Source organism: Streptomyces sp. NPDC027185 (assembly GCF_055567035.1).
The window spans coordinates 1-55261 of sequence record NZ_JBVHRF010000001.1; the positions used below are offsets into that span (position 1 = coordinate 1).

The window sequence follows — 55261 nt, forward strand, 5'->3', positions numbered from 1 at the left end:
GTGCCTGTTTCACCAGGCTCTCCGGGCGCTTCCCTTCGGTCTTGCGTTTCCGACTCTATCAGATCCTTTCGGTCCTGATTTTCGCCGGTGCGGTCCGGCCTTTCGGCTTTCCGCGTTTCCCACGTTACCAGATCCGCTGGGCGTTTCCGGTCCCCGGTGGGAGGCGGGGTGGCCTTCGGCTTTCGCTTTCCGGCCTTTCCGACTCTAGCAGATCCGATTCTCGCCGTTTCCGGCCCGAATTCGTTTCCGATTACCCGTCGGAGGGTTTGCTTCGGCCTGCGCACTTTCGTTTGCGGGCCTTGGCGGGTCACTACTTTAGCGGAATTCCCGGACGGCTCATAATCGAGCGACGCGGTCGAATTTCGGCAACGCCAAAATGACCCCGTTTGGGGAATCGTGCTTGGGTAGTGGTGGTGCCGCTGACCGGCTGCGCAGATAGCGCTGCCCTTGTCCAGCGGCTCGGGCCACGTTAGACGTTCGAGGTGGCTGCGTCAAGGAGCTGAGGTGCGGGTCACGTGGCCCTGGCGGTGCGGCGGCGCGGCACGTGCGGTCGGTAGCGGCTGACCGTCGGCTCGTCGTCGATCCAGTAGCGCCACGGATGGGCCGCGCCCTCGCCGCCCACTCCCGTGCGGGGACCGCTCCGTACGCGCTCCGGGGCCGGCGGACTGCCGTGCAGGACGGTGAGGGGGGCGCCGGGGCCGGTACAGAGGTCGGTGCCGTCGAGGGTGCGGTCGATGTCGAGGGCGGTGGCGAGGCGGGCCGGGCCCTGGGCCAGTTCGTGGGGGCGGCGGGCCTTGGGGCGGCGGGCGTGGGCCAGCTCCGTACCCGTGAGGATCTCGCCGGCGCGGAGCAGGACTCCGCTCGCGTGGTGCTCGGGACCGCAGACGAAGTTCAGGCTGAACCACATGCCGTAGATGAAGTAGACGTACGCGTGGCCGGGCGGGCCGAACATCGAGGCGTTGCGCGCGGTGCGGCCGCGGTAGGCGTGCGAGCCGGGGTCGCGGTCGCCGTCGTATGCCTCCACCTCGGTGAGGCGCAGTTCGATCGGGCCGTCCGGGGTGGTGCGCACGAGGGTGCGGCCGAGGAGGTCGGGGGCGACCTCCAGGACGGGACGGTCGAAGAAGGCGTGGGTGAGCGGCATACGTTCCGGTACGTCGGTCATGTGCGCCGAGAGTAGTGCAGGGAAGAGGGGGGCGGCGTGGCGTGGGCGGGCGCCCTTGGGAGGCTAGGGCGGGGGAACCGGCGGCCGCCGGTTTCCGTTGACAGCGGCGAGCCGTGATCGCGGCTGCCGGAACGAGGTCAGGCGTCGGGCCTGGGGAGGACGGACATGGGGTTCAAGAAGCTGCTGGCGAGCTTGGGGGCCGGAGGCGCGTCGGTGGAGACGGTTCTCTTCGAGGAGAACGTCGTGCCCGGTGGCGTCGTCCAGGGCGAGGTGCAGATCCAGGGCGGATCGGTGGCCCAGGACATCCAGGGGCTGTCGGTCGGGCTGCAGGCGCGCGTCGAGGTGGAGAGCGGCGAGGAGGAGGTCAAGCGGAACATCGAGTTCACGTCGGTGCAGCTCGGCGGGGCGTTCCAGGTGCAGGCCGGTGCGGCGCACACCGTGCCGTTCGGGCTGGAGATTCCCTGGGAGACGCCGATCACCACGTTCCTCGGGCAGCATCTGCGCGGGATGAGCGTCGGGGTGACGACCGAGCTGGCCATCGCGCGGGCGGTGGACTCCGGGGACCTCGACCCGGTGAACGTGCACCCGCTTCCGGCGCAGCAGGCGATCCTGGACGCGTTCGGGCAGCTCGGTTTCCGCTTCAAGGCGGCCGATCTGGAGCAGGGGCACATCCGGGGGACGCGGCAGCGGCTGCCGTTCTACCAGGAGATCGAGTTCTCCGCGCCGCAGCAGTACCGCGGGCTCAACGAGGTCGAGCTGTCGTTCGTCGCCGACGACCGGGAGATGGACGTGGTGCTGGAGATGGACAAGAAGGGCGGGCTGATCAGCGACGGGTCGGACACGTACCGGTCGTTCACGGTGGGGCTGCACGACTACCAGCAGACCGATTGGGCGGGGTATCTCCACCACTGGCTGGCCGAGGTCGGCGGGAAGCGGAACTGGCTCTAACCTGGCCGGACAGTGTCAGCAAGCGACCAGGAGGTGTCGAGGTGTCCGAGCTGAAGCGGCGGCCGCTCCCGCACGATTTCCACCCGCCGGTACCGGAGTTCACGGTGCTGAGCGACGAGGTGGCACCGGGCGGGACGCTGGGTTCCGCGCAGGTGTACGCCGAGGGCAACCGTTCGCCGCAGCTGCGGTGGGAGGGCGCGCCCGCGGGGACGAAGAGTTACGCCGTCACCTGCTTCGATCCGGACGCGCCGACCGGCAGCGGGTTCTGGCACTGGTCGGTGTTCGACATCCCGGCGTCGGTGACGGAGCTGCCGGCGGGTGCCGGGTCCGGTGAGATGAAGGGTCTGCCCGAGGGCGCGGTCCACGTCCGTAACGACTACGGGACGCGGGACTTCGGCGGCGCGGCGCCGCCTCCGGGGGACGGCCCGCACCGGTACGTCTTCACGGTGTACGCCGTCGACCAGGAGAAGCTCGGTCCCGACGGCGACGCGTCGCCCGCGGTGGTCGGTTTCAACCTGCGGTTCCACACGCTCGGACGGGCCCAGTTGGTGGCCGAGTTCGAGGTGCCCGCGGAGGGCTGAGGCCCGTAATTGCGTTGCGCCCCGGTGTTCCTCGCACGCAGGGTGGTTCCGGTCGGCGGCTCGTTCGAGTCGCCGGGCAGCCGGTACCGCCGCGGCGGGAGCGCCGGGGCGCAGGTGTGTCGCCCCCCGTTCGCCGGAGGCCGGGCGCGTGGTGCGTCCGGTCGCCTCGCCGGCCGTACGCTCCGGATCCGAGAGGTACACGGGGGTGGGATCCGGGGCGCACCCCCCTGTCCGTGGAGTGCGCTTCTCCGGGCCGCGCCCGGTCTCCCGTACGGACTTGTCGCCCGTGGTGTTCCGGGCCCTCTTCGCGCGTGCGTGCGGCGCCTTTCCTTCGTTCGCCGATTACCCGTCATTTCCCTTGTGGCATGGGGAAATTGCGTTGTGGCGGGAAATGCTTCCCCTGCACAGTGGAGCCACTTCGCCGCGGGGGCGAACGGCCGGGAGGTGGGCGGGATGCGGGAGACGTTGGTGCTCAACGCGAGCTTCGAACCGCTGTCGACGGTGACGTCGCATCGGGCCGTGGTGCTGGTGATGCAGGAGAAGGCCGTCGTCGAGCACGCCCACCCGGGATTGCGGATGCGGGCCGCCTCGGTGGAGGTGCCGGTGCCTCAGGTGATCCGGCTCAGCCGGTACGTACGGGTGCCGTTCCGAAGATGGGCTCCGTGGTCGCGGCGGGGCGTGCTGGTGCGGGATCAGTACCGGTGTGCGTACTGCGGGCGGCGGGCGACGACCGTCGATCACGTCGTGCCGCGGTCGCACGGCGGTGAGGACACCTGGCTGAATACGGTCGCCTCGTGCGCGGAGGACAACCACCGGAAGGCGGACCGTACGCCGGAGCAGGCCGGGATGCGGCTGCTGCGGCGGCCGTTCGAGCCGACGCCCGCGGAGGCGATGCTGTCGGCGCTCGGGGTGTCCGTGCGCGAGGAGTTGCCGGGCTGGGCGTCGCCTGCGGCATGAGCGCAGGTCCGGGTGGCCGTCGTCCGGCCTCTCCGCGGGGCGGCTGTCTCAGCGGACGAGCTGGACGATGGCCACCACGCCGACGACGACGATGACGGCCCGCAGGACGACGGGCGGCAGCCGGCGGCCGAGGAGCGCGCCGATCCGGCCGCCGAGGGCGGAGCCGGCGGCGAGCAGCGCGACGGCCGTCCAGTCGAAGTGGGCGACGAAGAGGAAGAGTACGGCGGCGACGGCGTTGACGAGCAGGGTGAGGACGTTCTTGAGGGCGTTGAGCCGCTGCAGGTCCTCGTCGAGTGCCAGGCCCGTCATCGAGAGGTAGAGGACGCCCTGGGCGGCGCCGAAGTAGCCGCCGTAGGCGCTGGCGAGGGTCAGTCCGGCGAGGAGGACGGGGCCGCCGTCGCGGCGGGGTGTGGTGCCGTTGCGGGCGCGGCGGGCGCGGAGCGCCGCGGCGAGGCGGGGCTGGACGACGACGAGGACGAGCGCGATGCCGATGAGGACGGGCACGATCGCGTCGAAGGCGTCGGACGGCAGCGCGAGGAGCAAGGCCGCGCCGGTGGCGCCGCCGAGGAGGGCCGCGGTGCCGAAGCGGAGGATGCGGGAGCGCTGGCCGGTCAGTTCGCGGCGGTAGCCGAAGGCGCCGCTGAGCGAACCGGGCACGAGGCCCAGGGAGTTGGAGACGTTCGCGGTGATCGGCGGCAGCCCGACGGCCAGCAGCACCGGGAAGGTGATGAGGGTGCCGGAGCCGACGACGGTGTTGATGGTTCCGGCGCCGAGGCCCGCGGCGAGGACGGCGAGTGCTTCCCAGGTGGTCACGCGGTCCCCCCGTATCGGTGCGGTGCGGCTGTGGTCGATCATGCAGCAGGGGGTGTCTTCCCGGTCCGTGCGACCGGGGAGACACCCCCTGAGTGCGGGTGCGTCAGTCGATGGGCGGTGCCTGGCGGGGCGTCGGGGACTTGACGAGCGGGTCGCTCTTGCCGCCGCCGGGGGTGAAGTTGCCGAGGGCGCCGCCGAGGCCCTTGAGGGCGTCGCCGATCTCGCTGGGCACGATCCAGAGCTTGTTGGCGTCGCCTTCGGCGATCTTCGGGAGCATCTGGAGGTACTGGTACGACAGCAGCTTCTGGTCCGGGTCGCCGGCGTGGATGGACTCGAAGACCGTACGGATCGCCTGGGCCTCACCCTCGGCGCGGAGCGCGGCGGCCTTGGCCTCACCCTCGGCGCGGAGGATGGAGGACTGCTTCTCGCCCTCGGCGGTGAGGATCTGGGACTGGCGGACACCTTCGGCCTGGAGGATGGAGGCGCGCTTGTCACGGTCGGCGCGCATCTGCTTCTCCATCGAGTCCTGGATGGAGGTCGGCGGCTCGATGGCCTTCAGCTCGACGCGGTTGACGCGGATGCCCCACTTGCCGGTGGCCTCGTCGAGGACGCCGCGGAGGGCCGCGTTGATCTCCTCACGGGAGGTGAGCGTGCGCTCCAGGTCCATGCCGCCGATGATGTTGCGGAGGGTGGTGACCGTCAGCTGCTCGATCGCCTGGATGTAGCTGGCGACTTCGTAGGTCGCGGCGCGGGCGTCGGTGACCTGGTAGTAGATGACGGTGTCGATGTTGACGACGAGGTTGTCCTGGGTGATCACCGGCTGCGGCGGGAACGGCACGACCTGTTCGCGGAGGTCGATGCGGTTGCGGATCGTGTCGATGAACGGGACGACGATGTTGAGGCCCGCGTTGAGGGTGCGGGTGTAGCGGCCGAAGCGCTCGACGATGGCGGCGCTCGCCTGGGGAATGACCTGGATCGTCTTGATGAGTGCGATGAACACGAGCACCACCAGGATGATCAGGACGATGATGATCGGTGCCACTGCAGCTCCCGTGCCCTTCGTCTGGTCCTCCGGCCGTGGCCGGCTTGGGTGTTGATCGAGTCTTTCAGACTCGTGGTGGGTCGTCAGCGCGTTCCGGTCAGATGACCACAACGTTTTCCGGTCAGAGCACCACGGCGGTGGCGCCTTCGATCTCCACGACGTCGACCTGCGTTCCGGGTTCGTAGGCGCGGTCGCCGTCAAGGGCGCGGGCCGACCAGATCTCGCCGCCGAGCTTGATGCGGCCGCCCGCGCCGTCGACGCGCTCCAGGACGGTGGCGCTCCTGCCCTTGAGCGCGTCGATGCCGGAGGCGAAGCCGGGCCGCTGGGTCCGGTGGCGGTTGGCGAGGGGGCGGACCACAGCGACGAGTGCGACGGAGACCGCGGCGAAGACGAGGAACTGTATGACGGTGCCGCCACCGAGCGCTGCGGTGACGGCACTTGCGACGGCGCCGACCGCGAACATCCCGAACTCGGGCATCGCGGTCACGACGAGCGGAATTCCCAGTCCCACGGCGGCGATCAGCCACCACACCCATGCGTCCACCGCTTCATGGTAGGGCGGGGGCGCTCCGCGGGAACAGGGCGTAAAGCGTCAGGAAAGGGGCAGTCCCTGGGCGGTCCAGCGGTCGCTGCCGTTCCGCTCGACGATGAGCGGGAGGCCGAAGCAGCGGGAGAGGTTGGCCGAGGTCAGTTCGAGTTCGAGGGGGCCGGCGGCGAGCACCTTGCCCTGACGGATCATCAGGACGTGGGTGAAGCCGGGCGCGATCTCCTCGACGTGATGGGTGACCATCACCATCGAGGGGGCGTACGGGTCGCGGGCGAGGCGGCCCAGGCGGCGGACGAGGTCCTCGCGGCCACCGAGGTCGAGTCCGGCGGCGGGCTCGTCGAGGAGGAGCAGCTCGGGGTCGGTCATCATGGCGCGCGCGATGAGGGTCCGCTTGCGCTCGCCCTCGGAGAGGGTGCCGAACTTCCGGTCGAGGTACTCGGTCATGCCGAGGCGGTCGAGGAAGGCGCGGGCGCGCTGCTCGTCGATGTCCTCGTAGTTCTCCTGCCAGTGGGCGGTCATGCCGTAGGCGGCGGTGAGAACGGTCTGCAGGACGGTCTGGCTGCGGGGGAGCTTGTCGGCGAGGGCGATTCCGGCGATGCCGATGCGGGGGCGGAGGTCGAAGACGTCGACCTTGCCGAGGCGCTCGCCGAGGATGGTGGCGCTGCCCTTGGTGGGGAAGAGGTAGCTGGAGGCGAGGTTGAGCAGGGTGGTCTTGCCGGCGCCGTTGGGGCCGAGGATGACCCAGCGCTCACCCTCCTTCACCGACCAGGAGACCTGGTCCACCAGAGCCCGCCCTTCGCGGACCACGGATACGTCCACCAGCTCCAGCACATCGCTCATGAGTGCCCTGTCTCCCATTGCTTCTCGGTCGTCACGGCGCCTGTGGGCGCCTCCCCCCTGCAAACCTACGCCACTCGTTGTCAGTGCCGTTCCCTAGGCTGGGGACCATGCTCGATGAACCTCGTTCGGGACGGCTGGCGGCATGGGGAAATGCCCTTTTGGCCGGACTTGTCTCGCTTGATGACGCCGCGGAGCGGATCGCGGACGACGACGCCGTGCACCGGGTGCGCGGTCTGCCGGGTGAGTCCGCGCCGGTGGGGCTGACGCTGGCGCTCGGCCGCCTGCGGGCCATGGGTGCGGTGGGGCTGCGGGTCGCACTGCCCGCGCCGGGGCATCCGCTGGGGCTGAGCGGTCCGCCGGAGTTCAACGCCCGCGCGCTGGACGCCGGTGAGGCGGTGCTGGCGACGGGCGCCGGGGTGGGGCTGGTGCCCGGGATACACCGGGCCGGGCCGGAGGGCGGCGCCGGGCTGGATGTGCACGTCGAGGTGGTGTGGGAATGCCTGCCGGTACGGGAGGCGCCGCCCGCCGACGTGCCGTCGCTGGGCGAGGCGGAGCGGGAGCTGGCGGAGGCGCTGCGGGAGGCGACCGAGGCGCTGACCCGGCTGGACGTGGCCGGTTCCGGGCCGGTGGCGCAGGCGGCGCTGGAGGCGTACCGGGCGCGGTCCGAGGCCGGGCGGCAGGTGCTGGCACCCGGGTATCCGCCGCGTGCGGTACGGGTGCTGGAGCTGGCGCAGCGGGTCGGGGCGCTGATCGCCATCGCCCGGAGCGCGGGCGGGGACGGCCGGGAGCACGGCGGCGCGGTCAGTTCGTCGGAGATCGCGGCCCGTGCGCAGGCGCTGCGCCCGGTGGAGCGTACGGCCCGGCGGGCGCAGGTCGCGGCGTACAACGCGGCGGTGGAGGAGCGGGAGCGGCGGGGGTGAGGCCGTGGTGCCCCGGGGCGTGGCACGGCCCGCGCCCCGGAGCTGTTCGGTACGGCGGAGCGGGCTCGTAGCGGATCGGGCTGCGTACGGGCCGGGGCCTGCCGTGGATCGGGGTGGCACCCGGGCCCGGCACGACCGGACGTCGGTGCGGACCGGGCCCGGACACCGGTGCGCGCCGGGCTCCGGTGGCGGGGCCGGGCCCCGGTGGCGGGGCCGGGCTCCGGCGGGCAGGTAGGGCGGAGCCGGGCTCCGGCGGGCAGGGCCGGGCCGGGCTCTCAGGTGGCGGGGCCGGGCTCCGGCGGGCAAATAGGGCGGGGCCGGGCCCCGGTGGCGGGGCCCGGCTCCGGGGCGTTCAGGCGCCGATGCCGTGGCGGACGGCCCAGAGGGCGGCCTGGGTGCGGTCGGCGAGGTCCAGCTTCATGAGGATGTTGGAGACGTGGGTCTTGACGGTCTTCTCGGAGAGGACGAGTGCGCGGGCGATCTCGCGGTTGGAGCGTCCGTCGGCGATCAGGCCCAGCACCTCGCTCTCCCGCTCGGTGAGTGTGGTGCCGCGGCCCTGGCCGCCCGTGCCCTCGTCCTGGGTGAGGAGGGCACCGGCCACCTCCGGCTGCAGCAGGACGTGCCCGGCGTGGACGGAGCGGATGGCGCCGGCCAGCGCCTCCGGGTCGATGTCCTTGTAGACGTATCCGGCGGCCCCGGCGCGCAGGGCGGGGACGACGGTGCGCTGTTCGGTGAAGCTGGTGACGATCAACACCCGCGCGGGGTTGGCCAGTTCACGCAGGGTGCGCAGGGCCTCGATGCCGTCGGTGCCGGGCATCTTGACGTCCATCAGGACGACGTCGGGGCGCAGCCGTTCGGCGGCGGCGATGCCTTCCGTCCCGTCGGCCGCCTCACCCACGACCTCGATGTCGTCCTGGATCTCCAGGAACGTCCGCAGGCCGCGGCGGACGACCTGGTGGTCGTCGACGAGCAGCACCCGGATGGTCGCGGTGGCGCCTGTGGGCTCCGCGGGCTGCTCGTCGGCGCCGGAGGGGGCGGGGGCACCGCCCGGCGGGGCGTGCCGCCGGGCGCGGGCACCGCCCTGTCCGTCGTGGTTGCCGATTCCGGCGTGCTCAGCCACCGGGCACCTCCATCTCCACAGCGGTGCCCTTGCCGGGCTCCGATGTCACGGTGAGTACGCCGCCGACGCCGTTGGCGCGGTCGCGCATGGACACCAGGCCCAGGTGGCGGCCGGCCGTGCGGACCGCGCCGGGGTCGAATCCGCAGCCGTCGTCGGCGACCTTGAGGAGCGCGCCCTGGCCGTGCCGGGCGAGGGTGACCTCGACGCGTTCGGCGCCGCTGTGCCGCAGCGCGTTGTGCAGCGCCTCCTGGGCGACGCGGAGCAGCGCCTCCTCCTGGGAGGAGGGCAGGGCGCGGACGCAGTGTGCGTCGAACGTGACCTGGGCGGTGTGCGCGCGGTCCAGGACCTGGGCCTGGGAGCGGAGGGTGGCGACGAGTCCGTCCTCGTCGAGGGCGGCGGGCCGCAGTTCGACGACGGCGGCGCGCAGTTCGTCGGCGGCTTCGGCGGCGAGGGCTGCGACCTGGTGCAGTTCGTCCTTGGCGCGGCTCGGGTCGCGGTCGACGAGCGCGGTGGCCGCCTGGGCGGTGAGCCGGAGCGAGAAGAGTTTCTGGGCGACGGCGTCGTGCAGTTCGTGGGCGAGGCGGGCGCGTTCCCCGGCGATGGTCAGCTCGCGGCTGCGTTCGTAGAGGCGGGCGTTGGTGAGGGCGATGGCGGCGTGCTGGGCGAGTATGCCCAGCAGGCGTTCGTCCTCGGCGGTGAAGCCGCAGCTCCCGGCCGGTTTGGGGCAGCGTTTGTTGGCGAGGAAGAGGGCGCCGAGGATCTCGTCGCCGTCGGCGACGGGCAGGCCGAGGAAGTCGGACATGTCGGGGTGGGCGGCGGGCCAGCCGCCGAAGCGGGGGTCCTCGCGGACGTCCGCGAGGCGCTCGGGGGTGGCGTGGTGCAGCATCGCGGCGAGGATGCCGTGCTGGCGCGGCAGCGGGCCGATGGCCTTCCACTGCTCCTCGCTGACGCCGTCCACCACGAACTGCGCGAAGCCGCCGTGGTCGTCGGGCACGCCGAGGGCGGCGTATTCGGCGTCGAGCAGTTCCCGGGCCGAGGCGACGATCGTCTTGAGGACGTCCCGCACCTCCAGGTGCCGGCTCATCGCGAGGATCGCGCTGCTCACCGCGGGGATTCCGGCTCCCGGTCCGTTGGTCATGGCTTCACGGTACCGGCGCCCGGCGGGGGAGGTATCGGTCCACCGCCGCGTAGGTCCTCGGCCTGCGGACCTACGCCCGGAGGACCGGCCGGGGCGTAGGTCCGGGTACGGCTGCCGCGGCGCGCTAGGCATGTCCCGTACGGGATACGGTCGCGCGCCGGCGGAGGACGGCGCGGACTCACGCGCCCCCTCTTCACATAAGGGACATGCCACTCATTTTTCGCACTCACCCTGAATGCCCCTGAGTCCCCTATATAGGGGCACTGTGTTTCTCCTTCGGGGACCCGTGCCTGCTCCGACCACGCGGATCGCGCCGAAGTCCGCGGATTCGGCGGTCCGCGCCCCTGAGGGCCGCGCCCGGTTCCAGACTCGGCGCATGACACAACCGACGAGGACCTGGACCCCGACCCACGGCGACCCCTACCGGACCGTTCCGTACCGGCCCGCGCGCATACCGGCGGCGGAGTCGCTCGCCCGCGCGGCTCAGCTGCGGGAGCGGATGGACGGCCGGCGGACCGTGCGGCAGTTCTCCACCGATCCGGTGCCCGAGCAGGTCGTACGGGACGCCATCGCCTGTGCGGCCACCGCACCGTCCGGGGCGCATCAGCAGCCGTGGACGTTCGTGCTGGTCAAGGACGGCGAGGTGCGGCGACGCATCCGGGCGGCGGCGGAAGAGGAGGAGCGCGTCTCGTACGACGGGCGGCTGGGCGAGGAGTGGCTGGCCGCGCTGCGCCCGCTGGGGACGGACGCGGTCAAGCCGCACCTGACCGACGCGCCGCAGCTGATCGTGGTGTTCCAGCAGCGGTACTGGCTGGGCGAGGACGGCAGCAAGCGCAAGCACTACTACGTCGACGAGTCGGTGGGCATCGCGGTCGGGATGCTGCTGTCCGCGCTGCATCTGTCGGGGCTGGCGGCGCTGGTGCACACGCCCAGCCCGATGCGGTTCCTCCAGGAGGTTCTGGGGCGGCCGGCCAACGAGAAGGCGTTCGCGGTGATCCCCGTCGGATACCCGGCGGAGGACTGTGAGGTACCGGATCTGGTCCGGAAGTCCCTTGACCAGGTGCTGGTCGAGGTCTGAGCCACAGCCACCCCCGCACATACTGTGCAGTTGCGATCACACCCGGCGAGGTAAACGTCCGCCGGGTGTGACGCCGCGCATAGGGCACAGGTCACCTACGACGCTCTTTAGTCGCCCCTCAAACCCGTATGAGCTGGGGCTCTCGCCTGCGGGACGCAAGATCGGGCACCCGGGTTCCACTACCCGGGGTCGTACGTCACCTCGTTGCTCGGCGAATTTACGGCCGCTAAGAATGGCTCCCGTCGCTCGGCGCCGCGGTCCCCACCCGGCGTTCTCCGCCACCACGGCTCCCTGCGACGTCCCCCATCGGAAGGTCTACTTCGCCATGTCCAAGCACGCCCTTTTCGGCCTTGACCGCCTGACGCGGACCCACAAGCTCTCCGCCGCCGGCATCGCCGCGGCCGGGGCCGCCGCCCTCGCCTTCACCGTCGTACCGGGCGCGGACGCCGGTCAGACCACCGCTCGGAGCACGGCCGCGAACGTGCAGCCGGTCGCCTTCAGCACCACCGTCGGCAGCGCGGCACAGACCCAGCAGGCCACCATCGCCAAGCAGGCCGACGCCTCCGCGAAGGCCGGCAAGGCCGAGGCCGCCGCCGAGGCGAAGGCCGCCGCGAAGGCCAAGGCCGAGGCCGCCGCCAAGGCGAAGGCCGCGAAGGAGCGCGCCGCCGAGCGGACCGCCAGCCGGTCCACCGACCGCGCCGCGCTGCCCACCGCCGCGAAGACGCCGGTCAAGACCTACGCGAACAACCTCGACGGCTGGATCCGCCAGTCCCTCGACATCATGAACAGCAAGGGCATCCCCGGCTCGTACGACGGCATCTACCGCAACATCATCCGGGAGTCCGCGGGCAACCCGATGGCCATCAACAACTGGGACATCAACGCCGTCAACGGCGTGCCCTCCAAGGGCCTGCTCCAGGTGATCGCCCCGACCTTCCAGGCGTACCACGTCGACGGCACCTCCTGGGACATCTACGACCCGGTCGCCAACATCACCGCCGCCTGCAACTACGCGGCCGACAAGTACGGCTCGATGGACAACGTCAACTCGGCCTACTGAGCCGGACCGCGTCCGCACCGCCGAGGGGCGGCACCCGCGATCGGGTGCCGCCCCTCGGCGGTGGTGCGCCACGGGCGCGCCGGGTCACTTGCGCATGACCTCCGGCTCGTGGCGGCGCAGCAGGCGCGCCACGACGAAGGCGAGGGCGACGCCGAGCGTGATCAGAATGATCATGTCCATCACGTAGACGCCGGGCTGGTGCTGCCACAGCGGATCGGGGTTGGCGGGCGTCCCCTTGATCGGGTTGGCCGGCTCCCACGGCAGCAGACGGTTCATGTCGGCGGTCGCGCCCATCGCGGCGACGGCCCAGCGCGACGGCATCAGCCAGGAGAACTGCGCGACGCCGAGCGTGTCGAACAGCTGGAAGAGCACGCCGGTGAAGACGACCTGGACGATGGCGAACATGACCAGCAGCGGCATGGTCTTCTCGGCGGTCTTGACCAGCGCGGAGATGATCAGGCCGAACATCATCGAGGTGAAACCGAGCGCGATGATCGCCAGCGTCATCTCGACGCCCGGCGCGTTGCGGAAGAGCACGCCCTCGTCGGGCATCGTCCGGGTGGAGAAACCGATCACCGAGATGATCACGCCCTGGAAGGCGGTGGCCACGCCCAGGACGATCACCTTGGACATCAGATACGCCGACCGCGACAGGCCGGTGGCCCGTTCGCGCTCGTAGATGACCCGCTCCTTGATCAGCTCACGTACGGAGTTGGCGGCGCCGGAGAAGCACATACCGACCGCGAGGATCAGCATGATCGTGGAGGCGTCGCGGTTCGCGCCGTGCCGGTTGGCCGGTCCGTACCCGAAGCCGTAGTCGCTGGGGATCAGCATCGAGACGATGCCGAGGACGGCGGGCAGCGCCAGCATCAGGACGAGGAAACCGCGGTCGGAGGCGAGCACCGAGACGTAGCGGCGCATCAGCGTCCACAGCTGCGAGCCCCAGCTCTGCGACTGCTGCGCGCGGGCGGGCGGCGCCTGGATCTGCACCGACTGCGGAGCGACCGCGTCGATGTCCGCCGCGTACATCTGGTAGTGCGGGGAGCCGCGCCAGCGGCCCATCCAGTCGTAGTCGCGGTAGTTCTCGAACGCCGAGAAGACGTCGGCCCAGGTGTCGTACTGGAAGAAGTTCAGCGCCTCCTCGGGCGGGCCGAAGTAGGCGACGCCGCCGCCCGGCGCCATGACCAGCAGCTTGTCGCAGATGCCCAGCTCGGCGACGGAGTGCGTGACGACCAGGACGGTCCGCCCGTCGTCGGCGAGACCGCGCAGCAGCTGCATGACGTCGCGGTCCATGCCCGGGTCGAGGCCGGAGGTCGGCTCGTCGAGGAAGATCAGCGACGGCTTGGTCAGCAGCTCCAGGGCGACCGAGACGCGCTTGCGCTGACCACCGGAGAGCGAGGTGACCTTCTTGTCCCGGTGCACATGGAGCTTCAGCTCGTGCAGCACCTCGTCGATCCGCGCCTCCCGCTCGGCCTCCGCGGTGTCGCCGGGGAAGCGGAGCTTGGCGGCGTAGCGCAGCGCCTTCTGGACGGTCAGCTCCTTGTGGAGGATGTCGTCCTGCGGGACCAGACCGATGCGCTGCCGCAGCTCGGCGAACTGCTTGTAGAGGTTCCGGTTGTCGTAGAGGACATCGCCCTCGTTGGCGGGGCGGTAGCCGGTGAGCGCCTTGAGCAGCGTCGACTTGCCGGAGCCGGACGGGCCGATGACGGCGATCAGCGACTTCTCCGGGACGCCGAACGACACGTCCTTGAGGATCTGCTTGCCGCCGTCGACCGTGACCGTCAGGTGGCGCGCCGAGAAGGAGACGTCGCCGGTGTCGACGAACTCCTCCAGCCGGTCGCCGACCAGGCGGAACGTGGAGTGGCCGACGCCGATGATGTCGTTCGGGCCGATGAGGGCGGAGCCGGACTTGGGGACCGGCTGACCGTTGACGTAGGTGCCGTTGTGGCTGCCGAGGTCGCGGATCTCGAAACGGCCGTCGGGAGTGGCGTGGAACTCCGCGTGGTGGCGGGAGACCTGGAGGTCGGAGACGACCAGCTCGTTCTCCAGCGCACGGCCGATGCGCATCACCCGGTCCATTTCCAGCCGGTGGAACGTGGTGGGGCTGCGGTCGCCCTGCGGCTGCCGGGAACCCCCGCCCGCCTGCGGGGACGGCTGCCGGGCCGGCGGCGGCTGCTGCTGGGCCTGCTGCGGGACGTAGGGCTGCTGCGCGGCCGGCGGCTGGTGGCCCTGCGGGACGGGCGGCTGCTGCTGCGCGGGCGGCTGCTGCCAGCCCTGGGCTGCGGCCTGCTGCGGTGCGGCGGGCGCGCTGTAGGCACCGGCGGCCGGTGCGGCGGCGCCCGACAGCACGAGCCGCGGACCATCGGTGGCGTTGCCCAGGTGCACGGCCGATCCGGCGCCGATCTCCGTCCGCTGGATCCGCTGCCCCTGGACGTACGTGCCGTTGGTGCTGCCCTGGTCTTCGATCACCCAGCTGTGTCCGGCCCACCGCACGACGGCGTGACGCCAGGAGACCCTGGCGTCGTCGAGCACCATGTCGCCCTGCGGATCACGGCCCACGCTGTAGGACCGGGACGGATCGAGCGTCCAGGTCCTACCGTTCAATTCCAGTACGAGTTCAGGCACTCCACGCCCCATTACATAGTCCCCCGAGTGACGCCCTGTATGGGAATCCAGGGTTGGCGAACATCGTGGGGAACTATTTCAGGCTCGGCCCGCCTACCGGAAACCGGGACGCGGGCCCGGCGCACCCCGCGTACGGCACGCCCGTGCGAAGGCCCGGACGGCACCCGTCAAACCACACCGGAGCGGCGAAACCGTGCACCGCGAGCCGCTCCGGACCGGTCCGTTCCAGCCGTCGGGAGGGCCGGAACGGACCGGTGGACAGGCGCGGACACGAGTCCATAACGATCAGGGACGGGGCTTTCCCGGGCGGCCCCGGGCGCGCGCGGCGCGCCGGTACCGCAGCTCCGGGACCGTGCCCGGGGCGCCCTGTGCGGCGGTCCGAACGACGGACAGATGTACGGGCTCACGCGGCGGGCGGTTACCGTAAAGGCACCATGAGCGCATCGCAGACCCCGCCTGCCACCGCCGTACCGGGCGATGACGTACCGACCCTTCTCGTGAAGATCTTCGGGAAGGACCGGCCCGGCATCACCGCCGGTCTCTTCGACACCCTCGCCGCCTACTCCGTCGATGTCGTGGACATCGAGCAGGTCGTGACCCGTGGCCGCATAGTGCTGTGCGCGCTGGTCACCGTGCCCGCCTCCGGGGCCGACGGTGCCTCCGAGGGCGGCCTGCGGGCCACCGTCCACAGCTGGGCCGAGTCGCTGAGCCTCCAGGCGGAGATCATCTCCGGCCGCGGCGACAACCGGCCACGCGGCACCGGACGGTCCCACATCACCGTGCTGGGCCACCCGCTGACCGCCGAGTGCACCGCCGCGATCACCGCCGCCATAACGTCCTGCGGGGGCAACATCGACCGGATCTTCCGGCTCGCCAAGTACCCGGTGACGGCCGTGGAATTCGCGGTCTCCGGCGCCGCCACGGACGCGCTGCGCTCCGTCCTGGCACCGGAGGCGGCGCTCCTCGGCGTCGATGTCGCCGTGGTGTCGGCGGGGCTCCAGCGCCGGGCACAGCGGCTGGTCGTCATGGACGTCGACTCGACGCTGATCCAGGACGAGGTCATCGAACTGTTCGCGGCGCACGCCGGGTGCGAGGCGGAGGTCGCCGAGGTCACCGCGCAGGCGATGCGCGGCGAGCTGGACTTCGAGCAGTCGCTGCACGCCCGGGTCGCCCTGCTGGCCGGCCTCGACGCCTCCGTCGTGGAGAAGGTCCGCAAGGAGGTACGGCTCACCCCGGGCGCCCGCACCCTCGTCCGCACCCTCAAGCGGCTCGGCTACCAGGTCGGCGTCGTCTCCGGCGGATTCACGCAGGTCACCGACGCGCTCCAGGAGGAGCTGGGGCTCGACTTCGCCGCCGCCAACACCCTGGAGGTCGCGGACGGCAAGTTCACCGGCAAGGTCACCGGCGACATCGTCGACCGCGCCGGAAAGGCACGGCTGCTGCGCAGCTTCGCGCACCAGGCCGGCGTACCGCTGGCCCAGACCGTCGCCATCGGCGACGGCGCCAACGACCTGGACATGCTCAACACCGCGGGCCTCGGCGTCGCCTTCAACGCCAAACCGGTCGTCCGCGAAGCCGCCCACACCGCGGTGAACGTCCCCTTCCTCGACACCGTCCTCTACCTGCTCGGCATCACGCGCGAAGAGGTCGAGGCGGCGGAGACACATCTGGGGTGAGGGCGGGGCGGTGGGGCTGGGCTTCGGAGCCTCTTGGGGGCCCTCCCCCTCCCCCACCCTCCCCTCCCCAAGCGGTCAGCCCGTCGGCCCCGCGGTTCGCGTACGAACCGACCGGTACGGACCGGCCCCTCCCTGGGCCCCTTCCTCCCCGGGCCGACTCCCGCGCAGCCCGCTTCTCCCCGCGGGCCGGTTCCCGCACTGCCGGCCCGGCCTCCCGCCCCGCTCATCCGGGAAGACGGGCCTTACCCGCACGGGCTCTGCCCCCGGCTCTCCGCCTCGGGGCAGGGCCCGTTCCGCCTTGTGTGCGGGGGCGTGCGGTCCTTACTCGTGGGGCGGCCAGTACGCGGTGAGGCGTCCCACGCCGTGCTCGACGGACTTCCATGAACCGTTGAACTCGATGACGGCCATCGCCGAGGTCGGGAATCCGCCGCGGTTCATGCGCGCCAGCAGATCTCCTTCCGCCTCGCCGGCCAGCGCGTCGGCGAGTGCGTGCACGCCCGGGTTGTGGCCGACGACGAGCAGGTCGGTGACTTCGTCGGAGGTTTCGTTGAGCACCGCGATGAGTTCGCCGAGCGACGCCTCGTAGAGCCGGTCGTCGTAAACGGTCTTGGGGCGCTGGGGCAGCTCGCCGACGAAGAGCTTCCATGTCTCGCGGGTGCGGGCGGCGCTTGAGCAGAGGGTGAGGTCGGGGGTGATCCCGGCTCCGGCCAGCCGTCGTCCGGCTGCGGGGGCGTCCATACGACCGCGCTCGGCGAGCGGGCGCTCATGGTCGCTCCCTTCTGTCCATTCGGCCTTGGCGTGTCGGAGGAGGACGATCCGGCGAGGTGTATCGGCGCTCATGCGTCCCAGCTTCGCATGAAAGACGGCGCGAGGCGCGGGGTGTTGGGAGGCTCCCTCCAGGGGTGACGGTGGTCCGCGGCGGTCAGGCGGAGAGGGGGCGGGCCGCTCTCTCCCGGAGGGGCGTCACCGCGGCGGGTGCCGGTGCGGCGGAGGCCGCCGGCAGGGCGGGCAGGACCGCGAAGGCGGCGACGGGGAGCGCCGGCGCCCATCACGGGAGATGTTGCCCTGCGGCCCGGGTGCGGGGCAAGGGCCGGGTGGCGTCGCGCGAGGGCACGGGGCCGGTGGTGTGGCGGGGTGCGGCGGGCATGGGTCGCCTCCGTACGGATCGGAGCGCGCCTCGGGTGGGTGGCGCGCGACCGCGGGGTGCGGTGTTCTTCGACGGTACGAGGGGCGGGTGAGCGTTCCTATCCGGGAAGACCCCCAGTGATCCCGTAGGGGATCTGTTCGCCCTTGGCCCGGGGCGAACGCGGGCGGGCGCCGTCCGGCCGGTGCCGTCAGGGGGCGGCATCGGGAACGGTCCCGGAAGCCGCACGTCACGCCACCCGCCGGAGTCTTTCCGTCACGCCGTGCCGTCGACCGGACTCCCGCCGCCGGCCGCTGGGGCCGCGCCTCCCGGCACCGCCGGGCCGGCCGTCCCGGGCGTCCGCGCACGGACGCCGGTCCGGTGTGTCAGTTGGCGGCGATGCTCGCGATGACGGCGATGACGGCGGTGACGGCGAGCATCACGCCGAGGACGGTGAGCAGCTTCTTCTGGCCGCCCTGGGGATTGGGTTCGAGTACAGGCATGGGGTCAGTGTCGCACTCAGGTCTCGTCCTCGACGCGGCGGTCCCGGCCGGCGAGCACGCCCACCGCGATCTGCGGCACCATCAGGCCCGCCATCAGCGCGATCGGGGTGCCCCAGCCGCCGCTGTGCTGGTAGAGGGCGCCGACGAGGAGGGGGCCGGGGATCGAGATGAGGTACCCGACGCACTGCGTGAAGGCGGAGAGCTTGACGACGCCGGCGGCGCTGGTGGCGCGCATCCCGATCATGGTGAGGGCGAGCGGGAAGGCGCAGTTGGAGATGCCCATGAGGAGGGCCCAGAGCCAGGCGCCGGAGGCGGGGGCGAACCAGAGCCCGGCGTAGCCGGCGAGGCCGCAGAGGCCGAGGGAGGCGGCGAGCGGGCCCTGGTGGCGCATGCGGGAGGCCATGCGCGGCAGGACGAACGACAGCGGCACGCTGATCGCCATGGTGACGGCGAGCAGGACGCCCGCGGTGCCCGCGGAGACCCCGGCATCGCGGAAGATCTGCGGCATCCAGCCCATGGTGATGTAGGCGGCGGTGGCCTGGAGGCCGAAGAAGACCGCCAGTGACCAGGCGGTCGGTGAGGTGGCGATGCGGATCGGGCGTTCCGCGGCGCGGCCGGCGGCGCCGGGTGCGGCGGTGGTGCCGCGGCGGCGCTGGACCAGGGCCCAGGGGATCACGGCGGCGACGGCGAGGACGGCCCAGAGGGCGAGGCCGGGGCGCCAGCCGCCGACCGCGGCGGTCAGCGGAACCGTCGTGGCGGCGGCGAGGGAGGTGCCGAGCGCGAGCGCCATGGAGTAGACGCCGGTCATCGCCCCGACGCGGTCGGGGAACCAGCTTTTGATGACGACGGGCAGGAGGACGTTGCTGACCGCGATCCCGGCGAGGGCGAGGGCGCTGGCGGTGAGGAAGCCGGCGGTGTTGCCGGTGAAGGGGCGTACGGCGACGCCGACGGCGATGGCGGCCATACCGGCGCAGACGACGGCGGCGGGGCCGAGGCGCCGGGCGAGCCGGGGTGCGGCGATGCCGAACGCGGCGAAGCAGAGGGCGGGGACGGAGGTGAGGAGTCCGGCGACGGTGCCGCTCATGCCGAGTCCGGCGCGTACCTCTTCCATGAGGGCGCCGAGGCTGGTGATGGCGGGGCGGAGGTTGAGCGCGGCGAGGACGAGTCCGGCGACGAGGACGCCGCCGAGCCAGCGGGGCGTGGCCGGGGCGCTGGTCACGGAGCGTCCGTCGTCGGCCGTGCTGCCGGTGGTGGGTGCGGTGGTGCCGGGGGCCGGCCGGTCGGCGGCGTGGAGTGTCGCCAGATCGTCTTCTGCCATGGCCTCATCATAGAATCATAGGATGATTGCCTGTCCAGTCGGTGACGCCCACGCCGCTCCGCCCCGCGCCCTCCCGGGCCCGCCCCCTGCGACGCCGTCCGCCGCCGCCCCCTCCCCCGGAGCGCAGCCATGCCCCTGACCTCCCCCCGCCGCTCCGCGCTGGCGGATCAGGTGATCGCGCAGCTGCGCGCCCAGATCACCTCCGGCGAATGGCCCGTCGGCGCGCGCATCCCCACCGAACCGGAACTGACCGAACAGCTCGGAGTGGCCCGCAACACCGTGCGGGAGGCCGTACGGGCGCTGGCGCACAACGGGCTGCTGGACATCCGGCAGGGCTCGGGCACCTACGTGGTGGCCACCAGTGAGCTGGCCGGGGTGATGAACCGCCGGTTCGCCGACGCCGACCCCGGGCACGTCGCCGAGGTGCGCAGCGCCCTGGAGGCGTCGGCGGCGCGGCTGGCCGCCCGCCACCGCACCGCACACGACCTGCGGCAGCTCGACACCCTTCTGGAGCGCCGGGAGCGTGCCTGGGAGTCGGGGGCGGCGGATGCGTTCGTCGAGGCGGACGCGACGCTGCACATGGCGGTGGTGGCCGCCTCGCACAACGACGTACTGGCGGAGATCTACGCCGACCTCGGAGGCGTCCTCCGTGACTTCCTGCGCGCCGACGTCGGGGAGGAACTGCGCCCGGAGGCCCACATGGACCACGCGCGGCTGGTGGCGGCGATCCGGGAGGGCGACGGTGAGCGGGCGGCGGCCGAGGCGACCCTGCTGCCGTTCGGCTGCCGGGCGGCGCTGCGCGGCCCCGGCTGACCCGCTCCCCCGCCGCCGTACGGCCCCCGAACGCGTCCTGCCCGCCCCGGCGGACCGGGACGGGCAGGAGAGCGGGCGGGACGGTAGTCAGGGACCGTCCGCGCACCGGGCGGTGCGGGCGGGGGCCGTCAGGCGCCCATCATGTGCACGCCGCCGTCGACGTGCACGATCTCGCCGGTGGTACGCGGGAAGAAGTCCGACAGCATGCCGACGACGCCGCGGCCGGCCGGCTCCGGGTCGGCGAGGTCCCAGCCGATCGGGGCCCGGTGGTTCCACACGTCCGCCAGGGACTCGAAACCGGGGATGGACTTGGCGGCCATCGACTTGATCGGACCGGCCGAGACGAGGTTGCAGCGGACGCCCTTGGGGCCGAGGTCGCGCGCCAGGTAGCGGTTGGTGCCCTCCAGCGCCGCCTTGGCCACGCCCATCCAGTCGTACTTCGGCCAGGCGATCTGCGCGTCGAAGGTCATACCGACGATGGCGCCGCCGCGCTCCATGAGCGGCAGGCAGGCCATGGCCAGCGCCTTGTAGGAGTACGCCGAGACCTGGACCGCGGTGCCGACGTCCTCCCAGCTCGCCTCCAGGAAGTTGAAGGCGCCCTGCGGGCCGAAGGCGATGGAGTGCACGATGCCGTCGAGACGGGCGTCCTCGCCCTGGTGCTCGCGGATCTTGTCGGCGAGACCGTCCAGGTGCTCCTGGTTGGTGACGTCCAGCTCGATGACCGGCGCCTCCTTGGGGAGCCGCTTGGCGATCCGCTCGACGAGGGAGAGCCGGCCGAAGCCGGTGAGGATGACCTCGGCGCCCTCGTTCTGAGCGGTCCTGGCCGCCTGGAACGCGATCGACGACTCGGTCAGCACTCCGGTGACCAGAATGCGCTTGCCTGCGAGGATTCCACTCATGCTGATCAGTGACCCATGCCCAATCCGCCGTCCACGGGAATGACGGCTCCGGTGATGTACGCGGCCTCGTCGGAGGCCAGGAAGCGGACCGAGGCGGCGATCTCCTCGGGCTGGGCGTAGCGCGCCAGCGGCACCTGCTTCACGATGCTCTCCCGCTGCTCGTCGGTGAGCGCACGGGTCATGTCGGTGTCGACGAACCCGGGGGCGACGACGTTGAAGGTGATGTTACGGCTGCCCAGCTCCCGGGCGAGCGAGCGGGCGAAGCCCACCAGACCCGCCTTGGAAGCCGCGTAGTTCGCCTGGCCCGCGCCGCCGAGCAGCCCGACCACGGACGAGATCAGCACGACGCGCCCCTTACGGGCCCGCAGCATGCCGCGGTTGGCGCGCTTGACCACGCGGAAGGCGCCGGTGAGGTTGGTGTCGAGGACGGAGGTGAAGTCCTCCTCGGACATCCGCATCAGCAGCTGGTCGCGGGTGACACCGGCGTTGGCCACCAGCACCTCGACCGGACCGTGCTTCTCCTCGATCTCCTTGTACGCCTGGTCCACCTGCTCGGCGTCGGTGATGTCGCATTTCACGGCGAGGAACCCCTCGGGGGGCTCGCCCGACCGGTAGGTGATGGCGACCTTGTCGCCGGCCTCGGCGAAGGCGCGGGCAATGGCGAGGCCGATGCCGCGGTTGCCTCCGGTGACCAGAACCGAGCGGCTCACGAGATCACCCTTTCGTTTCCTGATCCGTCCTGCGTTTGGAACGAAACTATCGGTCACCGGGCCCGTACGGAGAATCGAGGCCGCACAGGGGCGGCGCGCCCTGACTGTCGGGTCCCTACAGAAGCGGCTGTCCGCACCGTCCACAGCGACCGTGGCGCTGCCCGTCCGGCGCCCGGTACGGACCGTCGTGTGGTGGATCCCTCCAATCCGCGACCGGTATGCGCACGAGCGGCGGGACAGGTCGGCCGGGCGGGCCCCGGACGGCGGCGGGGGGCGGTCGCGGCCCCGGGCCCGTACGGGGAGCGCGGGCGGGCGGTCCGGGGAGGCGAGGGCGGTGGACACGCAGCGAATAGACTGTCGCCTCGTCCTCCCGTCCGGGAACCACAACCGATCAGGAACGCCATGACACGCCTCGGCGAATCCGTCGCCCGCGCCACGACCCTGCTCTCCGCCGATCTCTCCACGGACGCCACCGTCCAGGAGCTGCTCCGGGAGACGGGCGCGCGGCGCTATCTCGACCTGACGGACCTGCCGCCGAAGGAGCAGGCGGCGCTGATCGCGGGGCGCGCCGTCGAGGTGCTGCCGGGTGTGGAGAAGCTGGCGGAGCGGATCGAGGAGCGCCGCGCCGCGGGCGAGGGGCTCCACATCAAGCTGGGCATCGACCCGACGGCGACCGATGTGCACCTCGGGCACGCGGTGCCGCTGATCGTGCTGAGCCGGTTCCAGCGGCTGGGCCACTCCGTCACGCTGATCATCGGTGACTTCACCGCCAAGATCGGCGACCCGTCGGGCCGTACCGCCGAGCGTCCGCCGCTGACCGACGAGGACATCGCGGCCAACCTCGCCACCTACCGCGAGCAGGTCCGCCCGTTCTTCGATTTCGAGAAGGTCAGCTTCCGGCAGAACAGCGAGTGGCTGGCGCCGTACACCTTCCCGGAGCTGCTGTCGCTGCTCTCGCAGGTCCCGGCGTCGCAGCTGCTGCAGCGCGAGGACTTCCGCAACCGGCTGGCGGCGGGGTCCGGGCTGACGATGACGGAGCTGCTGTACCCGATCGCGCAGGGCCTGGACTCCGTGGCGCTCGCCTGCGACGTCGAGCTGGGCGGCTCCGATCAGCTGCTCAACCTCCAGATGGGCCGGAAGCTGATGGAGCTGCGCGGGCAGCAGCCGCAGCTGGTCGTGACGATGCCGCTGATCGAGGGCACCGACGGCACCGGCGCCAAGATGTCGAAGTCGAAGGGGAACTACGTCGGCCTCAGCGCCCCCGCCGACGACGTCTTCGGCAAGATCATGTCGGTGCCGGACCGGCTGATGGAGCCCTACCTCAAGGCATGGACGGAGTGGACCGACGACGAGATCGCCCTCGCCCTCAAGCGGGTCGAGGAACGGTCGCTGCACCCGATGGACCTGAAGAAGATCCTCGCGGGTGAGGTCGTGACCGCGCTGTACGGCCTGGAGGCGGCGATGGCCGCGCGGGCCGGGTTCACCGCGCAGTTCTCCAAGAAGTCGTTCACGGATGTCGGTTCGCTGCCGTCCGTCGACGTCACGGCGCACGGCGCGGAGAGCGTCGCGGCGGTGCTGACGAAGATCCTTCAGTTCACGCCGAGCGCCTCGGCGGCCCGGCGGCTGGCGAAGCAGAACGCGCTGAAGCTGGTCGTCGAGGGCGCCGACGGGCAGCAGACGGTGGTGATCGCCGAGGCGGACGCGGTGCGGCCGCTCGCCGAGGTGGTCGCCGAGGCGCCGTCCGGCGAGGGCGTGTACCTCAAGGCGGGCCGCAAGCTCGCCAAGGTCGAGGGCGTCTGACGCCCCTTTCCTCACGGCTCGTCCGGACGGCCGGTGCGCGGGTGCGCACCGGCCGTCCGGCGCGTTCGGGGCCCGCCCCGGTCAGGTGCGGCGGGCGCGGTTGCCGCGCAGGCCGACCCAGAGGCGGTCCCCGGCGGCGACGATGATGATCGCGCCGATCAGCTGGAGGAGGTGGCGGATCCAGTCGATGCCCCGGGTGTCGTTGACGCCGAGGCCGGTGGCGGCCCAGTTGCCCAGGACGCTGCCGATCAGACCGCACAGCACCGTCAACCAGAGCGGGATCTGCTGTTTGCCGGGGATGATGGCCTTGGCGATCAGCCCCAGGATCAGACCGACGATGAGGGCCCACAACCAATTCATGTCGCCTCCTGGTTCGGCGCGGGAGCGGACCGTGCCCCGCCAGTGTCACGCCGTACCCGCCCCGCCGCACGCGGAGCCGGAGCGCGCACGGGCCGGACCCCGGTGGCGGCCCCGGTCTCGTCCGCGGTACGGGGGCGGCGTACCGTGTCACTGTCCGGAACCGGGGAGAATCCGGCGGGACTCCGGTCGTGTTCCGTACCGTCCCGCCCATCCCGCGGCGTCCCGGTGGACGGCGGGCGGACAGTCGGCGGCCGCGGGACGCGGCCTGGCAGATGGTGGAGCGTGATGCGGAAGCAGAGCAGCGCCGAGACCTTCCGGATCACGGGGGCCCGGCGGGGGTTGTCGGAGGATGTGCGCGGGCGGCAGCGGCGCTATGTGATCTCGATGACCGTACGGACGCTGGCCGTGGTGCTCACCGTCGTGCTGTGGAACGTCGAACGGCCGGTCGCCGTCGCCACGCTGGTGCTGGGTTTCGCGCTGCCGTACGTCGCGGTGGTCATCGCCAACGCGGGCCGGGAGAACGTGACGTCGCTGCCGTCGACGTTCGTCGCCGCGCCGACGCGGCCGGCGCTCGCGTCCGGCGGCGGACCGGTGGCGGATCCGGCGGACGGGGCGGCGGACCCGGGCGGTCGGGGTCCGGCCGCCGACTGACCTGCGGGGCAGCGGGCGGGTGGCGTCGCGCCCCGCGCGGGCTCAGGAAAACCTCAGTTCAATCATTCCGTTCCGGTGCACCTCGCCGAGCGGCGCGTGACATACTGCGTACGCGCTCCGCATCCCCCGTCGGAGCGCTGGATCGACGCCGGGCGGCTCCCCCCGTGGCTGCCCGGCGTCGTCCTGTATCCGCCGCCGTGGCACGGGAGCTGACGTACCGTCCGGTGGCCCGCCCGATGTGCCCGCGCCGCGCCGTTCTGCGGAACGTAGGGTGAAGGGCGTGAACCTCCCGAACGTGCCGGACTCCGGCGACAGTGCCGTCATCTGCTCCGCCAAGGGCTGCCGGGCGCCCGCCGTGTGGGTGCTGGCCTGGAACAATCCGAAGCTGCACACGCCCGAGCGGCGTAAGACCTGGCTCGCCTGCGACGAGCACCGGGAGCATCTGTCGCAGTTCCTCGGCGTCCGCGGATTCCTCAAGGACGTGGTGACGCTGGAGGAGTGGGAGTCCGCGGACCGGGAGGGCTGAGCGCGCCGCGCGGCCGGTGGCGGACGCGCGGCGGTCAGCCGCCGATCGCCGACATGGGGCGGTCCGGCTGGTGGAACGACGGGTCGTCGAGGCCCGATCCGGCTTTCTTGCCCCACATGGCGCGCTCCCAGATGCGCGCGATGGCGTCGTCCGGGGCGCCCGAGCGCAGGGCGGCGCGCAGATCGGTCTCCTCAGTGGCGAACAGGCAGGTCCGTATCTGCCCGTCGGCGGTGAGCCGGGTGCGGTCGCAGGCGTGGCAGAACGGGCGGGTGACGGAGGCGATGACGCCGACGCGGTGCGGTCCGCCGTCCACGATCCACCGTTCCGCGGGGGCCGCGCCGCGCCGCTCCTCGCCCTCGGGGGTGAGGGTGAAGCGGGTGCGCAGCGAGGTGAGGATGTCGCCGGCGGTGATCATGCCGTCGCGCTGCCAGCCGTGCTGGGCGTCGAGCGGCATCTGCTCGATGAACCGCAGCTCGTAGCCGTGCTCGATGGCCCAGGCGAGGAGGTCGGGGGCCTCGTCGTCGTTGCGGCCGGGCATCAGGACGGTGTTGACCTTGACGGGGGTGAGGCCGGCGGCGTGGGCGGCGGCGAGGCCGCGGAGCACGTCGGCGTGGCGCTTGCGGCGGGTCATGGCCTGGAAGACGTCCGGGCGGAGGGTGTCCAGGGAGACGTTGACGCGGTCGAGCCCGGCGTCGCGGAGGGCTTCGGCGGTGCGCTCCAGGCCGATGCCGTTGGTCGTCAGGGACATCCGGGGGCGCCGGCCGAGCTGGGCGACGCGGGCGATGATGCCGGTCAGCCCGGGGCGTAGCAGGGGCTCGCCGCCGGTGAAGCGGACCTCGTCGATGCCGAGGCGGTCGACGGCGAGGGTGATGAGGCGGACGATCTCGTCGTCGGTGAGCAGATCGGGTTTGGCGAGCCACTGCAGGCCCTCTTCGGGCATGCAGTACGTGCAGCGCAGATTGCAGCGGTCCGTGACGGAGACGCGCAGGTCGGTGGCGACACGTCCGAAGGTGTCGATAAGCACGAGGCCCCCTCCCCGGGTGCGGTCCCTGTGGTGTTCGTCGCTCCTTCGAGACTACGCGATGGGGGTGAGCGCGGGCAGGACGTGAGAGGCACGAGAACGGGGCGGTGGCGTCGTAGATCCCTACGACGCCACCGCCCCGGTCAGGTGCCGGTCAGTGCGCCCCGGTGCCGGTCAGGGAGCGGACCTCCAGCTCGGCGTACTTGTCGGCGTCCGGCTTCTCGGTGGAGAGCAGGGAGCCGAGCCAGCCGAGGAGGAAGCCCAGCGGGATGGAGATCAGGCCGGGGTTCTCCAGCGGGAAGAAGGCGAAGTCGGCGGCGGGGAACATCGAGGTCTCCTTGCCGGAGACGACGGGTGAGAAGAGGACCAGGAGCACCGAGGCGGTGAGGCCGCCGTAGATGGACCAGAGGGCGCCCTGGGTGGTGAACCGCTTCCAGAAGAGGCTGTAGAGGAGGGTGGGGAGGTTGGCGGAGGCGGCGACGGCGAAGGCGAGGGCGACGAGTCCGGCGACGTTGAGGCCGCGGGCGAAGACGCCGAGGACGATGGCGACGGCGCCGATGCCGACGGTCGCCCAGCGGGCGGCGCCGACCTCCTCCTTCTCGGTGGCGTTCCCCTTGCGGATCACGTTGACGTAGATGTCGTGGGCGAAGGACGAGGAGGAGGCGAGGGTGAGGCCCGCGACGACGGCGAGGATGGTGGCGAAGGCGACGGCGGAGATGACGGCGAGGAGGATCGCGCCGCCGGTGGATCCGGCGCCGCCGCCGATGACCTCGGCGAGTTGCGGGGCGGCGGTGTTGCCCGCCTTGTTGGCGGCGGTGATCTCCCCGGGCTTGATGAGGGCGGCGGCGCCGAAGCCGAGGGCGATGGTCATCAGGTAGAAGACGCCGATGATGCCGATCGCCCAGTTCACGGACTTCCGGGCGGCCTTGGCGGTGGGGACGGTGTAGAAGCGGATGAGGATGTGCGGCAGTCCGGCGGTGCCGAGGACGAGGGCGAGGCCGAGGGAGATGAAGTCGATCTTCGAGGTGGCGGTGACGCCGTACTTCAGGCCGGGCTCCAGGAAGGCGGCGCCCTTGCCGCTGTTCTCGGCGGCGGCGCCGAGCAGCGCGGAGATGTTGAAGTGGAACTTCAGCATCACGAGGAACGTGATCAGCAGTGTGCCGGCGATCAGCAGGACCGCCTTGACCATCTGCACCCAGGTGGTGCCCTTCATCCCGCCGATGGTGACGTAGAGGATCATCACGATGCCGACGAGGACGACGACGAGGATCTTGCCGGTCTCGCTGGTGATGCCGAGGAGCAGGGTGACGAGGGCGCCGGCGCCGGCCATCTGGGCGAGCAGGTAGAAGATCGAGACGACGATGGTGGAGGTGCCGGCGGCGGTGCGGACCGGACGCTGGCGCATCCGGTAGGCGAGGACGTCGCCCATGGTGTAACGGCCGGAGTTGCGCAGCGGTTCGGCGACCAGGAGCAGGGCGACGAGCCAGGCGACGAGGAAGCCGATGGAGTAGAGGAAGCCGTCGTAGCCGGAGAGGGCGATGGCTCCGGCGATGCCGAGGAAGGACGCGGCGGACATGTAGTCGCCGGAGATGGCGAGGCCGTTCTGGAAACCGCTGAACTGGCGTCCTCCGGCGTAGAAGTCCTCGGCGCCGCGGGTCTGCCGGCCGGCCCAGAGGGTGATGGCCAAGGTGGCGGCGACGAAGACGGCGAAGAGGCTGATGATCAGGGTGCGGTGCTCGCCCGCGCCGCCGGCGGCGAGCGGCAGGGCGAGCGGGTGCGCGGCGGTCATGCGTCGCCCTCCAGGCGGTTCTTGATGGCTTCGGCCTTCGGGTCGAGGCGCCTGGCGGCGTGGCGGGAGTACCACCAGGCGATGAGGAAGGTCGTCAGGAACTGCGCGAGGCCCAGGACGAGGGCGACGTTGACGTTCCCGGCGACCTTGATCGCCATGAAGCCGCCCGCATAGCTCGACAGCAGGACGTAGCCGAGGTACCAGAGGACGAAGGCGAGGGTGAGAGGGAAGGCGAACGCGCGGTGGCCGCGGCGCAGTTCGCCGAATTCCGCGCTCTGCTGGACCTCGGTGTACGGGTGCGGTGCGCCTGCCGGGGCCGCGTCGCCGGCGGGCGGGGCGGTGGCGGTCGGGGGCCCGGCGGGGCCGGGCGGTTCCTGCGGCCCGGGGCCGGTGGGCGGTGCGCTGCTCACGGTTTCTCCTGACGCATGGTGACCGCGGCGGACCCGGTCCACCGCGGGCCCGATAGTAAAGGGCGCGTAAGTGATATGGATCACGCATCGTAGAGGTGGTGCGGGTGTGGCGACAGGGGGTGTTGGAGGAAATCCACCGGAGTAGGGGGCGCCCGGGGGCACGGTGCGCGCCGCCCTCCGGCGGGCGCTCCGGCGGACGGAGAGCGAGGTCACATGGCCGCTGCCGGGCAGCGCAGCGGCGCGCAGGGGTGTTGGCACCGGGAGCCCCGGGGCGCGGGAGGGCGGCGGGCGCGCGGGCGGCGGCCTCCGGCCGGACGGCTCAACGGAGTTCGGCGGTCGGTTCGGCGCGGGACGCGGTCGGGCACGGACGGGGTGCGGGCCGGGTGCGGGCCGTCCGACGCGGCCCGGCGGCCGGTGAGTTCAGACGCGGACGGGGTGCGGCCTGGCGGGTACGGCCGGTCCGGTGCGTGCCGTGGCCCTCAACAAGCCCAGAGTCAGGGCGAGTTGGGCGGCGAGGTAGGTGAGCATGATCCAGAACTGCGGGGCGGGAGCCTGGGGCCAGGCGGCGATCCCGGTGGCGATGAGGGTGTCGGAGAGCAGGAAGAGCAGCCCGCCGGCGGTGGCGTACGGGCCGGCCCGCAGCGCCCCGAAGGCCATACCGGTCAGCAGCAGGCTGTACCCGGCGACCGGCCCCCGCAGGTCCGCGGGAAGGCCGGGCCACAACAGGGCGACGAGGACGGCCCAGGCGAGCAGGTACGCCCCGGCCGCCGCGGCGGTGCGCGCCCGGCCGGGCGCGGTGCCGTGCCGGGCGAAGAGGACGAGGTAGCAGACGTGTCCGGCGGCGAACCCGGCCATGCCCAGCAGGAAGAGGAGGTCGCCACCGATCTGCAGCAGGGTGTCGCCGCAGCAGCCGAGGAGCAGCGCCGCCACCACCAGCGGCGGACCGCCCCGGGCGAGGGCGTACCCGGCGAGGACCGGCATCAGCGCCGGTTTGGTGGCCAGCACCACGGCGTGCGCGACGCCCCCCGCGCCGCCGTCGGGCCCGGCGGCGGCACGGACGAGCAGTGCGAGAAGGTGAACGGCGGCCAGCACCGCGAACACGGCCGCCAGCGCGCGGGCGGCCCGCGGCCGGGGGCGCGGCGGATTCACGCGGCACCCCGCTCGGCGGGGGAGGACGTGGGGGCGGGCGATTCGGCGGCGGACGGCGGCGCGGGGGCGGACGGTCCCGGGGCGGACGATCCAGGTGCGGACGGCACCGGGGCGGACGGCACCGGGGCGGGTAGTTCCGCGACCGCTTCCGGGCCCGGCCCCGCGGCGTCCGCCCCTGCCGGTCCGGCGGGCTGCCAGCCGGGGCCGCGGAAGACGCGGCCCGCCCGTTCGCGCCAGCTGCCGGCGGTGCGGAGGTCGCGGGCGATGGCGGCGTACTCGTGGGTGGCGACGCGCAGCGGGTTGTAGGTGGCGATGTTCTTGGTGAGGCCGTAGACGGGGCGTTCGGTCTCCGGGACGAAGGAGCCGAACATCCGGTCCCAGACGATGAGGATGCCGCCGAAGTTGCGGTCCAGGTAGCCGCCCTGGGAGGCGTGGTGCACCCGGTGGTGGGAGGGCGTGTTCAGGACGTACTCGACAGGCCGGGGGAGTTTGCCGACCCGTTCGGTGTGCACCCAGAACTGGTAGACGAGGTTGACGCCGGAACAGAAGGCGACGGCCGCCGGGTGGACGCCGAGCACGATCATCGGGAGGTAGAACGGCCAGACCGTCCAGCTCGTCCAGGGCTGCCGCAGCGCGGTGGTGAGATTGAACTTCCGGCTGGAGTGGTGGACGACGTGGCACGCCCACAGGACGCGTACGACGTGGTGCCCGCGGTGCGACCAGTAGTAGAGGAAGTCCTGGGCGAGGAGCATCAGGAGCAGCGTCCACCAGACCACGGGCACCCGGAGCGGGGTGAGGGCGTAGACGGCGGAGTAGATCGCCACGATCGGGATCTTCCACAGGGCGTCGAAGACGAGACTGCCCAGCCCCATGCCGACGCTGGTGGCCGCGTCCTTGGCCTCGTAGCCGGCGGCGTCCTCGTCGGGACGGAGCCGGTAGCTCACCACCTCGACGGCGGTGAGCAGGACGAACGCGGGGACGGACCACAACACGACATCGGGAAGGTGCGGCATGCCCGGCACCATAAGCGCGGTTCCGGGGGCCGGACCAGAGGGAGTTACCAAGAAGTATGTAAGACAGGGTGTCAGTTCCCGGCAAGGGCTACCGTCGGTAACGAACCGTCGGGAGAATGCCCCATTTGCTTGTCATTTGACCGTTTCCCGTTGTGGTGACCGCCGTTGGCCGGGCGGACGCGGCGACGGGCGGAGTCCAGCCACGGGGGCGACGGGGGGTGCGGTGGCTGTCAGTGGTGGCCCGTATCCTCAGTGACCATGCTCGAAGACCACACAGCAGCCGACCCGATCGCGCCGAGGATCGGGCAGCAGCCGGGCCCGCAGACCCCGCCGGTCCCCTGGCCGGACGCCTACCCCGAGGGGTACGCCGTGGTCGACGTCGAGACCACCGGCCTCGCCCGGGACGACCGGATCATCTCCGCCGCGGTCTACCAGCTCGACGCCCGGGGCGAGTTCCAGGACCGCTGGTACACCCTGGTCAACCCCGAGCGCGACCCCGGGCCGGTGTGGATCCACGGCCTGACCAGCGAGGTGCTGGCGGGCGCGCCGCTCTTCCCGGAGATCGTGCCCGAGCTGTCCCGGCGCCTCGAAGGCCGCGTCCTGGTCGCCCACAACGCCATGTTCGACTGGTCGATGATCGCCCGCGAGTACGCCCGCGCCACGGCGGTCGCCCCGGTGAGCCGGCGGCTGTGCACCATCGCCCTCTCCAAGGAGCTGGGCCTGCCGCTCGCCAACCACAAGCTGGAGACCCTCGCCGCCCACTACGGCGTGGTCCAGGAGCAGGCCCACCACGCGCTGGACGACGCCCGGGTGCTGGCCGAGACGTTCCGGCCGAGCCTGCGCCGCGCCGCCCGGGAGAACCTCCGGCTGCCGCTGCTGGCCTGCCAGCCGCTCACCGAGTGGTCCGACACCCCGGCGCCCCGCCGGTATCCGGGTGCCTCCTCCTCGTACCGTCCCACCTCCTGGCGTCCCGCCCGTAAGCGGCCGGCCTGTCCGTATCCCAATCCGGGGCGGTACGAGGCCGGGGGCAAGCTGGTGCAGGGGATGCGGGTGGCGTTCTCCGGGGACACCTCCGTCGACCGGGAGCTGCTGGAGGACCGTGCGATCGAGGCCGGGCTGCATGTCGCGACGAGCCTGTCGCGCCTGACCAGCCTGCTGGTGACCAACGATCCGGACGCGCAGACCTCCAAGACCGCCAAAGCCCGCACGTTCGGCACCACCGTCATCGACGAGGCGGCCTTCATGCAGCTCCTCCAGGACGTCCGGCCCGCCGCCGGGTGACCGCGGCGGCCGGCCGGGGTCCGCTGCGCCGGTCGGGTGCCGCGTCCGCGACCCGGGGCCGATGGCCTTGCCCCGCCCCGCCGCGGTCCGCACGATGCGGCGCATGACTCGTTGCGAGGTATGCGGAAACGACTACGACCTGGCCTTCCACGTGGAGACCAAGGACGGTGCCCGGCACACTTTCGACTCGTTCGCCTGCGCCATCCACCGCATGGCGCCGATCTGCGATCACTGCCGGGTGCAGATCATCGGCCAGGGCGTCGAGGCCGAGGGACAGTGGTTCTGCGGCGCCCACTGCGCCCGCGCCGCCGGGAAGCAGGGCATCGTCGACCGGGTCTGAGCGGCGCCGCCGCCCGCCCCGTACCCGAGCGCCGCGGGCAGGACCCCCTGCTCGGCGGCGTTCGCGCGCCAGGTACCGTCGAAGCCGTGTACCGCTTCCTGTTGTCCCGGCAGTGGGTGATCCTCACCCTCGTGGGCCTCGCCATGATCCCGGCCATGGTCAAGCTGGGCTTCTGGCAGTTCCACCGTCATGAGCACCGGGTCGCGCAGAACCAGCTCATCGACCGCAGCCTCCACGCGAAGCCGGTACCGGTCACCGACCTGACCGCCCCGGGGCGCCCGCTGCCCCGCGCCGACATGTGGCGCACGGTCACCGCCACCGGGACGTACGACACCGCGCACGAGGTCGTCGTCCGCCAGCGCACCGCCGCCGACGAGTCGACCATCGGCTACTACGTCCTCACCCCGCTCGACCTCGGCCGCGGCCGGACGGTGCTGGTCAACCGCGGTTGGATCGCGGCCGGCGGCGACCTGACCAAGTTCCCGGACGTGCCCGCCGCACCGCGCGGCACGGTCACCGTGACCGGCCGGATGATGGCCGACGAGACCACCGAGGGCAGCGGGATCAAGGACCGGCAGGGTCTGCCCGACCGCCAGGTCATGCTGATCAACAGCGCGCAGCAGGCGAAGCTGCTGCACCGTCCGGTCCTCGCCGGGTACATCGAGCAGACCGCGCCGAAGACCCCGCACAACACGCCCGAGCTGGTCCCGGACCCGGACCACGACAGCATCGGCCCGCACATGGCGTACGCCGTGCAGTGGTGGCTGTTCGCGGCGGCGGTGCCCGTCGGCTGGGTCGTCCTCGTCCGCCGTGAGCGCCGCGACCGGATCGCCGCGGTGGCGGACCCGGACGGCACGGACGCGGCGGAGCCGAGCACCACCGGGACCGGCCCGGACACCCGGGACGCGGACGCCGCTCCGTCCGACACCTCCGTAGCCCGGACGGCCGCCACCCCCGAATAGCGGCGCGGCCCGGCGGGAAGGCCCGCTGGGTGCCCCCACGCATCGAGGACTACGCGCTCATCGGCGATCTGCAGACCGCCGCCCTCGTCGGCCGGGACGGGTCGATCGACTGGCTCTGCCTGCCGCGCTTCGACTCCGGTGCCTGCTTCGCCGCCCTCCTCGGCGACCGCGACAACGGCCACTGGCTGATGGCACCCGCCCACCCCGACGCCCGCGCCACCCGCTCCTACCGCGGCGACTCCCTCGTCCTCGACACCGTCTGGGACACCCCGGACGGCAGCGTCAAGGTCACCGACTTCATGCCGCAGCGCGACCGCGCCCCCGACGTCGTCCGCATCGTCGAGGGACTGCGCGGCCACGTCCCGATGCGCGGGGTGCTGCGGCTGCGGTTCGACTACGGCCGGGTGATGCCGTGGATGCGCCGCGCCGAGGGCTGCCGGTCCGCCGTCGCCGGCCCGGACGCCGTCTGGCTGCGCACCGAACCGCAGGTCACGACGTACGGCAAGGACTTCAGCACCCGTTCGGAGTTCACCGTCGCGCCCGGCGAGCGCTACGCCTCCGTCCTGACCTGGCACCCCTCGCACCATCCGCGGCCGCGCATCATCGACCCGTACGACGCCCTCGACTGCACCCTCGACGACTGGCGCGAGTGGTCGGCGCGGTGCCGCTACACCGGGCCGCACCGCGATGCCGTCCTGCGCTCGCTGATCACCCTCAAGGCGCTGACGTACGCCCCGACCGGTGGCATCGTCGCCGCGCCCACCACCTCCCTGCCCGAGTCGCTGGGCTCCGTCCGCAACTGGGACTACCGCTACTGCTGGCTGCGCGACGCTTCACTGACCCTCACCTCGCTGATCGGTGCGGGCTACCTCGACGAGGCGGCCGCCTGGCGGGACTGGCTGCTGCGCGCGGTGGCCGGCGCGCCCGAGGACCTCCAGATCATGTACGGCGTCGCGGGCGAGCGGCGGCTGCCGGAGTCCGAACTGCCCTGGCTCTCCGGGTTCGCCGGCTCCGCGCCCGTCCGGCTCGGCAACGCCGCCGTCGATCAGCTCCAGCTCGACGTCTACGGCGAGGTGCTGGACGCCTTCCACGGCGCCCGCGTCGCCGGACTGCCGTCCCAGCCGCACGCCTGGAACATCCAGCGCGCCCTGGTCGAGTACCTCGCCGGCACCTGGCGCCAACCGGACGAGGGCCTGTGGGAGATCCGCGGCCCGCGCCGTCACTTCGTCCACTCCAAGGTCATGGCCTGGGTCGCCGTCGACCGCGCGGTCCGCACCCTCGAAGCGGTCCCCGGGGCCCGCGGCGACCTGCGCCGCTGGCGGGAGCTGCGGGACACCATCCACCACGAGGTCTGCACCCGGGGCTACGACGCCGCGCGGTCCACCTTCACCCAGTCCTACGGCTCCACCGCGCTGGACGCCTCGACCCTGCTCATCCCCCGCCTCGGCTTCCTGCCCGGCGACGATCCCCGCGTCATCGGCACCGTCGACGCGGTCCGCGCCGCGCTCACCCACGACGGGCTGGCCCTCCGCTACGCCACCGGCGACGGCGCGGCCGACGGACTCCCCGGCGACGAGGGCGCGTTCCTCGCCTGCTCCTTCTGGCTGGCCGAGGCGCTCCACCTGACGGGCCGCCGGCGCGAGGCCCGCGATCTGTTCTCCCGCCTCCTCGCGCTCCGCAACGACGTCGGGCTGCTCGCCGAAGAGTACGACCCCGTGGCCGGCCGGCAACTCGGCAACTTCCCGCAGGCGTTCAGCCACATCGGCCTGGTCGGAACCGCCTTCACCCTCTTCGGCGGGGCGGGGGCAGACTAGGCCCCATGGATCTAGGACTCACCGACCGGACGTACCTCGTCACCGGAGCCACCCGCGGCCTCGGTCTCGCCACCGCACGGGCGCTGACCGCCGACGGCGCGCGCACCGTCCTGACCGGCCGCACCGCCCGGAGCGCCGCCGCGGCCGCCGCCGAGCTGGGCGAACGGGCCGTCGGCGTCGCCGCCGACAACGCCGACCCGCGGACGCCGGAGCGGCTGATCGCCACCGCCCGCGAGCACTTCGGCCGCCTCGACGGCATCCTCATCAGCGTCGGCGGCCCGCCGCCCGGCCCCACCGCCGGCCTCACCGACGAGCAGTGGCGCGACGGTTTCGAGACCGTCTTCCTCGGCGCGGTACGCCTGGCCCGCGCCGTCGCCGCCGAACTGGGCGAGGGCGGCGTCATCGGCTTCGTCCTCTCCGGTTCGGTGTACGAGCCGATCGGCGGCCTGGCCATCTCCAACGGGCTGCGCCCCGGGCTCGCCGGATTCGCCAAGTCGCTCGCCGACGAGGTCGGCCCGCGCGGCATCCGCGTCGTCGGCATCCTGCCCGGCCGGATCGCCACCGACCGGATGACACAGCTCGACGCGGCCTCCGGCGACCCCGAGGCGAGCCGCGCCCGCAACTGCGCGGCGATCCCGCTGGGCCGCTACGGCGCCCCCGACGAGTTCGGCCGCACCGCGGCGTTCCTGCTCTCCCCCGCCGCGTCCTACCTCACCGGCGTGATGGTGCCGGTGGACGGCGGGGCCCGGCGCGGGTTCTGACGACACGGGCGGCGCGGGCGCGGGGCCGGTTCCGGCGGGGCCGGACGGTACGGGCCGGGCGCGGGGCCCGGCCGCCGCGCGAGGCGCTACGGCGCGCGAGGCGCTACGGCGCGCGAGGCGCTACGGCGCGCGAGGCGGTACGGCGTGCGAGGCGCTACGGCGTGCGGCACGCGGGCCGGCTCCGTGCCGCCCGCCCCGCCCGCCGCGTCAGCTGACCCGCTCCGCCCGGTGCCGCACCGCCCGCAGCCGGAGTTCGGCGGGCAGCCGGGGCAGTCCGGTGGAGGTGCGGGCGTGCGCCACCGCCCCGTCCGACAGGCGCAGCAGGACCGCGCCGGGGTCGGCGTGCGGGGCGAGCGCCACCACGGCCCGTAGCTGCGGCGCGGTCCGCCGGCCGCACAGCAGGGTGTCCGCGCGCTCCACCCCGTCGAGCGCGCCCGCCTCCACCGCCACCGCGTCCTCCAGCGCCCGGCCGCGGACCGAGGCGCCCTCGCCGTCCCCGCTGTCCACCAGGAGCTGCCCCAGCCGGCGGCGGCGCAACTGCGCCAGCAGCCACCACAGGAGCAGCAGCACCACGACGGCGAGGACGGCGATGACGACCGGCCACCACCAGCCGCGGTCCGTGTAGCGGGTGCGGTCCGCCGCCGGCAGCAGCACCTCGTCACCGCGCGTCCAGGGCCAGCCGTCGGGCAGCGTGAAGTGCCACGCCGACGGCAGCCCCAGACCGGCGGTGAGCACCGCGGCGCCGCCGCCCAGCAACACCGCGCCGATCAGCCCCAGCAGTACGCGGTTGACGCCGCGCCGGACCCTACGCATCCCTCGCTCACCTCTTCCTGGGACGGCGGACACGGACGGAGCGCCGCAGCGGCCGGGCCAGCCCCAGCCGGTGCGTCGCCTCGCCGAGCACCGCGTCGAGATCGGCCCGTACCCGGTCCGGCTCCCGGAAGTGCGAGACGGCCGCCACCTTCACCTTGCGGCGCCCGGCCGTCACCTTGACGGACTGGACGCCGGAGACCTCCATCGCCCGGTCCCGCAGCACCAGGGCGGCGGCGGCCCGGTCGAGTCCGGCGCGGACGTCGGGGGTGGCGCGGCGCATCGGCAGCACCTTCCGCAGCCCCGGAGTGAGCGCCAGAACCAGCAGCCACAGCCCGAGCGCCATCGCCGCCGCGGCGCAGCCCAGCACCCACGGGTCGTCGAGCGGACGGGTCGCCAGTTCCCCTGCGAGGCGGCGGCGCCAGGCCATCGCGGGCCGGTCGGCGCGCACCGCCGCCACGTCGTACAGCAGGATCCCCGCCCCGGCCAGCGCCAGCAGGGCCACGACGGCGGCCGGCGCGCGGCGGGCGGACCAGAACCGGCGCGCCCGCCCGTGCCCGCCGCCGGGTACGGGCCCGGGTTCCTTCTCCAAGGTCACCGCCCGCCCGGGGGCGGCGCGTTCGTCGTCGCTCATCGCACCCTTTCCCGGTCGCGTTCCAGCGGCGAGCGCAGCCGTTCCACCTCCACCGTCACCTCGGGCACCGTCATGCCCGCCAACTCCGCCACCCGCGCGGTGACCTGACGGCGCACCTCGGCGCACCGCGCGCCGATCGCGGCGGGGTAGCCCAGTTCGACGGTGACGTGCACATGGGCCTCGCCGAACGGCAGCCGCCCGTCCCGCCGCCGGACGGTGACACTCGCGTGGGCGCCGGTGCGGGCACCGTCGGCCGCGGCGCGCAGCGCCTCGCGGGCCGCCGCCGCGGCGATCTTCGCCACCACCCGGTCCGCGACGCGGGTCGCGCCCCGTTCCCCGGACGCCACCTCGGCGACGACCGCCGCCGCGGGCGCCGTCGACGCCGTCGCCACCGCGGCTCACCGCCGCCGGTCGTCGCGGGCCCGGGGCCGGAAGAGGTCCCCGGCCTGGAGGTCCCCGTCGAGGAACCGTCCCGCGACGAATCCGATCGCGCCCAGCGCCGCCACCAGGACGAAGGCCCCGAAGCCGCCGAAGTATCCGGCGAAGCCCAGCGCCATACCGGCCAGAAGACCGACCACGGCCATGCTCATCGTGCGCTCCTTCGCTCCCGCTCCGGCCGGAGCCGCTGTCCGCCGTCTACTGCAGACGGCTCTCCGGCTCCTCGTCCTCGTCCTCCTCGTCGGGCAGCTTGACGTCGCTGACCGCGATGTTGACCTCGACGACTTCCAGTCCGGTCATCCGCTCCACCGCGGAGATGACGTTCTCCCGTACGTCGCGGGCCACCTCGGCGATGGCCACGCCGTACTCCACCACGATCTCCAGGTCGAGCGCCGTCTGCACCTCGCCGACCTCGGCCTTCACCCCGCGGGCGACGGGCGCGGAGCGGGAGCCGCCGGGCACCCGGTCACGTACCGCGCCCAGGGTGCGGGCCAGCCCGCTGCCCATGGCGTGGACGCCCACCACGTCCCGGGCGGCGAGCCCGGCTATCTTCTCCACCACGCCGTCGGCGATGGTGGTGCGCCCACGGGACGCGGGGTCGCCCCCGCCGCGTTTACCGCCCGGGGCCTTCGTCTCGGACGCGCCGCCCGAGGAGGGCTCGGTCCGGTTCCACTGTTCGTCCGCCATCGCCGATCGTCCCTTTCCGGGGAAGACGTCACCGCCGCCACCCACGCTAGGGCCGCTCGCCCGGAACCGCCCGACCTGCTGCGGCACCCGGGTTGCGCCCCCGCTCCCCGGGCCGCGCCCCCCTGCCGGACGGGCCCGGCTGCGGCAGGCTGGAAGCACGGCCGCCACACGCACGTGCGGCAGGCGGAACGGTGACGACAGTCCTGGGGGTGACGCGGTGGCCGCGGCGGAGTGGGCACACAGGGTGCGCCGGGAGCTGGGGGCCGGCCGGGTGCTCCCCCTGGGCGGCGCGGACGGCTGCTGGATCACCGAGGCGGCCGCGGCGCGGCTGCTACGGGCCCGCGCCACCGCCTTGCCCGGTCTGCGTCCGGGCGCACTGCGGCTCGCCCCGCTGGACGACAGCGGCGCCCGGCCGCCCGCACCGGCCCCGCCCAGCGCCCTGCCCCCGGGCCCGCTGCGCATCACCGCGGACCTCACGGCGACCTCCGCACGCCCCTTCCCTGAGACCGCCGGTGCCCTGCGCGCGGCCCTGCTGGAGACCGCCGACCGGGCACTGGGGCTGCCGGTCACGGCCGTGGACCTGCGGATCACCGGCGTACTCGTCCCCGCGGAAGGACCGGCCCGGGAGCGCCCCGCGCCGCCCGGACCGGACATCGGTCTCAGCCCGCGGGAGGCCGGCGCCCCGGACCCGGTGGCCGACGCGGTACGCGCCGTGCCCGGGGTGACGCGCCTCGCCGCCGCCCTGGGCGGCGCCTCACGCCCGGTGCGGGAGGTGCCGGGCGGGCTCCTGATCCAGGTGGCGACCGGTCCGGGCCACCGGGTGGCGGACGTCGCCCACGCGGTCCGCGCCGCCGCGGCCACGGTCCGCACCCCGGCGGTGGCCGTGGCGGTGCTGGTCACCGCCGTCGACGACGGGTGACCGGGAACCGGGCGTACGACGCCACGGGCCCCCGGCCCACGTCCTCAAGGGGTCACTCCCCCAGGCCCGCCAGACCACGCAGGCGACGGCCCTGGGCGGCGCGCTCGGCGGCACGCTGCTCCTCCGGGCCACGGCCGACGGCACCGGCGAGCAGCGCCTTGGTCTCGATGACGGCGTCCCGCGGCGGGGCCAGGAGAGCGGCGGCCAGATCGGCGACCGCACCGTCCAGCTCGGCACCGGGGACCACGAGGTTGGCCAGACCGATCCGGCCCGCCTCCTCACCGTGGACGAAGCGACCGGTGGCGCAGATCTCCAGGGCCCGCGCGTAGCCGACGAGATGGACCAGCGGGTGGGTCCCCGTGAGGTCGGGCACCAGACCAAGGCTCGTCTCGCGCATCGCGAACTGCACATCATCGGCACATACCCGCAGGTCACAGGCGAGTGCCAGCTGGAATCCGGCGCCTATCGCATGGCCCTGGACGGCGGCGATCGACACCAGGTCGTTCCGCCGCCACCAGGTGAACGCCTCCTGGTACGAGGCGATGATCGCGTCCATCTCGTGCTCGGGGCCGCGCGCCATGTCGAGGAACGACGGCTCGCCGTCGAATCCCTCGGGCGTGAACGCCTGCCGGTCGAGGCCCGCGGAGAAGGACTTGCCCTCGCCCCGCAGCACCACGACGCGGACGCTCCCCGGCAGCAGCGCCCCGGCCTCGGCCAGCGCCCGCCACATGGCGGGCGACTGGGCGTTGCGCTTGGCGGCGCCTGTGAGGGTCACCGTGGCGAGCGCGTCGTCCACGGTGAGCCGCACACCGTCCTTGTCGAGCAGAGTCATCAGAATGCCTCCGAGTCAGCCGTCGCACACCAGGGTGCGTAAGTGACTGAACGGTAACCTCCCGGTCGTCTGCTCGACCGACCGGGGGGACACCCGTCGGAGTCGCGGTCGTCAGGCCGAGGCGGCCTTCTTGCCCCTCGTTGCTCCGCCCCGACCGCGCAGGGACACACCGGATTCGCTGAGCATCCGGTGGACGAATCCATAGGAGCGACCGGTCTCTTCGGCCAGCGCCCGGATGCTCGCTCCGGAGTCGTACTTCTTCTTCAGGTCTGCCGCGAGCTTTTCGCGCGCGGCGCCGGTCACCCGGCTGCCCTTCTTCAGAGTCTCGGCCACCCGTGCCTCCTCATGGGAAGTGCGCTCTGGACTTCTCATGATCACCCCTCCCCGCGTTCCTGGCCACCCATTCGGCAAGGTCTGTGAGGAGCCGTCCGAGACCGTACGCGTCCGGACAATCTGCCCAAGGGCCTCCGACACCCACCGAAATCGCCGCACCACGCCGCTGCGACCCGGGAAACCGCAGGTCAACGGGGGTACGTCGGAAACGCCGGAAGCCGGGCCACAGGGGCCCGGCTCCGTCTCGGAGGCTCGCCGGTGTACGAGCCGTTCTCACTCAGATGATGGATCACCCGTCGGCCGAATGATCGATGCGCGGACCTGCGGCCCGCCGCCCGTCACGCCAGTGCGACGAGGTCCGCGTACTCCTGACCCCACAGGTCCTCGACGCCGTCGGGGAGCAGGATGATCCGCTCCGGCTCCAGGGCGTCCACCGCGCCCTCGTCGTGCGAGACGAGGACGACGGCGCCGGTGAAGGTGTGCAGCGCGCCGAGGATCTCCTCGCGGCTGGCCGGGTCGAGGTTGTTCGTCGGCTCGTCGAGCAGCAGGACGTTGGCGGACGAGACGACCAGCGTGGCCAGGGCCAGGCGGGTCTTCTCACCGCCGGAGAGCACCCCGGCGGGCTTGTCGACGTCGTCGCCGGAGAACAGGAAGGAACCCAGCGTCTTGCGGATGTCGACGAGGTCCATGTCCGGGGCGGCGGAGCGCATGTTCTCCAGGACCGTGCGGTCCGGGTCGAGCGTCTCGTGCTCCTGCGCGTAGTAGCCCAGCTTGAGGCCGTGGCCGGGGCGGACCTCGCCGGTGTCGGGGGTCTCCACCCCGGCCAGCAGCCGCAGCAGCGTCGTCTTGCCGGCGCCGTTCAGGCCCAGGATGACGACCCGGGAGCCCTTGTCGATGGCGAGATTGACGTCGGTGAAGATCTCCAGCGAGCCGTACGACTTCGACAGGCCCTCGGCGGTGAGCGGCGTCTTGCCGCACGGCGCGGGGTCGGGGAAGCGCAGCTTGGCGACCTTGTCGGCGGCGCGGACCTCTTCGAGACCGGCCAGCAGCCGCTCGGCGCGCTTGGCCATGTTCTGCGCGGCGACGGTCTTGGTGGCCTTGGCCCGCATCTTGTCGGCCTGCGAGTTGAGAGCCGCGGCCTTCTTCTCGGCGTTCTGCCGCTCACGGCGGCGGCGCTTCTCGTCGGCCTCGCGCTGCTGCTGGTAGAGCTTCCAGCCCATGTTGTAGACGTCGATGGTGGCGCGGTTGGCGTCGAGGTAGAAGACCTTGTTGACGACGGTCTCGACGAGGTCGACGTCGTGGGAGATCACGATGAAGCCACCGCGGTAGGTCTTGAGGTAGTCGCGCAGCCAGACGATGGAGTCGGCGTCGAGGTGGTTGGTCGGCTCGTCGAGGAGCAGGGTGTCGGCGTCCGAGAAGAGGATCCGGGCCAGCTCCACGCGGCGGCGCTGACCACCGGAGAGGGTGTGCAGCGGCTGGGCGAGGATCCGGTCGGGCAGGCCCAGGCTGGCGGCGATGGTCGCCGCCTCCGCCTCGGCGGCGTATCCGCCCTTGGTCAGGAACTCCGTCTCCAGGCGCTCGTACTTGCGCATCGCCTTCTCGCGGGTGGCGCCCTTGCCGTTCGCCATCCGGTCCTCGTTCTCGCGCATCTTGCGCAGGACGGTGTCCAGTTCGCGGGCGGAGAGGATGCGGTCGCGGGCGAGGACGTCCATGTCGCCGGTGCGCGGGTCCTGCGGGAGGTAGCCGACCTCGCCGGAGCGGGTGACGGAACCGGCGGCGGGGATGCCCTCACCGGCCAGGACCTTGGTGAGGGTGGTCTTCCCCGCGCCGTTGCGGCCGACCAGGCCTACGCGGTCGCCCTTGGCGATACGGAAGGAGGCGGACTCGATGAGAACGCGGGCGCCGGCGCGCAGCTCAAGGCCGGAAGCGGTGATCACGGAAAAACTCCAGGGCAGGGTGACGGCGGAATGGACGGACGGTCCGAGAGCGGTCTACGCCGTCTAATGAACCCAGAGGAGAACTGCCATACGAGGCAGTCTAACGGTGCCGCACAACTGGTTTTCCCGGCCGCCGGGCCGGCCGCGGACGCGGTACGGGCCCCGCCCGGCGCGATGGCGTGCACGGCTGCCGCGGGTGCGTTGTCAGTGGTCCCCGGCAGACTGTGAGGCAGATCTCACGGATGCCCCGCGCGAGCGGCGCGCGGGGCCGTGCGGAACGGGACGCGCTCCCGGAAAGGCGGACACCATGCCGGACACCCCGCAGCACCCGACCCTCTTCCCCGCCCTGCTCTACCGCGACGCACCGGCCGCGATCCGCTTCCTCACCGAAGCCTTCGGTTTCACCGAGGAGGCCGTGTACCGAGGTGAGGACGGCACCGTCGCCCACGCCGAGCTGTCCTACGGCAACGGACGGGTGATGCTCGGCTCCAAGGGGCACGGCGGCGCCTTCGACGCGGCGATGGCCGGTGCCGGGCCGAGCGGTGTCTACGTCGTGGTCGAGGACGTGGACGCCCATCACGCGCGGGCGCGGGACGCCGGGGCGGAGATCCTGAGGGAGCCCCGGGACCAGGAGTACGGCTCCCGCGACTACATGGCGCGCGACGCCGAGGGCAATGTCTGGAGCTTCGGTACGTATGCGCCGGGCGCGGACGGTTGACCGGGAGCGGCGGGCCGCCCGTCCACCCGCCCCGCCGCCGGGCCGCCGGGCCGTGGTGGCCGGCGGCCCCGGGCGTCAGACGCCGCCGGTGTGCACCTGGAACGCGGCGCGGCGGACGGCCTTGGCCAGCGCCGGGTCGGGGTGCGCCGCGGCGAGCGCCACCAGCACCTGGACGGTGCGGGGGTGGCCCACGGCGCGTACTTCTTCGAGGAGGCGCGGGACGGAGCCCTGGACCGCCGAGTCGAGGTGGCGGATGAGCAGCTGGCTCTCGCCGTGGTCGGCGACGGCCGCGGCGGTGTCCACCCACAGCCAGGTCGACTCCTCGCGGGTGAGCACGTCGGGGGCGTTGTCCGGGTCGCCGCCCTCGTGCTCGAAGAGCCACAGCAGGACGTACGGCCGCAGCGCCGCCTCGTCGGCGGCCGCGCGGACGGCGGCCTCGGCCGGGGCGCCGACGGCGCGCAGCGCCTCGAAGGCGAGCCCGCGCAGCAGGGCGTCCTCGCCGCGCGCCACGGTCAGCAGCTCCTCGACGGCCGAGCCGACCGAGCGGGCCGCGAGCCAGGCGCGGTACTCGGCGCGGGCCGGGCCCGGGGTGAGCCGGGCGCAGCCGCGGAGCATGGCGGCGGCGGTCTGTTCGATGTTGCCCGCCGGGCTCTGGGCCGCGACGCAGATCTGCTCCAGCTTGACCCAGACCGACCAGTGGCCCAGCGGGGTCAGCTGCGCCTCACGGGCGTCGTCGCCGTCGTCCGGGGCGGGGGCCGGGGCGCCGTCGGCGGGCACCAGCGCGCCGACCGCGGTCAGGGCGGCGAGCGCCCAGTCCAGCAGGGCGGTGAGCGGGGCCTGGGCCTCCTCTCCGGCCGCGTCGCCGTCCGCGGGCTCGGCGCGGGGGCCGTACGGCACCTCGCAGCGCTCGGTGCGCAGTTCGGCGACGCGCTGTTCGAGCATGTCCAGCAGGGCCTGGAGGCGGACCGGTCCGGCCGACAGGTGGAGCAGCGACAGCAACTGCGGGACGGCCTCGACGACCTCGCCGACGATGGCGGGCCCGGCGCCCTCGGGGGACGGCAGCGCCAGCGACCAGGCGTCGAAGAGCGCGACCCAGCCGCGGAGGGCGGCGGTGTCGTCGCGGTCCCAGGCGCGCAGCCGCCACCCGGCGCGGGCGAGTGGGCCGTGCAGTTCGATCAGCCCGGCGAGGCGGGCGCGGTCCCAGTCGGCGCGCACCTCGGCGGGGGACAGGCCGAGGGCCTCGGCGGCGCGCTCCACGTCGGCCGCCGGGAGGGCGCCGTCGCGCCCGGCCCGCAGTCCGGCAGTGGCGCCGTCGGCCCAGCGGGCCAGCCGGGCGGCGCCGGAGAGCGCGGCGCGGGCCTGGCGCGCCAGTTCCGCGGGCGGCGGGGTGCCCTCGGGCGGGCGTGGGGCCGGACGGGCCGTCCGGGTGCTCACCGCCCGGCGGGCGGCGGCAATCGGTTGCCTGGGGACGAGTCGGAGCCGGGAGTCGCGCGGAGTACGGGACGTCACAGGAGCAGTCTTGCCGCTGATGGCCCGAAAACCCAATCGGACGGCGGGAAACGGCCCGCTCAGCGGGGTTCACCCAGGCGACCCATCACGGTTGTGGGGAGTTGTCCCCCCGTACGTCCGGGTGTCGTGGCGTGCGGCGCCGGAGCGGGAGGGCCGTCCCGTGCGGACCGTCACATGAGAGGGGTCAGGAAGCGGCGCAGGGACTCCTCGTACGCGGCGGGGCCGGCGTTCCACATGGCGGCGTGCGGGGCGTGCGGCACGGGGCGGAGCGTGACGAGGTCCGGGCGGCGGGCGGCGAGGGCGCGGGAGGCGGCCCAGGGGGCGAGGGTGTCGTCCGGGCCGTGGAAGAGGAGGGTGGGGACGGTGAGGGTGTCGGGGTCGACGGCGTCGCCGGGCCGGTCGACGGGGAGTCCGGTGTGGCCCTCGGCGGCGCGGACGGCGAGCGGCAGCAGGGCCCGCGGGACGTGCCGGGCGGCGGCCAGCGCGCGGACGGTGGCGTGCCGGTCGAGGACGGGTGAGTCCAGGACGAGGCCGCGGATGCGGTCGCGCACACCGGAGCGGGCGGCGGCGCGCAGCGCCATGGTGGCGCCGGTGGACCAGCCGTGGAGGACGACGTCGCGGGCGCCGTAGCGGACCGCGTAGCGGATCGCGGCGTCCAGGTCGCGCCATTCGGAGTCGCCGAGGTGGTGCAGCCGGTCGGAGGTCTGCGGGGCGCCCGCGTCGTTGCGGTGGGCGAGGTCGAGGACGGGCAGCCGGTGGCGGTGGAGGAACGGCATGACGTTCATCGGGTGCTCGCGGGTGGTGCCCAGGCCGTGCACGGTGATCACCCAGGTGTCGCGTACGCCCGGCAGGAACCATGCGGGCAGCGGTCCGAGTTCGCCGGGGACGTCGACGTCGGCGCAGGTCAGGCCGAGGGCGTCGCGGGGGTTCCCGGCGTACACCTGCGGGGTGAGCCGCACCCGGGTGCCGGGCGGGAGCGCGCCGTGGGTGATCCGTTCCAGGCGGCGGACGACGGTGTCGGCGGGGTGCGGGGTGTGGTGCACCACGCCGCCGACGATCGCGTGGCAGCCGGGGCCGGAGAGGCCGTACGTGCCGGGGCGCAACGACGCCAGGCTGCGGGTCAGGGTGACCGTGCCGTCGCCGGTGGCGTGGACGGTCAGGCGCGAGTCCCCCGGGAACGGCACCTGGGGGGAGGGCCGGAGGGCGACGCCCCCGGCGTACCGGCCGGCCGCCACCGCGGCCGCACCGGCGCCGATCACGGTGGTGGCGGCCACAGCCGCCGCAGGAGCCAGGCGCACCTCTTCAGTGTGGAGCCGGGTGCCGGGGGCGGCCAGCGGACGGGGCGTACGGGTGAGCCGGGCCCCGCGGGCTACGGCGTGTCCTGGGGATGGCGGCCGTATCCGCGCAGGCGGGTGGCGGTCTCGGTGAGGTCGGCGGCGGTCAGGAGGGACGGGGTGCGGCCGGGTACGGACGAGGCGAGGAGCCAGACCCGGCACATCCACTCCAGTTGCGCGGTGCGGTCAAGGGCCTGGTCGAGGGTGGCGCCGAGGGCGAGGGTGCCGTGGTGGGCGAGGAGACAGGCGGAGCGGTCGCGCAGCGCCGCGAGGGCGTGGGCGGCCAGTTCGTCGCTGCCGTACGGGGCGTAGGGGGCGACGCGGACGGGGCCGCCGAGGGCGGCGGTCATGTAGTGGACGGGCGGGAGTTCGCCGGTGAGGACGGAGACGGCGGTGGCGTGCGGGGCGTGGGTGTGGACGAGGGCCGTGGCGCCGGTGGCCCGGTAGACGGCGAGATGCATGGGCAGTTCGCTGGTCGGCGGAAGGCTGCCCGCGCACTGCCGGCCGTCGAGGCCGACGGCGGTGAGGTCGCCGGGCCCGAGGCGGTCGTAGGGGACGCCGCTGGGTGTGACGAGGACGGTGTCGCCGACGCGGGCCGAGACGTTGCCGGAGGTGCCGACGACGAGCCCGTCGGCGACGGTGCGGCGGGCGGTGGCGACGACCTCCTCCCAGGCGGCCGCGAGGGCGTCGGCCCCCGGCCGGTCCGGCTGCGGGGCGGGGACGCTGGGACGGGTCACGGGTTCCTCCGGTGCGTGGGCGACGGGTCGCCGTCACCGTACGGGCGGGGCGGCCCTTCCGGGTGCGGCGTGAGGAGGGACGCCGGTGGGCCGTCGCGTACGGGCCGGGTGGCCGTTCGGCGGTCCGCTCCCGCGGTGGCCCGGCGCGCGGGGGCGGGACGCGGCTGCTCCGGGGCCCGAGGGGCGCGGGTCCGTTGCAGGGCGGTCGAGGACGGTGGCGTTCCGGGAGCCCGTTCCTGCGGGGCGTCGCCGATGGCCCGGCGGCAGACGGGCCGGGCGGTCGCCGCAGGGGTCCGCCCGCGCGGCAGCCCGTCGCGTGAAGGGGCGGTACGGCTGCTCCTCCGCTCGCAGGGCGGCGCGGGCCCGGGGCGGCCGGGCGGCGGTGTGCGCGGGGAGGCCGGTTCACGCGGGGTGCCGGTGGGGTCCGGGACGGGCGTACGGAGGCTCGGGGGGCCGGGCGGCGTGCGCCGTGCTCGAACAGCGGGGTGTTCTCGGGGGCGAGGGTTCCGGCCAGGTGTGCGGGGTGGGCGGGGCCGTGTGATCGCGTCAGGTCCGGGCGGGTGCGGGTGTGCGGGGCGGACCGGGGCGCGGGGCGTCCACCAGCGGGGTGACGGATTGCGACGGGGTCGTTCGGATGCTGTTCACGGGCGGCGGAACAAGCCATATTCGGGCCTAGCCGCAGCTCATTCGAGCCACATACAGATGGGGTGCAAGTGACGTGTGAGATACCTCCTCCCGAACACTGCGGCGGCGTCATTGCCGGGCCCGGCCACGTTCATCTCCCGTTCACCCACCCTTCGTACGTTTCCGGCGTCACTGACCATCGAACTGATTGCCTGGGTGAATGGAACACATCACGCTTCTCATCGGGATCGTGATCGTCACGGCCTTGGTGTTCGACTTTACGAACGGCTTCCACGACACGGCCAACGCCATGGCCACCACCATCTCCACCGGCGCGCTGCAGCCCAAGATCGCGGTGGCGATGTCGGCGGTCCTCAACCTCGTCGGCGCGTTCCTGTCCGTGGAGGTCGCCAAGACCATCTCCGGCGGGATCATCGACGAAAGCGCCGGTATCAGACCTGAAGTGATCTTCGCCGGTCTGGTCGGCGCGATCGTCTGGAACCTCCTCACCTGGCTCGCCGGCCTCCCCTCCAGCTCCTCCCACGCCCTGTTCGGCGGTCTGATCGGCGCCACGCTGGTGTCCGTGGGCACCGGCGGTGTGCACGGCGGCGCCGTGGTGATGAAGGTCCTGATCCCGGCCGTGGCCGCCCCGGTGGTCGCCGGTATCGCGTCGATGGCCGCGACCCGGCTGACGTACCGGCTGGCCCGGGGCCGCGACGAGCAGGAGACGGCCAAGGGCTACCGCGCCGGGCAGATCGCCTCGGCGGCGCTGGTCTCGCTGGCGCACGGCACCAACGACGCGCAGAAGACGATGGGTGTCATCACCCTCGCGCTGATCACCGGCGGTGTGGTCGCCCCGCACTCCGACCCGCCGCTGTGGGTCATCGCCTCGGCCGGTCTGGCCATCGCCCTGGGCACGTACCTGGGCGGCTGGCGGATCATCCGCACCATGGGCAAGGGCATCACCGACATCCAGCCGCCGCAGGGCTTCGCCGCCCAGACCGGCGCCGCGGCCACCATCCTGGCCTCCTCGCACCTCGGCTTCGCGCTCTCCACCACCCAGGTCTGCTCGGGTTCGGTGATGGGCTCGGGTCTGGGCCGCAAGGGCGGTGTGGTCCGCTGGTCGACGGCGGTCCGGATGGTCGTCGCCTGGTGCCTGACGCTGCCGGCCGCGGGCCTGGTGTCCGCCGGCGCCGCGCTCCTGGCCGACCAGGGTGACTGGGGCGTCACGGCCGTCGCGATCCTCGCGCTCGGTATCTGCGGCGCCATCTGGGCCGCGTCCCGCCGCAAGCCCATCGACCACAACAACGTCAACGAGACCGAGTTCACGGAGTCGCCCGGTGTGGTCACCGCGGCCCTCCAGACGGTCACCCCTCCCCCGGCCGGGTCGCTGAACCCCGTCGAGGGCGAGGAGTCCGCCCCCGCCGCGAGCGCTCCGCGCGCCAAGACCGCGACAGCCGCCGGCTGACCGCCCGAACCTGAGGAACCGCAGCATGAGCATCGACTGGGCAGCTCTCGGCCAGGTCTTCGGCGTCACCCTGGTGGTGACGGTCGGGATCGTGGGCCTGTTCACGGTCGGCATCGTCGGCACGGCCCGTACCCGGACCGGGGGCGCGCCCGCCACGGCGGGTGCCCCGGGCGCCGGCGCGCGGATCGGCGGCCTCGCCGCGTACGCGGTCTGCGCGGCCGCGGTGGCGTACGGCATCTATCTGATCGTCGCCGCCTGACCCGTCCGGCACGGCGTATCCGGCGCCCGGTCACCGCAGCGCAAGCGGTGGCCGGGCGCTGTGCGTCGCGGGGGTTCTGTGGCCTCTGCCACACGGCCCGCGATACCACGGCGTCGCAGGTCACGGGTGAGTTGACGGGGTTGGCGGGGCGTGGTGGACTTCCCACGCCAATCGGCGACAGCAGAGGAAGTCCGGTGTGAATCCGGCGCGGTCCCGCCACTGTCACCGGGGAGCGCACCTCCGACGAAAGGTCACGGTCCGCCCCGTGCACGCCCGACGGGCGCACGAGGGGGCTGGAAGGCCGGGGGACGCGCCGATCCGGGAAGCCAGGAGACTCCTGCCGCCGTCACGTCGAACCAGGGCGCGGACCCTGAGTGAGGACATACCGCCATGCCCGGCCGCCCTGCCAGAACCTTCCCGCCGCAGCCCCGCCGAGGCGTGACGGCGGTCTGATCCGATGCGCGGCGAACACGCCGGCTACGCGTGCGGTGCGGTCCTGGGCTTCCTCGGTGATCTGCTCGCCGGCGACCCGCGGCGCGGCCATCCGGTCGCCGCTTTCGGGCGCGGTGCGGCGGCCGTCGAGGCCCGGCTCTGGCGCGACCACCGCGGCTCCGGCACCGTCCACGCCCTGCTCTGCGCGGGCGGCGCGACCGCCGGTGCCGCGCTGCTGACCCGCGCGGTGCGCGGCGCCGCACCCGCCTCCTCCCCCGTACGGACCGCCGCCGCCACCGCGCTGACCGCCGCCACCGTCTGGTCGGTGCTGGGCGGTACCTCGCTGGGCCGGGAGGCGCGGGCCGTCGGTGACGCGCTGGCCGCCGGGGACCTCGACCGGGCGCGGCGGCGGCTGCCGCATCTGTGCGGCCGGGACCCGCAGGCGCTGGACGAGGCGGAGATGGCGCGGGCGGTCGTCGAGTCGGTCGCGGAGAACACCTCGGACGCGGTGGTGGGCGCGCTGGTGTGGGGCGCCGTCGGCGGCGTCCCGGGGCTGGTGGCGTTCCGCGCGGTGAACACCCTCGACGCGATGGTGGGTCACAGGTCGCCGCGCTACCGCCGGTTCGGCTGGGCGTCGGCGCGGCTGGACGATGTCGCCGGGTGGCCCGGCTCCCGGCTGACCGCCGCGCTCACCGTGCTCGCCGCCCCGGACCGGCGCGGCGCGCTGCGGGCCTGGCGGCGTGACGGCGGCGCGCATCCGAGCCCCAACGCGGGCCCGGTGGAGGCGTCGTTCGCGGGCGCGCTGGGCGTACGGCTCGGCGGGACGCTGGCGTACGGCGGACGGGTCGAGCACCGGCCACGGCTGAACGACGGGGGACGTGCGGTGGCGACAGGGGACATCGCGCGGGCGGTGCGGCTCTCGCGGCGGGTGAGCGTGGGGGCGTTGACGGTGACGGTGGCCGGGCGGCTGCTGGCGGGCGCGGTGCGTCCGGCCCTCGCCCGGCGGAAGGGCAGGGTGCGGTGACGGGCGGCGGACTGCTGATCGCGGGGACCACCTCCGACGCGGGCAAGAGCGTGGTGACCGCGGGGATCTGCCGCTGGCTGGTGCGGCAGGGCGTGGACGTGGCGCCGTTCAAGGCGCAGAACATGTCGCTGAACTCGTTCGTGACGCGGGACGGCGCGGAGATCGGCCGGGCGCAGGCGATGCAGGCGGCGGCCGCCCGGGTGGAGCCGTCGGCGCTGATGAACCCGGTGCTGCTCAAGCCCGGCGGGGACCGCAGCAGCCAGGTGGTGCTGCTGGGCAGACCGGTCGGCGAGATGAGCGCGCGCGGGTACTTCGGACGCCCCGGGAGCGGGGCCCGCCCGGCCGGCCGTGAGGAGCTGCTCGGCACCGTCACCGACTGTCTGGCCGAACTGCGGCGCGCCCATGACGTGGTGATCTGTGAGGGCGCGGGCTCCCCGGCGGAGATCAATCTGCGGCGCACCGACATCGTCAACATGGGGATCGCGCGGGCCGGGCGGCTGCCGGTGGTGGTGGTCGGCGACATCGACCGCGGCGGGGTGTTCGCGTCGTTCTTCGGGACGACGGCGCTGCTGGCGGAGGAGGACCAGGCGCTGATCGCCGGGTATCTCGTCAACAAGTTCCGCGGCGATGTGACGCTGCTGGAGCCGGGTCTGGAGATGCTGCGGGAGCTGACGGGGCGTCCGTCGCTCGGTGTGCTGCCGTTCGCGCACGGGCTGGGCATCGACGAGGAGGACGGGCTGCGGGTGTCGCTGCGCGGCGCGGTCCGCGAGTCCGTGGTGGCGCCGCCGCACGGCGCGGACGTGCTGCGGGTGGCGGTGGCGGCGGTGCCGCTGATGTCGAACTTCACGGACGTGGACGCGCTGGCCGCCGAACCGGGCGTGGTGGTGCGGTTCGTGGACCGCGCCGAGGAGCTGGCCGACGCGGATCTGGTGGTGCTGCCGGGCACCCGCGGCACGGTGCGGGCGCTGGCCTGGCTGCGGGAGCGGGGGCTGGCCGACGCGGTCGCCCGGCGCGCCGCGGAGGGCCGTCCGGTGCTGGGCATCTGCGGTGGCTACCAGATGCTCGGCGAGGTGATCGACGACGAGGTGGAGTCCCGCGCGGGCACCGTGCCGGGTCTGGGGCTGCTGCCGCTGCGGGTGCGGTTCGCCGTGGAGAAGACGCTGGCCAGGCCGGTCGGTCGGGCGCTGGGCGCGGCCGCCGAGGGGTACGAGATCCATCACGGGGTGGCCGAGGTGGGCGGCGGGGAGCCGTTCTTCACCGACGGCGCCGGGCGGCCGCTGGACGGCTGCCGGTCGGGGGCGGTGTGGGGGACGCACTGGCACGGGTCGCTGGAGAGCGACGCGTTCCGGCGGGCGTTCCTCGCGCGGGTGGCGGCGGACGCGGGGCGGGCGTTCGTCCCGGCGCCGGACACCAGCTTCGGCGCGCTGCGGGAGGAGCAGTTGGACCGGCTCGGCGATCTGATCGAGGAGCACGCCGACACCGGTGCGCTGCTGCGGCTGATCGAGAAGGGCGTCCCGTCGGGGCTGCCGTTCGTCCCGCCGGGGGCGCCGTGAAGGGCCACGGAGCAGGAGGACGTCACGCACGGGTGCCCGAGGGCACGGACCGGGCGGCCGGTGACGGCCGCACCACCTCGCATGAAGGAGTGATCGCCACATGAGCGCCCGCTATCCGTTCACCGCCGTCGTCGGAATGGACGACCTGCGGCTGGCGCTGCTGCTGAACGCCGTCAGCCCGGCGGTGGGCGGCGTCCTCGTCCGCGGCGAGAAGGGCACCGCCAAGAGCACCGCCGTCCGGGCGCTGGCCGAGCTGCTGCCCGAGGTGGCGGTGGTCGACGGCTGCCGCTTCGCTTGCGATCCGGCCGCGCCGGACCCCGGCTGCCCGGACGGGCCGCACGGTGCGGACGAGGCGGCGCACCGGCCCGCCCGGATGGTGGAGCTGCCGGTGGGCGCCTCCGAGGACCGGCTGGTCGGCGCGTTGGACATCGAGCGGGCGCTGGCCGAGGGCGTGAAGTCCTTCGAGCCCGGACTGCTCGCCCGCGCGCACCGCGGGCTGCTCTACGTCGACGAGGTCAACCTGCTCCACGACCACCTGATCGACCTGCTGCTGGACGCCGCCGCGATGGGCGCCTCGCACGTCGAGCGGGAGGGCGTCTCGGTCCGGCACGCGGCGCGGTTCCTGCTGGTCGGGACGATGAACCCGGAGGAGGGCGAGCTGCGGCCGCAGCTGCTGGACCGGTTCGGGCTGACCGTGGAGGTCGCCGCGGACCGGGATCCGGCGCGGCGGGTGGAGGTGGTCCGGCGGCGGCTGGCGTTCGACGACGACCCGGCGGCGTTCGCGGCGCGCTGGGCGGACGAGGAGACGGCGCTGCGGGAGCGGATCGCCGCCGCGCGGGCGCTGCTTTCCTCGGTGCGGCTCGGCGACGGGGCGCTGCGGCAGATCGCGTCGGTCTGCGCGGGGTTCGAGGTCGACGGGATGCGCGCGGACCTGGTCATGGCGCGGACCGCGACGGCGCTGGCCGCGTGGGCCGGGCGCACCGACGTGCGCACGGAGGACGTGCGGCAGGCGGCGCTGCTGGCGCTGCCGCACCGCAGGCGCCGGGCGCCGTTCGACGCGCCGGGGCTGGATGAGGAGAAGCTCGACCGGCTGCTGGAGGAGTCGGCCCCCGAGGACGACCCGGAACCGGACGGTCCGCAGGACGGCGGTCCCGAGGGCGGTCCGGACGGGGAGCCGGAGGGGCCGGACGGCGGGCCCGGGGGCGGGCCGGACGGCGGTGGCCCGGACGGGGGCGGTCCCGACGGGGGCGGTACGCCGCCGCCGCGGGAGGAGACCGTGCCGAGGCCGCGGGAGAGCGAACCCGCGCCGGGCCGGGACGGCGACGGCGCGGAGCCGGGCGGTGAGCCCGACGGCCGGCCGGCCGGGGCGCCGGCGGCGCAGCAGGCGGCGGTGGCGGCGGGCGAGCCGTTCGCCACCCGGCGCCTCGACGTGCCGGGGCTGGGCGAGGGCGCGGACGGCCGCCGTTCGCGGGCGCGCACCGCGCACGGCCGCACCACCGGGTCGCGGCGGCCGCGCGGTGCGCTCGGCAAGCTGCATCTGGCGGCGACGTTGCAGGCCGCCGCGCCGCACCAGCGGGCGCGCGGGCGGCGCGGGCCGGGCCTGGTGGTGCGCCGTGACGATCTGCGGGAGGCGGTCCGCGAGGGGCGGGAGGGCAACCTCGTGCTGTTCGTGGTGGACGCCTCCGGGTCGATGGCGGCGCGCAAGCGGATGAGCGCGGTCAAGGGCGCGGTGCTGTCGCTGCTGCTCGACGCGTACCAGCGGCGCGACAAGATCGGCATGATCACGTTCCGGGGGCGGGAGGCGGAGCTGGCGCTGCCGCCGACGTCGTCGGTGGAGGCGGGCGCGGCGCGGCTTGCGTCGCTGCCGACCGGGGGCCGCACCCCGCTCGCCGAGGGGCTGCTCAAGGCGCACGAGGTGCTGCGGGTGGAGCGGATGCGGGACGCGTCGCGCCGGCCGCTGCTGGTGGTCGTCACGGACGGCCGGGCCACCGGCTCCGGGGCGCCGTCGCCGCTGGAGCGGGCGGCGCGCGCCGGACGGCTGCTGGGCGCCGCGGGCGTCGCCTCCGTCGTCGTGGACTGCGAGAGCGGTCCGGTACGGCTGGGTCTTGCCGGGACCCTCGCCCGCGAGCTGGGCGGCACCGCCGTCACCCTCGACGAGCTGCGCGCGGACAGCGTCTCGGGGCTCGTACGCACTCTCCGCGGCGGACGGGGCGCGCCCGCCGCACCTCACATCCCGGAATCCAGGAAGGTGGCGTAAATGCCGCAGGGACAGCCGTCCGTCGTACCGAACGACGGGCTCACCACCCGCCAGCGCCGGAACCGGCCGCTGGTCTTCGTCCACACCGGCGTCGGCAAGGGCAAGTCGACGGCGGCGTTCGGGCTCGCGCTGCGGGCCTGGAACCAGGGCTGGCCGGTCGGGGTGTTCCAGTTCGTGAAGTCGGCGAAGTGGAAGGTCGGTGAGGAGCGGGCGCTGAAGGTGCTCGGCGAGACCGGCGAGGGCGGCACCGTCGCGTGGCACAAGATGGGCGAGGGCTGGTCCTGGGTCCAGCGCGACCTGGCCTCCAGCGAGGAGGCGGCGCGCGAGGGCTGGGAGCAGGTCAAGCGGGATCTCGCCGCCGAGACGTACAAGCTGCTGGTGCTGGACGAGTTCGCCTACCCGCTGCACTGGGGGTGGATCGACACCGAGGACGTGATCTCGGCGCTGCGGGAGCGGCCCGGCACCCAGCATGTGGTGATCACCGGGCGGAACGCGCCGCAGGCGCTGGTGGACTTCGCGGATCTGGTCACCGACATGTCGAAGGTGAAGCACCCGATGGACACCGGCCAGAAGGGCCAGCGGGGCATCGAATGGTGAACGCGGCATGAGCGGAACGGTCCCCCGGCTGGTGATCGCCGCGCCCGCGTCCGGGGCGGGCAAGACGACGGTGGCGACGGGCCTGATGGCCGCGTTCGCCGAGGCGGGTCTCGCCGTCTCGCCGCACAAGGTCGGCCCGGACTACATCGACCCGGGCTACCACGCGCTGGCCACCGGCCGTCGGGGCCGCAACCTCGACGCCTACCTGTGCGGGACGCAGCGGATCGCGCCGCTGTTCCGGCACGGTGCGCGGGGCTGCGACCTCGCCGTCGTCGAGGGTGTGATGGGGCTGTTCGACGGCGCGTCCGGGCAGGGCGAGCTGGCGTCGACGGCGCAGATCGCGAAGGTGCTGCGGGCGCCGGTGGTGCTGGTGGTCGACGCGTCCTCGCAGTCCCGGTCGGTGGCCGCG

The 55261-nt window shown here is 73.5% G+C and carries 55 protein-coding genes and 1 riboswitch (1 of these 56 cut by a window edge); of the genes, 25 read left to right on the forward strand and 30 right to left on the reverse strand.

All coding sequences use genetic code 11. From position 1 onward, the window contains the following. Positions 1-511: 511 nt before the first annotated feature. Complete coding sequence (locus ACZ4M8_RS00005) at positions 512-1162, reverse strand: DNA-3-methyladenine glycosylase (RefSeq protein ID WP_467601758.1); 651 nt, start codon at positions 1160-1162, stop codon at positions 512-514. Positions 1163-1327: 165 nt separating this feature from the next. Here ACZ4M8_RS00005 and ACZ4M8_RS00010 point away from each other — a divergent pair, with 165 nt between their 5' ends. From ACZ4M8_RS00010 to ACZ4M8_RS00020, 3 genes are all read left to right on the forward strand, one after another. After that, a complete protein-coding gene (locus ACZ4M8_RS00010) occupies positions 1328-2110 on the forward strand; it encodes a sporulation protein (RefSeq protein WP_467601761.1) in 783 nt (260 codons plus the stop codon). Between the two features lie 41 nt (positions 2111-2151). Further along, positions 2152-2691 carry a YbhB/YbcL family Raf kinase inhibitor-like protein gene (locus tag ACZ4M8_RS00015; protein ID WP_467601764.1) on the forward strand — a complete coding sequence of 180 codons (540 nt, stop codon included), beginning with the start codon at positions 2152-2154 and terminating at the stop codon, positions 2689-2691. A 453-nt stretch (positions 2692-3144) separates the two neighbouring features. After that, the gene (locus ACZ4M8_RS00020) at positions 3145-3648 is read left to right on the forward strand and encodes an HNH endonuclease (RefSeq protein ID WP_399092949.1); all 504 of its coding nucleotides are present in this window, start codon (positions 3145-3147) and stop codon (positions 3646-3648) included. A 48-nt stretch (positions 3649-3696) separates the two neighbouring features. On the opposite strand, the gene ACZ4M8_RS00025 is transcribed toward ACZ4M8_RS00020, so the two are convergent. The 4 genes from ACZ4M8_RS00025 to ACZ4M8_RS00040 all read right to left on the reverse strand — a co-directional run bounded on the left by ACZ4M8_RS00025 (position 3697) and on the right by ACZ4M8_RS00040 (position 6908). Further along, positions 3697-4461, reverse strand: coding sequence for a sulfite exporter TauE/SafE family protein (locus ACZ4M8_RS00025; protein ID WP_467603403.1), 765 nt, complete (start codon positions 4459-4461; stop codon positions 3697-3699). Positions 4462-4564: 103 nt separating this feature from the next. Continuing rightward, the gene (locus ACZ4M8_RS00030) at positions 4565-5503 is read right to left on the reverse strand and encodes an SPFH domain-containing protein (RefSeq protein ID WP_399092943.1); all 939 of its coding nucleotides are present in this window, start codon (positions 5501-5503) and stop codon (positions 4565-4567) included. Positions 5504-5624: 121 nt separating this feature from the next. Beyond that, positions 5625-6035, reverse strand: a complete 411-nt coding sequence (locus ACZ4M8_RS00035) for an NfeD family protein (RefSeq protein WP_467603404.1) — start codon at positions 6033-6035, stop codon at positions 5625-5627. Positions 6036-6095: 60 nt separating this feature from the next. After that, on the reverse strand, positions 6096-6908 hold the full coding sequence (locus ACZ4M8_RS00040; protein WP_399092940.1) for an ABC transporter ATP-binding protein: 813 nt from the start codon (positions 6906-6908) through the stop codon (positions 6096-6098). Positions 6909-6997: 89 nt separating this feature from the next. On the opposite strand from ACZ4M8_RS00040, the gene ACZ4M8_RS00045 reads away from it, so the two are divergent. Continuing rightward, positions 6998-7810, forward strand: a complete 813-nt coding sequence (locus ACZ4M8_RS00045) for a hypothetical protein (protein WP_467601769.1) — start codon at positions 6998-7000, stop codon at positions 7808-7810. Between the two features lie 352 nt (positions 7811-8162). Here ACZ4M8_RS00045 and ACZ4M8_RS00050 read toward each other — a convergent pair whose 3' ends face one another. Together ACZ4M8_RS00050 and ACZ4M8_RS00055 are read right to left on the reverse strand one after the other, a co-directional pair. Further along, entirely contained in the window at positions 8163-8792 is a 630-nt protein-coding gene (locus tag ACZ4M8_RS00050; RefSeq protein ID WP_467603405.1) for a response regulator, read from the reverse strand. 130 nt (positions 8793-8922) lie between these two features. Beyond that, complete coding sequence (locus ACZ4M8_RS00055) at positions 8923-10068, reverse strand: GAF domain-containing sensor histidine kinase (RefSeq protein WP_467601772.1); 1146 nt, start codon at positions 10066-10068, stop codon at positions 8923-8925. Between the two features lie 376 nt (positions 10069-10444). Here ACZ4M8_RS00055 and ACZ4M8_RS00060 point away from each other — a divergent pair, with 376 nt between their 5' ends. Then, positions 10445-11146 carry a nitroreductase family protein gene (locus tag ACZ4M8_RS00060; protein WP_467601775.1) on the forward strand — a complete coding sequence of 234 codons (702 nt, stop codon included), beginning with the start codon at positions 10445-10447 and terminating at the stop codon, positions 11144-11146. Between the two features lie 325 nt (positions 11147-11471). Then, the gene (locus ACZ4M8_RS00065) at positions 11472-12206 is read left to right on the forward strand and encodes a transglycosylase SLT domain-containing protein (RefSeq protein WP_467601778.1); all 735 of its coding nucleotides are present in this window, start codon (positions 11472-11474) and stop codon (positions 12204-12206) included. Between the two features lie 84 nt (positions 12207-12290). Here the strand turns inward: ACZ4M8_RS00065 and ACZ4M8_RS00070 are convergent, their stop codons facing one another. Next, positions 12291-14843, reverse strand: coding sequence for an ABC transporter ATP-binding protein/permease (locus tag ACZ4M8_RS00070; RefSeq protein ID WP_467601781.1), 2553 nt, complete (start codon positions 14841-14843; stop codon positions 12291-12293). 422 nt (positions 14844-15265) lie between these two features. Here ACZ4M8_RS00070 and serB point away from each other — a divergent pair, with 422 nt between their 5' ends. Next, a complete protein-coding gene (gene serB, locus ACZ4M8_RS00075; RefSeq protein WP_467601784.1) occupies positions 15266-16507 on the forward strand; it encodes a phosphoserine phosphatase SerB in 1242 nt (413 codons plus the stop codon). Between the two features lie 321 nt (positions 16508-16828). Here serB and ACZ4M8_RS00080 read toward each other — a convergent pair whose 3' ends face one another. The 3 genes from ACZ4M8_RS00080 to ACZ4M8_RS00090 form a co-directional block, all read right to left on the reverse strand. Continuing rightward, positions 16829-17347, reverse strand: coding sequence for a SixA phosphatase family protein (locus ACZ4M8_RS00080; protein ID WP_467601787.1), 519 nt, complete (start codon positions 17345-17347; stop codon positions 16829-16831). A 669-nt stretch (positions 17348-18016) separates the two neighbouring features. Continuing rightward, on the reverse strand, positions 18017-18133 hold the full coding sequence (locus ACZ4M8_RS00085; protein ID WP_467601790.1) for an SGM_5486 family transporter-associated protein: 117 nt from the start codon (positions 18131-18133) through the stop codon (positions 18017-18019). A 16-nt stretch (positions 18134-18149) separates the two neighbouring features. Beyond that, positions 18150-19451 carry a CynX/NimT family MFS transporter gene (locus tag ACZ4M8_RS00090; RefSeq protein WP_467601793.1) on the reverse strand — a complete coding sequence of 434 codons (1302 nt, stop codon included), beginning with the start codon at positions 19449-19451 and terminating at the stop codon, positions 18150-18152. 129 nt (positions 19452-19580) lie between these two features. Here ACZ4M8_RS00090 and ACZ4M8_RS00095 point away from each other — a divergent pair, with 129 nt between their 5' ends. After that, the gene (locus ACZ4M8_RS00095) at positions 19581-20264 is read left to right on the forward strand and encodes a FadR/GntR family transcriptional regulator (RefSeq protein WP_467601796.1); all 684 of its coding nucleotides are present in this window, start codon (positions 19581-19583) and stop codon (positions 20262-20264) included. Positions 20265-20392: 128 nt separating this feature from the next. Here ACZ4M8_RS00095 and fabI read toward each other — a convergent pair whose 3' ends face one another. Then, positions 20393-21163 (reverse strand): enoyl-ACP reductase FabI, encoded by a 771-nt coding sequence (fabI, locus tag ACZ4M8_RS00100; protein ID WP_467601799.1) that lies wholly within the window; start codon positions 21161-21163, stop codon positions 20393-20395. A gap of 5 nt (positions 21164-21168) precedes the next feature. Next, entirely contained in the window at positions 21169-21873 is a 705-nt protein-coding gene (gene fabG / locus ACZ4M8_RS00105) for a 3-oxoacyl-[acyl-carrier-protein] reductase (protein ID WP_467601801.1), read from the reverse strand. A 402-nt stretch (positions 21874-22275) separates the two neighbouring features. Here fabG and tyrS point away from each other — a divergent pair, with 402 nt between their 5' ends. Continuing rightward, positions 22276-23673 carry a tyrosine--tRNA ligase gene (gene tyrS / locus ACZ4M8_RS00110; protein ID WP_467601803.1) on the forward strand — a complete coding sequence of 466 codons (1398 nt, stop codon included), beginning with the start codon at positions 22276-22278 and terminating at the stop codon, positions 23671-23673. 81 nt (positions 23674-23754) lie between these two features. Here tyrS and ACZ4M8_RS00115 read toward each other — a convergent pair whose 3' ends face one another. Further along, positions 23755-24033 (reverse strand): GlsB/YeaQ/YmgE family stress response membrane protein, encoded by a 279-nt coding sequence (locus ACZ4M8_RS00115; protein WP_467601806.1) that lies wholly within the window; start codon positions 24031-24033, stop codon positions 23755-23757. Positions 24034-24318: 285 nt separating this feature from the next. Here ACZ4M8_RS00115 and ACZ4M8_RS00120 point away from each other — a divergent pair, with 285 nt between their 5' ends. Both ACZ4M8_RS00120 and ACZ4M8_RS00125 read left to right on the forward strand, forming a co-directional pair. Then, positions 24319-24684, forward strand: a complete 366-nt coding sequence (locus tag ACZ4M8_RS00120; RefSeq protein WP_467601808.1) for a DUF3099 domain-containing protein — start codon at positions 24319-24321, stop codon at positions 24682-24684. Between the two features lie 280 nt (positions 24685-24964). After that, positions 24965-25210, forward strand: a complete 246-nt coding sequence (locus tag ACZ4M8_RS00125) for a hypothetical protein (protein ID WP_467601810.1) — start codon at positions 24965-24967, stop codon at positions 25208-25210. A 34-nt stretch (positions 25211-25244) separates the two neighbouring features. On the opposite strand, the gene moaA is transcribed toward ACZ4M8_RS00125, so the two are convergent. From moaA to ACZ4M8_RS00150, 5 genes are all read right to left on the reverse strand, one after another. Next, a complete protein-coding gene (moaA, locus tag ACZ4M8_RS00130) occupies positions 25245-26234 on the reverse strand; it encodes a GTP 3',8-cyclase MoaA (RefSeq protein WP_467601813.1) in 990 nt (329 codons plus the stop codon). A 151-nt stretch (positions 26235-26385) separates the two neighbouring features. Next, complete coding sequence (locus ACZ4M8_RS00135; RefSeq protein WP_467601816.1) at positions 26386-28020, reverse strand: solute symporter family protein; 1635 nt, start codon at positions 28018-28020, stop codon at positions 26386-26388. Next, positions 28017-28430 (reverse strand): DUF485 domain-containing protein, encoded by a 414-nt coding sequence (locus tag ACZ4M8_RS00140; protein ID WP_467601819.1) that lies wholly within the window; start codon positions 28428-28430, stop codon positions 28017-28019. The genes ACZ4M8_RS00135 and ACZ4M8_RS00140 overlap by 4 nt, the downstream gene beginning before the upstream one ends. A 420-nt stretch (positions 28431-28850) precedes the next feature. Next, positions 28851-29579 carry a lysoplasmalogenase gene (locus tag ACZ4M8_RS00145; protein WP_467601822.1) on the reverse strand — a complete coding sequence of 243 codons (729 nt, stop codon included), beginning with the start codon at positions 29577-29579 and terminating at the stop codon, positions 28851-28853. Continuing rightward, positions 29576-30592: a sterol desaturase family protein gene (locus ACZ4M8_RS00150; protein ID WP_467601825.1), complete on the reverse strand. Its 1017-nt coding sequence runs from the start codon at positions 30590-30592 to the stop codon at positions 29576-29578. Before ACZ4M8_RS00150 ends, ACZ4M8_RS00145 begins: the two co-directional genes overlap by 4 nt. Positions 30593-30850: 258 nt before the next feature. Between ACZ4M8_RS00150 and ACZ4M8_RS00155 the strand changes: the two genes are divergently transcribed. The 5 genes from ACZ4M8_RS00155 (at position 30851) to ACZ4M8_RS00175 (ending at position 35750) form a co-directional block, all read left to right on the forward strand. Continuing rightward, positions 30851-31873, forward strand: coding sequence for a DEDDh family exonuclease (locus ACZ4M8_RS00155; protein ID WP_467601828.1), 1023 nt, complete (start codon positions 30851-30853; stop codon positions 31871-31873). Between the two features lie 103 nt (positions 31874-31976). Beyond that, positions 31977-32213, forward strand: a complete 237-nt coding sequence (locus ACZ4M8_RS00160; protein WP_345082672.1) for a hypothetical protein — start codon at positions 31977-31979, stop codon at positions 32211-32213. Between the two features lie 86 nt (positions 32214-32299). Continuing rightward, positions 32300-33175, forward strand: a complete 876-nt coding sequence (locus tag ACZ4M8_RS00165; RefSeq protein WP_467601832.1) for an SURF1 family cytochrome oxidase biogenesis protein — start codon at positions 32300-32302, stop codon at positions 33173-33175. 29 nt (positions 33176-33204) lie between these two features. Next, a complete protein-coding gene (locus ACZ4M8_RS00170; protein WP_467601835.1) occupies positions 33205-34989 on the forward strand; it encodes a glycoside hydrolase family 15 protein in 1785 nt (594 codons plus the stop codon). Between the two features lie 5 nt (positions 34990-34994). Further along, entirely contained in the window at positions 34995-35750 is a 756-nt protein-coding gene (locus ACZ4M8_RS00175; protein ID WP_467601838.1) for an SDR family oxidoreductase, read from the forward strand. A 207-nt stretch (positions 35751-35957) separates the two neighbouring features. Here the strand turns inward: ACZ4M8_RS00175 and amaP are convergent, their stop codons facing one another. Genes amaP through ACZ4M8_RS00200 form a run of 5 tightly spaced genes read right to left on the reverse strand, consistent with a single transcriptional unit; the run spans position 35958 to position 38319 of the window. Next, a complete protein-coding gene (gene amaP / locus ACZ4M8_RS00180; protein WP_467601841.1) occupies positions 35958-36563 on the reverse strand; it encodes an alkaline shock response membrane anchor protein AmaP in 606 nt (201 codons plus the stop codon). Positions 36564-36570: 7 nt separating this feature from the next. After that, the gene (locus ACZ4M8_RS00185) at positions 36571-37194 is read right to left on the reverse strand and encodes a DUF6286 domain-containing protein (RefSeq protein ID WP_467601844.1); all 624 of its coding nucleotides are present in this window, start codon (positions 37192-37194) and stop codon (positions 36571-36573) included. Then, positions 37191-37586 carry a hypothetical protein gene (locus ACZ4M8_RS00190; protein WP_467601847.1) on the reverse strand — a complete coding sequence of 132 codons (396 nt, stop codon included), beginning with the start codon at positions 37584-37586 and terminating at the stop codon, positions 37191-37193. Before ACZ4M8_RS00190 ends, ACZ4M8_RS00185 begins: the two co-directional genes overlap by 4 nt. A 6-nt stretch (positions 37587-37592) precedes the next feature. Further along, positions 37593-37784, reverse strand: coding sequence for a hypothetical protein (locus ACZ4M8_RS00195; RefSeq protein WP_399092849.1), 192 nt, complete (start codon positions 37782-37784; stop codon positions 37593-37595). Positions 37785-37830: 46 nt separating this feature from the next. Continuing rightward, on the reverse strand, positions 37831-38319 hold the full coding sequence (locus ACZ4M8_RS00200) for an Asp23/Gls24 family envelope stress response protein (protein WP_467601850.1): 489 nt from the start codon (positions 38317-38319) through the stop codon (positions 37831-37833). Positions 38320-38536: 217 nt separating this feature from the next. Between ACZ4M8_RS00200 and ACZ4M8_RS00205 the strand changes: the two genes are divergently transcribed. Beyond that, entirely contained in the window at positions 38537-39238 is a 702-nt protein-coding gene (locus ACZ4M8_RS00205; protein WP_467601852.1) for a hypothetical protein, read from the forward strand. A 52-nt stretch (positions 39239-39290) separates the two neighbouring features. Here ACZ4M8_RS00205 and ACZ4M8_RS00210 read toward each other — a convergent pair whose 3' ends face one another. From ACZ4M8_RS00210 to abc-f, 3 genes are all read right to left on the reverse strand, one after another. Further along, the gene (locus ACZ4M8_RS00210) at positions 39291-40070 is read right to left on the reverse strand and encodes an enoyl-CoA hydratase/isomerase family protein (protein WP_467601855.1); all 780 of its coding nucleotides are present in this window, start codon (positions 40068-40070) and stop codon (positions 39291-39293) included. Between the two features lie 111 nt (positions 40071-40181). Then, positions 40182-40403 carry a helix-turn-helix domain-containing protein gene (locus ACZ4M8_RS00215; RefSeq protein WP_009718933.1) on the reverse strand — a complete coding sequence of 74 codons (222 nt, stop codon included), beginning with the start codon at positions 40401-40403 and terminating at the stop codon, positions 40182-40184. A 338-nt stretch (positions 40404-40741) separates the two neighbouring features. Further along, positions 40742-42340, reverse strand: coding sequence for a ribosomal protection-like ABC-F family protein (gene abc-f / locus ACZ4M8_RS00220; protein WP_467601858.1), 1599 nt, complete (start codon positions 42338-42340; stop codon positions 40742-40744). A gap of 307 nt (positions 42341-42647) precedes the next feature. On the opposite strand from abc-f, the gene ACZ4M8_RS00225 reads away from it, so the two are divergent. Continuing rightward, a complete protein-coding gene (locus ACZ4M8_RS00225; RefSeq protein WP_467601861.1) occupies positions 42648-43058 on the forward strand; it encodes a VOC family protein in 411 nt (136 codons plus the stop codon). 75 nt (positions 43059-43133) lie between these two features. Here ACZ4M8_RS00225 and ACZ4M8_RS00230 read toward each other — a convergent pair whose 3' ends face one another. The 3 genes from ACZ4M8_RS00230 to ACZ4M8_RS00240 all read right to left on the reverse strand — a co-directional run bounded on the left by ACZ4M8_RS00230 (position 43134) and on the right by ACZ4M8_RS00240 (position 46638). Continuing rightward, a complete protein-coding gene (locus tag ACZ4M8_RS00230; protein ID WP_467601864.1) occupies positions 43134-44567 on the reverse strand; it encodes a hypothetical protein in 1434 nt (477 codons plus the stop codon). A gap of 170 nt (positions 44568-44737) precedes the next feature. Next, a complete protein-coding gene (locus tag ACZ4M8_RS00235; RefSeq protein WP_467601867.1) occupies positions 44738-45865 on the reverse strand; it encodes an alpha/beta hydrolase in 1128 nt (375 codons plus the stop codon). A 71-nt stretch (positions 45866-45936) separates the two neighbouring features. Next, complete coding sequence (locus tag ACZ4M8_RS00240; protein ID WP_467601871.1) at positions 45937-46638, reverse strand: class II aldolase/adducin family protein; 702 nt, start codon at positions 46636-46638, stop codon at positions 45937-45939. A gap of 844 nt (positions 46639-47482) precedes the next feature. Here ACZ4M8_RS00240 and ACZ4M8_RS00245 point away from each other — a divergent pair. The 7 genes from ACZ4M8_RS00245 to ACZ4M8_RS00275 all read left to right on the forward strand — a co-directional run. Then, positions 47483-48730, forward strand: a complete 1248-nt coding sequence (locus ACZ4M8_RS00245) for an inorganic phosphate transporter (RefSeq protein WP_467601874.1) — start codon at positions 47483-47485, stop codon at positions 48728-48730. Positions 48731-48755: 25 nt separating this feature from the next. After that, complete coding sequence (locus ACZ4M8_RS00250) at positions 48756-48989, forward strand: hypothetical protein (RefSeq protein ID WP_467601877.1); 234 nt, start codon at positions 48756-48758, stop codon at positions 48987-48989. A gap of 184 nt (positions 48990-49173) precedes the next feature. Next, positions 49174-49325: riboswitch (cobalamin riboswitch) on the forward strand. A gap of 121 nt (positions 49326-49446) precedes the next feature. After that, positions 49447-50445 (forward strand): cobalamin biosynthesis protein, encoded by a 999-nt coding sequence (locus ACZ4M8_RS00255; RefSeq protein ID WP_467601880.1) that lies wholly within the window; start codon positions 49447-49449, stop codon positions 50443-50445. Beyond that, positions 50442-51998, forward strand: a complete 1557-nt coding sequence (locus ACZ4M8_RS00260; protein WP_467601883.1) for a cobyric acid synthase — start codon at positions 50442-50444, stop codon at positions 51996-51998. Before ACZ4M8_RS00255 ends, ACZ4M8_RS00260 begins: the two co-directional genes overlap by 4 nt. Before the next feature lie 100 nt (positions 51999-52098). Further along, a complete protein-coding gene (locus tag ACZ4M8_RS00265) occupies positions 52099-54255 on the forward strand; it encodes a putative cobaltochelatase (RefSeq protein ID WP_467601886.1) in 2157 nt (718 codons plus the stop codon). Next, positions 54256-54852: a cob(I)yrinic acid a,c-diamide adenosyltransferase gene (gene cobO, locus ACZ4M8_RS00270; protein ID WP_467601888.1), complete on the forward strand. Its 597-nt coding sequence runs from the start codon at positions 54256-54258 to the stop codon at positions 54850-54852. Between the two features lie 7 nt (positions 54853-54859). After that, a protein-coding gene (locus ACZ4M8_RS00275) for a cobyrinate a,c-diamide synthase (RefSeq protein WP_467601891.1) crosses the window boundary here: on the forward strand, positions 54860-55261 show its 5' portion. The gene runs 969 nt beyond the window's last position; the window shows 402 of its 1371 coding nt (coding positions 1-402); its start codon is at positions 54860-54862; the stop codon falls past the right edge of the window.

Coding starts and splice junctions, on each gene's coding strand:
- ACZ4M8_RS00005 (WP_467601758.1), bottom strand. CDS start 1,162: ATGACCGACGTACCGGAACGTATGCCGCTCACCCACGCCTTCTTCGAC.
- ACZ4M8_RS00010 (WP_467601761.1), top strand. CDS start 1,328: ATGGGGTTCAAGAAGCTGCTGGCGAGCTTGGGGGCCGGAGGCGCGTCG.
- ACZ4M8_RS00020 (WP_399092949.1), top strand. CDS start 3,145: ATGCGGGAGACGTTGGTGCTCAACGCGAGCTTCGAACCGCTGTCGACG.
- ACZ4M8_RS00040 (WP_399092940.1), bottom strand. CDS start 6,908: ATGGGAGACAGGGCACTCATGAGCGATGTGCTGGAGCTGGTGGACGTA.
- ACZ4M8_RS00045 (WP_467601769.1), top strand. CDS start 6,998: ATGCTCGATGAACCTCGTTCGGGACGGCTGGCGGCATGGGGAAATGCC.
- ACZ4M8_RS00055 (WP_467601772.1), bottom strand. CDS start 10,068: ATGACCAACGGACCGGGAGCCGGAATCCCCGCGGTGAGCAGCGCGATC.
- ACZ4M8_RS00060 (WP_467601775.1), top strand. CDS start 10,445: ATGACACAACCGACGAGGACCTGGACCCCGACCCACGGCGACCCCTAC.
- ACZ4M8_RS00065 (WP_467601778.1), top strand. CDS start 11,472: ATGTCCAAGCACGCCCTTTTCGGCCTTGACCGCCTGACGCGGACCCAC.
- ACZ4M8_RS00070 (WP_467601781.1), bottom strand. CDS start 14,843: ATGGGGCGTGGAGTGCCTGAACTCGTACTGGAATTGAACGGTAGGACC.
- serB (WP_467601784.1), top strand. CDS start 15,266: ATGAGCGCATCGCAGACCCCGCCTGCCACCGCCGTACCGGGCGATGAC.
- ACZ4M8_RS00080 (WP_467601787.1), bottom strand. CDS start 17,347: ATGAGCGCCGATACACCTCGCCGGATCGTCCTCCTCCGACACGCCAAG.
- ACZ4M8_RS00085 (WP_467601790.1), bottom strand. CDS start 18,133: ATGCCTGTACTCGAACCCAATCCCCAGGGCGGCCAGAAGAAGCTGCTC.
- ACZ4M8_RS00090 (WP_467601793.1), bottom strand. CDS start 19,451: ATGGCAGAAGACGATCTGGCGACACTCCACGCCGCCGACCGGCCGGCC.
- ACZ4M8_RS00095 (WP_467601796.1), top strand. CDS start 19,581: ATGCCCCTGACCTCCCCCCGCCGCTCCGCGCTGGCGGATCAGGTGATC.
- fabI (WP_467601799.1), bottom strand. CDS start 21,163: ATGAGTGGAATCCTCGCAGGCAAGCGCATTCTGGTCACCGGAGTGCTG.
- tyrS (WP_467601803.1), top strand. CDS start 22,276: ATGACACGCCTCGGCGAATCCGTCGCCCGCGCCACGACCCTGCTCTCC.
- ACZ4M8_RS00115 (WP_467601806.1), bottom strand. CDS start 24,033: ATGAATTGGTTGTGGGCCCTCATCGTCGGTCTGATCCTGGGGCTGATC.
- ACZ4M8_RS00120 (WP_467601808.1), top strand. CDS start 24,319: ATGCGGAAGCAGAGCAGCGCCGAGACCTTCCGGATCACGGGGGCCCGG.
- ACZ4M8_RS00135 (WP_467601816.1), bottom strand. CDS start 28,020: ATGACCGCCGCGCACCCGCTCGCCCTGCCGCTCGCCGCCGGCGGCGCG.
- ACZ4M8_RS00150 (WP_467601825.1), bottom strand. CDS start 30,592: ATGCCGCACCTTCCCGATGTCGTGTTGTGGTCCGTCCCCGCGTTCGTC.
- ACZ4M8_RS00155 (WP_467601828.1), top strand. CDS start 30,851: ATGCTCGAAGACCACACAGCAGCCGACCCGATCGCGCCGAGGATCGGG.
- ACZ4M8_RS00160 (WP_345082672.1), top strand. CDS start 31,977: ATGACTCGTTGCGAGGTATGCGGAAACGACTACGACCTGGCCTTCCAC.
- ACZ4M8_RS00175 (WP_467601838.1), top strand. CDS start 34,995: ATGGATCTAGGACTCACCGACCGGACGTACCTCGTCACCGGAGCCACC.
- amaP (WP_467601841.1), bottom strand. CDS start 36,563: ATGCGTAGGGTCCGGCGCGGCGTCAACCGCGTACTGCTGGGGCTGATC.
- ACZ4M8_RS00185 (WP_467601844.1), bottom strand. CDS start 37,194: ATGAGCGACGACGAACGCGCCGCCCCCGGGCGGGCGGTGACCTTGGAG.
- ACZ4M8_RS00195 (WP_399092849.1), bottom strand. CDS start 37,784: ATGAGCATGGCCGTGGTCGGTCTTCTGGCCGGTATGGCGCTGGGCTTC.
- ACZ4M8_RS00200 (WP_467601850.1), bottom strand. CDS start 38,319: ATGGCGGACGAACAGTGGAACCGGACCGAGCCCTCCTCGGGCGGCGCG.
- ACZ4M8_RS00210 (WP_467601855.1), bottom strand. CDS start 40,070: ATGACTCTGCTCGACAAGGACGGTGTGCGGCTCACCGTGGACGACGCG.
- ACZ4M8_RS00225 (WP_467601861.1), top strand. CDS start 42,648: ATGCCGGACACCCCGCAGCACCCGACCCTCTTCCCCGCCCTGCTCTAC.
- ACZ4M8_RS00245 (WP_467601874.1), top strand. CDS start 47,483: ATGGAACACATCACGCTTCTCATCGGGATCGTGATCGTCACGGCCTTG.
- ACZ4M8_RS00250 (WP_467601877.1), top strand. CDS start 48,756: ATGAGCATCGACTGGGCAGCTCTCGGCCAGGTCTTCGGCGTCACCCTG.
- ACZ4M8_RS00255 (WP_467601880.1), top strand. CDS start 49,447: ATGCGCGGCGAACACGCCGGCTACGCGTGCGGTGCGGTCCTGGGCTTC.
- ACZ4M8_RS00265 (WP_467601886.1), top strand. CDS start 52,099: ATGAGCGCCCGCTATCCGTTCACCGCCGTCGTCGGAATGGACGACCTG.
- cobO (WP_467601888.1), top strand. CDS start 54,256: ATGCCGCAGGGACAGCCGTCCGTCGTACCGAACGACGGGCTCACCACC.